The 57,431-nt window shown below is 72.0% G+C and carries 48 protein-coding genes and 2 pseudogenes (2 of these 50 only partly in view); 27 read left to right on the top strand and 23 right to left on the bottom strand.

What is annotated here, in order from left to right; translation table 11 throughout:
• A protein-coding gene (locus ABT063_RS25135) for a uridine kinase family protein (protein WP_351060401.1) crosses the window boundary here: on the bottom strand, positions 1-572 show its 5' portion. 73 nt of this gene lie to the left of the window's left edge; the window shows 572 of its 645 coding nt (coding positions 1-572); it begins with the start codon at positions 570-572; its stop codon lies beyond the left edge, outside the window.
• A 142-nt stretch (positions 573-714) separates the two neighbouring features.
• Here ABT063_RS25135 and ABT063_RS25130 point away from each other — a divergent pair, with 142 nt between their 5' ends.
• From ABT063_RS25130 to ABT063_RS25120, 3 genes are all read left to right on the top strand, one after another.
• Positions 715-2,088, top strand: coding sequence for a C39 family peptidase (locus ABT063_RS25130; RefSeq protein WP_351060399.1), 1,374 nt, complete (start codon positions 715-717; stop codon positions 2,086-2,088).
• Positions 2,089-2,229: 141 nt separating this feature from the next.
• On the top strand, positions 2,230-2,370 hold the full coding sequence (locus ABT063_RS25125; RefSeq protein ID WP_351060396.1) for an SCO1431 family membrane protein: 141 nt from the start codon (positions 2,230-2,232) through the stop codon (positions 2,368-2,370).
• A 64-nt stretch (positions 2,371-2,434) separates the two neighbouring features.
• Positions 2,435-3,094 (top strand): TetR/AcrR family transcriptional regulator, encoded by a 660-nt coding sequence (locus ABT063_RS25120; protein ID WP_351060393.1) that lies wholly within the window; start codon positions 2,435-2,437, stop codon positions 3,092-3,094.
• Positions 3,095-3,147: 53 nt separating this feature from the next.
• Here ABT063_RS25120 and ABT063_RS25115 read toward each other — a convergent pair whose 3' ends face one another.
• Positions 3,148-4,386, bottom strand: a complete 1,239-nt coding sequence (locus tag ABT063_RS25115) for a glycoside hydrolase family 18 protein (protein ID WP_351060390.1) — start codon at positions 4,384-4,386, stop codon at positions 3,148-3,150.
• A gap of 341 nt (positions 4,387-4,727) precedes the next feature.
• On the opposite strand from ABT063_RS25115, the gene ABT063_RS25110 reads away from it, so the two are divergent.
• The gene (locus ABT063_RS25110; protein WP_351060387.1) at positions 4,728-5,900 is read left to right on the top strand and encodes an acyl-CoA dehydrogenase family protein; all 1,173 of its coding nucleotides are present in this window, start codon (positions 4,728-4,730) and stop codon (positions 5,898-5,900) included.
• On the opposite strand, the gene ABT063_RS52280 is transcribed toward ABT063_RS25110, so the two are convergent.
• The gene (locus tag ABT063_RS52280; protein ID WP_502990879.1) at positions 5,863-6,111 is read right to left on the bottom strand and encodes a hypothetical protein; all 249 of its coding nucleotides are present in this window, start codon (positions 6,109-6,111) and stop codon (positions 5,863-5,865) included. The genes ABT063_RS25110 and ABT063_RS52280 overlap by 38 nt on opposite strands.
• 235 nt (positions 6,112-6,346) lie before the next feature.
• Complete coding sequence (locus ABT063_RS25105; protein ID WP_351060384.1) at positions 6,347-6,781, bottom strand: hypothetical protein; 435 nt, start codon at positions 6,779-6,781, stop codon at positions 6,347-6,349.
• Between the two features lie 268 nt (positions 6,782-7,049).
• Between ABT063_RS25105 and ABT063_RS25100 the strand changes: the two genes are divergently transcribed.
• The 4 genes from ABT063_RS25100 to fxsA all read left to right on the top strand — a co-directional run bounded on the left by ABT063_RS25100 (position 7,050) and on the right by fxsA (position 11,123).
• Positions 7,050-7,490, top strand: coding sequence for an Lrp/AsnC family transcriptional regulator (locus ABT063_RS25100; protein ID WP_018548954.1), 441 nt, complete (start codon positions 7,050-7,052; stop codon positions 7,488-7,490).
• A 47-nt stretch (positions 7,491-7,537) separates the two neighbouring features.
• Entirely contained in the window at positions 7,538-9,139 is a 1,602-nt protein-coding gene (locus ABT063_RS25095) for an amidohydrolase (RefSeq protein WP_351060380.1), read from the top strand.
• A 547-nt stretch (positions 9,140-9,686) separates the two neighbouring features.
• A complete protein-coding gene (locus ABT063_RS25090; RefSeq protein WP_351060378.1) occupies positions 9,687-10,490 on the top strand; it encodes a polyprenol monophosphomannose synthase in 804 nt (267 codons plus the stop codon).
• A 72-nt stretch (positions 10,491-10,562) separates the two neighbouring features.
• Positions 10,563-11,123, top strand: coding sequence for an FxsA family membrane protein (fxsA, locus tag ABT063_RS25085; protein WP_351060375.1), 561 nt, complete (start codon positions 10,563-10,565; stop codon positions 11,121-11,123).
• 124 nt (positions 11,124-11,247) lie between these two features.
• On the opposite strand, the gene ABT063_RS25080 is transcribed toward fxsA, so the two are convergent.
• The 4 genes from ABT063_RS25080 to yczE form a co-directional block, all read right to left on the bottom strand.
• Positions 11,248-11,622 carry an RNA polymerase-binding protein RbpA gene (locus ABT063_RS25080; protein WP_030677841.1) on the bottom strand — a complete coding sequence of 125 codons (375 nt, stop codon included), beginning with the start codon at positions 11,620-11,622 and terminating at the stop codon, positions 11,248-11,250.
• Between the two features lie 267 nt (positions 11,623-11,889).
• Entirely contained in the window at positions 11,890-13,272 is a 1,383-nt protein-coding gene (locus tag ABT063_RS25075) for an MFS transporter (protein ID WP_351060371.1), read from the bottom strand.
• A gap of 58 nt (positions 13,273-13,330) precedes the next feature.
• Positions 13,331-14,098 (bottom strand): glycerophosphodiester phosphodiesterase family protein, encoded by a 768-nt coding sequence (locus tag ABT063_RS25070; RefSeq protein WP_351060369.1) that lies wholly within the window; start codon positions 14,096-14,098, stop codon positions 13,331-13,333.
• Complete coding sequence (gene yczE, locus ABT063_RS25065) at positions 14,095-14,754, bottom strand: membrane protein YczE (protein WP_351060366.1); 660 nt, start codon at positions 14,752-14,754, stop codon at positions 14,095-14,097. The genes ABT063_RS25070 and yczE overlap by 4 nt, the downstream gene beginning before the upstream one ends.
• Positions 14,755-14,852: 98 nt before the next feature.
• Here yczE and ABT063_RS25060 point away from each other — a divergent pair, with 98 nt between their 5' ends.
• Positions 14,853-16,349, top strand: coding sequence for an SCO1417 family PLP biosynthesis transcription factor (locus tag ABT063_RS25060; RefSeq protein WP_351060363.1), 1,497 nt, complete (start codon positions 14,853-14,855; stop codon positions 16,347-16,349).
• A 27-nt stretch (positions 16,350-16,376) separates the two neighbouring features.
• On the opposite strand, the gene ABT063_RS25055 is transcribed toward ABT063_RS25060, so the two are convergent.
• Complete coding sequence (locus tag ABT063_RS25055; RefSeq protein ID WP_351060360.1) at positions 16,377-18,020, bottom strand: P-loop NTPase family protein; 1,644 nt, start codon at positions 18,018-18,020, stop codon at positions 16,377-16,379.
• A 40-nt stretch (positions 18,021-18,060) separates the two neighbouring features.
• Positions 18,061-18,255, bottom strand: coding sequence for a hypothetical protein (locus tag ABT063_RS25050; RefSeq protein WP_007380617.1), 195 nt, complete (start codon positions 18,253-18,255; stop codon positions 18,061-18,063).
• 261 nt (positions 18,256-18,516) lie between these two features.
• Here ABT063_RS25050 and ABT063_RS25045 point away from each other — a divergent pair, with 261 nt between their 5' ends.
• From ABT063_RS25045 to ABT063_RS25025, 5 genes are all read left to right on the top strand, one after another.
• Positions 18,517-18,909 carry an ankyrin repeat domain-containing protein gene (locus tag ABT063_RS25045; protein WP_351060357.1) on the top strand — a complete coding sequence of 131 codons (393 nt, stop codon included), beginning with the start codon at positions 18,517-18,519 and terminating at the stop codon, positions 18,907-18,909.
• Positions 18,910-19,207: 298 nt separating this feature from the next.
• The gene (locus ABT063_RS25040; RefSeq protein ID WP_351060354.1) at positions 19,208-20,626 is read left to right on the top strand and encodes a HEAT repeat domain-containing protein; all 1,419 of its coding nucleotides are present in this window, start codon (positions 19,208-19,210) and stop codon (positions 20,624-20,626) included.
• A 200-nt stretch (positions 20,627-20,826) separates the two neighbouring features.
• Positions 20,827-21,960: a glycosyltransferase family 4 protein gene (locus ABT063_RS25035; RefSeq protein WP_351060351.1), complete on the top strand. Its 1,134-nt coding sequence runs from the start codon at positions 20,827-20,829 to the stop codon at positions 21,958-21,960.
• A complete protein-coding gene (locus tag ABT063_RS25030) occupies positions 21,957-23,120 on the top strand; it encodes a glycosyltransferase (protein WP_351060348.1) in 1,164 nt (387 codons plus the stop codon). Before ABT063_RS25035 ends, ABT063_RS25030 begins: the two co-directional genes overlap by 4 nt.
• Positions 23,117-23,968, top strand: coding sequence for an SGNH/GDSL hydrolase family protein (locus ABT063_RS25025; protein ID WP_351060346.1), 852 nt, complete (start codon positions 23,117-23,119; stop codon positions 23,966-23,968). The genes ABT063_RS25030 and ABT063_RS25025 overlap by 4 nt, the downstream gene beginning before the upstream one ends.
• A 4-nt stretch (positions 23,969-23,972) precedes the next feature.
• On the opposite strand, the gene ABT063_RS25020 is transcribed toward ABT063_RS25025, so the two are convergent.
• Genes ABT063_RS25020 through ABT063_RS25000 form a run of 5 tightly spaced genes read right to left on the bottom strand, consistent with a single transcriptional unit; the run spans position 23,973 to position 28,391 of the window.
• Entirely contained in the window at positions 23,973-24,842 is an 870-nt protein-coding gene (locus tag ABT063_RS25020; RefSeq protein WP_351060345.1) for a 5-oxoprolinase subunit C family protein, read from the bottom strand.
• Positions 24,839-25,477, bottom strand: coding sequence for a 5-oxoprolinase subunit B family protein (locus ABT063_RS25015; RefSeq protein ID WP_351060344.1), 639 nt, complete (start codon positions 25,475-25,477; stop codon positions 24,839-24,841). The genes ABT063_RS25020 and ABT063_RS25015 overlap by 4 nt, the downstream gene beginning before the upstream one ends.
• Complete coding sequence (locus ABT063_RS25010) at positions 25,474-26,232, bottom strand: LamB/YcsF family protein (RefSeq protein ID WP_351060341.1); 759 nt, start codon at positions 26,230-26,232, stop codon at positions 25,474-25,476. The genes ABT063_RS25015 and ABT063_RS25010 overlap by 4 nt, the downstream gene beginning before the upstream one ends.
• Before the next feature lie 39 nt (positions 26,233-26,271).
• Positions 26,272-27,093, bottom strand: coding sequence for a putative hydro-lyase (locus ABT063_RS25005; RefSeq protein WP_351060338.1), 822 nt, complete (start codon positions 27,091-27,093; stop codon positions 26,272-26,274).
• Entirely contained in the window at positions 27,090-28,391 is a 1,302-nt protein-coding gene (locus ABT063_RS25000; RefSeq protein WP_351060335.1) for an MFS transporter, read from the bottom strand. Before ABT063_RS25000 ends, ABT063_RS25005 begins: the two co-directional genes overlap by 4 nt.
• A gap of 173 nt (positions 28,392-28,564) precedes the next feature.
• On the opposite strand from ABT063_RS25000, the gene ABT063_RS24995 reads away from it, so the two are divergent.
• From ABT063_RS24995 to ABT063_RS24980, 4 genes are all read left to right on the top strand, one after another.
• The gene (locus ABT063_RS24995; protein WP_351060332.1) at positions 28,565-29,260 is read left to right on the top strand and encodes a GntR family transcriptional regulator; all 696 of its coding nucleotides are present in this window, start codon (positions 28,565-28,567) and stop codon (positions 29,258-29,260) included.
• A gap of 91 nt (positions 29,261-29,351) precedes the next feature.
• Positions 29,352-30,878 (top strand): hypothetical protein, encoded by a 1,527-nt coding sequence (locus ABT063_RS24990; RefSeq protein WP_351060329.1) that lies wholly within the window; start codon positions 29,352-29,354, stop codon positions 30,876-30,878.
• A gap of 46 nt (positions 30,879-30,924) precedes the next feature.
• On the top strand, positions 30,925-31,803 hold the full coding sequence (locus tag ABT063_RS24985) for a hypothetical protein (RefSeq protein WP_351060326.1): 879 nt from the start codon (positions 30,925-30,927) through the stop codon (positions 31,801-31,803).
• 38 nt (positions 31,804-31,841) lie between these two features.
• Complete coding sequence (locus tag ABT063_RS24980; protein WP_351060323.1) at positions 31,842-36,458, top strand: hypothetical protein; 4,617 nt, start codon at positions 31,842-31,844, stop codon at positions 36,456-36,458.
• A 68-nt stretch (positions 36,459-36,526) separates the two neighbouring features.
• On the opposite strand, the pseudogene ABT063_RS24975 reads toward ABT063_RS24980, so the two are convergent.
• Positions 36,527-36,890, bottom strand: a pseudogene (locus ABT063_RS24975) (choline oxidase); the annotation flags it as partial.
• Positions 36,891-36,895: 5 nt separating this feature from the next.
• Here ABT063_RS24975 and ABT063_RS24970 point away from each other — a divergent pair.
• Positions 36,896-37,956 (top strand): annotated as a pseudogene (locus tag ABT063_RS24970) (NAD(P)/FAD-dependent oxidoreductase); the annotation flags it as partial.
• Between the two features lie 26 nt (positions 37,957-37,982).
• Here the strand turns inward: ABT063_RS24970 and ABT063_RS24965 are convergent.
• Positions 37,983-38,678 (bottom strand): hypothetical protein, encoded by a 696-nt coding sequence (locus ABT063_RS24965; protein WP_351060320.1) that lies wholly within the window; start codon positions 38,676-38,678, stop codon positions 37,983-37,985.
• 420 nt (positions 38,679-39,098) lie between these two features.
• On the opposite strand from ABT063_RS24965, the gene ABT063_RS24960 reads away from it, so the two are divergent.
• From ABT063_RS24960 to ABT063_RS24940, 5 genes are read left to right on the top strand one after another with little or no spacing between them, the layout of a single operon-like run.
• The gene (locus ABT063_RS24960) at positions 39,099-42,044 is read left to right on the top strand and encodes a nitrate- and nitrite sensing domain-containing protein (protein ID WP_351060538.1); all 2,946 of its coding nucleotides are present in this window, start codon (positions 39,099-39,101) and stop codon (positions 42,042-42,044) included.
• On the top strand, positions 42,041-42,478 hold the full coding sequence (locus ABT063_RS24955; RefSeq protein WP_351060317.1) for a roadblock/LC7 domain-containing protein: 438 nt from the start codon (positions 42,041-42,043) through the stop codon (positions 42,476-42,478). The genes ABT063_RS24960 and ABT063_RS24955 overlap by 4 nt, the downstream gene beginning before the upstream one ends.
• A gap of 9 nt (positions 42,479-42,487) precedes the next feature.
• Positions 42,488-42,883 (top strand): DUF742 domain-containing protein, encoded by a 396-nt coding sequence (locus ABT063_RS24950; RefSeq protein WP_095754358.1) that lies wholly within the window; start codon positions 42,488-42,490, stop codon positions 42,881-42,883.
• Between the two features lie 24 nt (positions 42,884-42,907).
• Positions 42,908-46,534, top strand: a complete 3,627-nt coding sequence (locus tag ABT063_RS24945) for a hydantoinase B/oxoprolinase family protein (RefSeq protein WP_351060315.1) — start codon at positions 42,908-42,910, stop codon at positions 46,532-46,534.
• Positions 46,515-47,120 (top strand): GTP-binding protein, encoded by a 606-nt coding sequence (locus ABT063_RS24940; protein ID WP_351060312.1) that lies wholly within the window; start codon positions 46,515-46,517, stop codon positions 47,118-47,120. Before ABT063_RS24945 ends, ABT063_RS24940 begins: the two co-directional genes overlap by 20 nt.
• An 85-nt stretch (positions 47,121-47,205) precedes the next feature.
• Here the strand turns inward: ABT063_RS24940 and glpK are convergent, their stop codons facing one another.
• The 3 genes from glpK to ABT063_RS24925 form a co-directional block, all read right to left on the bottom strand.
• Positions 47,206-48,726, bottom strand: a complete 1,521-nt coding sequence (glpK, locus tag ABT063_RS24935) for a glycerol kinase GlpK (protein WP_351060309.1) — start codon at positions 48,724-48,726, stop codon at positions 47,206-47,208.
• 55 nt (positions 48,727-48,781) lie between these two features.
• On the bottom strand, positions 48,782-49,531 hold the full coding sequence (locus ABT063_RS24930) for an MIP/aquaporin family protein (protein ID WP_351060306.1): 750 nt from the start codon (positions 49,529-49,531) through the stop codon (positions 48,782-48,784).
• 760 nt (positions 49,532-50,291) lie between these two features.
• Complete coding sequence (locus ABT063_RS24925) at positions 50,292-51,311, bottom strand: helix-turn-helix transcriptional regulator (protein ID WP_351060303.1); 1,020 nt, start codon at positions 51,309-51,311, stop codon at positions 50,292-50,294.
• A gap of 101 nt (positions 51,312-51,412) precedes the next feature.
• Between ABT063_RS24925 and ABT063_RS24920 the strand changes: the two genes are divergently transcribed.
• Complete coding sequence (locus ABT063_RS24920) at positions 51,413-51,991, top strand: DinB family protein (protein WP_351060535.1); 579 nt, start codon at positions 51,413-51,415, stop codon at positions 51,989-51,991.
• A gap of 207 nt (positions 51,992-52,198) precedes the next feature.
• The gene (locus ABT063_RS24915; protein WP_351060532.1) at positions 52,199-53,299 is read left to right on the top strand and encodes a winged helix DNA-binding domain-containing protein; all 1,101 of its coding nucleotides are present in this window, start codon (positions 52,199-52,201) and stop codon (positions 53,297-53,299) included.
• 366 nt (positions 53,300-53,665) lie between these two features.
• Here ABT063_RS24915 and ABT063_RS24910 read toward each other — a convergent pair whose 3' ends face one another.
• The 3 genes from ABT063_RS24910 to ABT063_RS24900 form a co-directional block, all read right to left on the bottom strand.
• Positions 53,666-55,291, bottom strand: coding sequence for an EAL domain-containing protein (locus tag ABT063_RS24910; protein ID WP_351060300.1), 1,626 nt, complete (start codon positions 55,289-55,291; stop codon positions 53,666-53,668).
• A gap of 174 nt (positions 55,292-55,465) precedes the next feature.
• Positions 55,466-56,656: a lipid-transfer protein gene (locus tag ABT063_RS24905; protein WP_351060297.1), complete on the bottom strand. Its 1,191-nt coding sequence runs from the start codon at positions 56,654-56,656 to the stop codon at positions 55,466-55,468.
• Positions 56,653-57,078, bottom strand: coding sequence for a Zn-ribbon domain-containing OB-fold protein (locus ABT063_RS24900; RefSeq protein ID WP_351060529.1), 426 nt, complete (start codon positions 57,076-57,078; stop codon positions 56,653-56,655). The genes ABT063_RS24905 and ABT063_RS24900 overlap by 4 nt, the downstream gene beginning before the upstream one ends.
• A 173-nt stretch (positions 57,079-57,251) precedes the next feature.
• On the opposite strand from ABT063_RS24900, the gene ABT063_RS24895 reads away from it, so the two are divergent.
• A protein-coding gene (locus ABT063_RS24895; protein ID WP_351060294.1) for a M15 family metallopeptidase crosses the window boundary here: on the top strand, positions 57,252-57,431 show its 5' end (the start). 630 nt of this gene lie beyond the right edge of the window; the window shows 180 of its 810 coding nt (coding positions 1-180); it begins with the start codon at positions 57,252-57,254; the stop codon falls past the right edge of the window.

Genomic DNA, 57,431 nt, shown 5'->3' with positions numbered 1-57,431 from the left:
TCGCACTGACGTACCAAGAGGTCGGCGAAGGGACGGGAAGGGTCTTCGGCGAAGTGCCGTCGTTCCGCCCTGACCCATCCGGCCCAGAACTCCCGCTGTTCCTCTCCGTCCCGGAAGCGCCCGCGCGACCAGGACTCCTCCTCGGCCAGCTCCATCCACAGCAGGTGTGCCAGATGCGGGCGCAGCGCGCGACGGCCCGCGCCGACTCCCTCCAGAAGGATCACCGCGGCGGGCGGCAGCGCACGCGGCGGTCCGAAGCGACGGGCGCGCCAGTCGTACGGCGTGTAGTGCGCGGTCTCGCCCCGGCGGAGCGGCTCGATCACCTGGTCCAGCAGCCGTCCGGTCCAGTCGAAGAGCTCGTCGTGACTGGCGATGTCGTCGAGGCGGAGCACCGGCGCGCCGCCCAGCGCCCGGGCCAACTGTCCGGCGAACGTGGACTTGCCGGATCCGGCGTGCCCGTCGACGCCGACGAGGCGGACCGGGCCGCAGGACGGGGGCAGGCGGCGGATCCGGGAGGCGAGCTCGTGAATGACCGTTCCTGGGGGAGGGGTGGGCGTATGTACGTGAAGCATTTTAGGTAGAGGGGCGAGACCAATATTGCTGGACGCGCCACAGGCCGAAGTGCTGGCAGGAGCATGGCGCCTGCTCCATAGTTGGCGCACAACCGTGCAATTGGACCCACCCCGACTCGGACACCTGGGGGTCACTGAGCCCATGAGCAGAGCCGAACAGCCGTCCCGCAGGACCGTCCTGACCGCCGCGGTCGTCGCCGTGGTGGCGGGGGGCGGGGGCCCGGCGGTCGCCGAAGGCGCGGGCAGCGCCGCGACAGACGCCGCGGACCCCGCGCAGGCCCCGGCCCGCCCGGTCGACAACCGCTTCTGGACCACGTACACCGACTGGCGCGGCGGCACCGCGAAGGGCACCCGGGCCGTCTCGGGCTCCCGCCCGGGCGTCGTGATCGGCACCTCCGCGGGCACCACCGACTACACCGACCCGCACACCGGCAGGACCGCCGCCTGGGAGTACGCGACCTGGACGTCCCCCGTCCACCAGCTCGCCGTCCCCGCCACGGAGACGATCGCCTCCTGGAACGCGCACACCCCGGCCGGCACCTGGCTCAAGGTCGAGCTCAAGGGCACCTACTCCGACGGCTCGGCCACCCCCTGGTACGTGATGGGCCGCTGGGCGGCCGGCGACCAGGACATCAAGCGGACCTCGGTCGACGACCAGCGCGACGGCAAGAGCAGCGTCTGGACGGACACCTTCGCCGTCGACGATCCGGCCACGGGCCTGCGCCTGACCTCGTACCGCCTCCGGCTCACCCTCTACCGCAAGCCCGGCACGAAGACCACGCCGACCGTCTGGCGGCTCGGCGCGATGGGTTCCGACATCCCCGACCGCTTCACCGTCCCGGCCTCCGCCCCCGGCCTCGCCCAGGAGCTGATCGTCCCGCGCTACTCGCAGGAGATCCACCTCGGCCAGTACCCCGAGTACGACAACGGCGGCGAGGCCTGGTGCAGCCCCACCTCCTCGCAGATGATCATCGAGTACTGGGGCGGCCGGCTCACCCGCGAGCAGCTGGCGTGGGTCGACCCGTCGTACGCCGACCCGCAGGTGTGCCACGCGGCCCGGTTCACCTACGACCACCAGTACGCGGGCTGCGGCAACTGGCCGTTCAACGCGGCCTACGCGGCCACCTTCAAGGGTCTCCAGGGCGTGGTCACCCGGCTCGGTTCCCTCACCGACCTCGAGACGCTGATCGCGGCCGACATCCCGGCCATTACGTCCCAGTCCTTCCTCAAGGGGGAGCTCACGGGGGCGGGGTACGGCACCGCCGGGCACCTGATGACCGTCATCGGCTTCACCGCGGCCGGCGACGTGATCGCCAACGACCCGGCGTCGCCGAGCAATGAGGCGGTGCGGCGCGTCTACAAGAGGCGCGAGTGGGAGAACATCTGGCTCAGGACCAAGCGGTACAACGCCAGCGGCAAGGTGGTCTCCGGCACCGGCGGCGTCTGCTACCTGTACTTCCCGGACCGGCCGACCACGCGCCAGCGCGAGGCGCTCGCGGCGGTGGGCGTCCGCTGAGCCGTACCGCGACGGCCCCCGGCGATCCCGCGGGGGGCCGTCGTCTGTGACCAACGTCTCCACCGCTCAAGCCACCGACGATGGCAAGGTGGACAGCACCGCGGGGGGAGTCCACCGCACGTCCGACACCAGCGAGACGCCATGACCGCACAAGCAGCCACCGCCGCCCGCGCCCGTACCGGCGGTCCCTGGGAAGACGGCCCGAAGCTCCTCGAGCACGCCATGGGCTGGACCCTCGTCGTAGTGATCGCGATGCTCGTCACGCGGCTCGGTCTGCTGTGACCTGCCCCATACCCGACCTGCCATACTGCGGGTGTCCCGCCGCCCGTTGAGACCAGGGTCGAAATTGAATATTAGTCAACAGCGCGACGCCGCCCGCCCGCGGGCTCGCGGCACCGAGCGCTCGGTCGCACGCCGTGCCGAACTCATCGCCATCGGGCGGAAGTTGTTCGCCGACACGTCGTACGACGCACTCTCCATGGACGACATCGCCCGGCAGGCGCATGTCGCCAAAGGGCTGATCTACTACTACTTCCAGTCCAAGCGCGGCTACTACCTGGCCATCATCCAGGACTCCGTCGCCGACCTGGTCACCTACGCGGCGAGCGGCCTCGAACTGGAACCGGTGGACCGCGTCCACCGCACCATCGACAGCTATCTGCGCTACGCCGAGCACAACCAGGCCGCCTACCGCACGATCGTCAGCGGCGGGGTCGGCTTCGACACCGAGGTGCACGCCATCCGGGACGGGGTGCGCGAGGCGATCGTCGCGACCATAGCCGAGGGGGCATACGGGCGCGGCGACATCGCCCCGCTGGCCCGCATGGGCCTGCTCGCCTGGGTGTGCAGCGTCGAGGGAGCCGCCCTCGACTGGATCGACCACCCCGAGCTGTCCCGGGACGCCATGCGCGAACTGCTGGTGAGGATGCTCGGCGGCGCCATGCGCGCCATCGAGGACATGGATCCCGCCTACCCGGCCCCGAAGCCGGCCCGCCGGGGCCCCTGACGAGTCGGGGCGGAGGCTCGTGGTCCTCCGCCCCAAGTTCCCTGCGGGACCGCCTAGTCAATGGCCTTGATCAGCTCACCGCCGGCGGTGTCCCCGCTCAGCTCCCAGAAGAAGGTGCCGCCCAGACCCTGCTGGTTCTTGTACGTCATCTTCGTCGCGATGGTCGCGGGAGTGTCGTAACTCCACCAGTTATTACCGCACTTGGCGTACGCGGTGCCGGCGACCGTCCCCGTCGCCGGGCACTTCGTCTTCAGCACCTTGTAGTCCTCGATGCCCTGCTCGTACGTCCCCGCCGCCGGGCCCGTCGCGGTGCCGCCCGGCGCCGACTGCGTGACGCCGGTCCAGCCGCGGCCGTAGAAGCCGATGCCGAGCAGCAGCTTCGAGGCCGGGATGCCGAGGCCCTTGAGCTTCGCGATGGTCGCCGAGGTGTGGTAGCCCGCCCTCGGGATGCCGGAGTAGGAGTTGAGCGGCGAGTGCGGAGCCGTCGGCCCCGTAGCGTCCCAGGCACCGAAGAAGTCGTACGTCATCGGGTTGTACCAGTTGACGTACTGCGCCGCGCCCGCGTAGTCCGCCGCGTCGATCTTGCCGCCGGGCGTGGCGTCGGCGGTGATCGCCGCGGTGACGAGCGCACCGCCCCCGAACTTCGCTCGCAGCGCCACCATCAGGTTCTTGAAGGCGGCCCTGCCGCTGGTGTCACAGGTGGCGCCGCAGGCGTTCGGGTACTCCCAGTCGATGTCGATGCCGTCGAAGACGTCGGCCCACTTGGAGTTCTCCACCAGGTCGTAGCAGGACCGCGCGAACGCGGCCGGGTTCCTCGCGGCCTCGCCGAAGCCGCTCGACCAGGTCCAGCCGCCGAAGGACCACAGGACCTTGAGGTTCGGGTGCTTCTTCTTCAGCTCGCGCAGCTGGTTGAACGTGCCGCGCAGCGGCTGGTCCCAGGCGTCGGCGACGCCGTCGACGGACTCGGCCGCGGTGTACGTCCGGTCGGTCGCCGCGTAGGCGTCGCCCATCGCGCACTTGCCGCCGGTGACGTTGCCGAAGGCGTAGTTGATGTGGGTGAGTCTCGCCGCCGAGCCCGAGGTCTCGATGTTCTTGACGTAGTACTTGCGGTCGTAGGTGCCCCATTCGGTGAAGTAGCCGATCACCTTGGACCCGGCGGCCTTCTGGGCCGCCGGAGTCGCGGTGGCGGTGGCGGCGCCCGCGCCGGCGAGCAGCCCGGCGCCGAGGACGGCGCAGCACGCGGCGGAGACGAGCGCCCGGAGCCGGGAGCGGGGACGGTGGGCAGTGAGCATCGGGTGTCTCCTCGTGGGGGAGAGGGAAACTTGCGCTGATTGGCATGGACGCGATGAAGCGTTGCGCCGAAACAGTAGGAGGACTAGACCAGTCCGTCAATGGTTCGGACCAAGTTCGGGGCGCGGGGAATCCTCCGCAGGTAGGTTTCTTGAAGTAAGCGGTCGTTAACCGGTGACTGCATGCCTCCGATCGGGCATACTCACAGCGCAGAGCCGCTGGTCAGCAGCTTCCGTGACCCGGGAGTGCGAGCATCGGCCGGCACCCAGTGAGACCCGGCGGAACCGCCCCCACCCAAGGCGCACGCCCCGCCGATCTGCCCGACAGGGAGGAGAGCGTCGCCATGCCCGACCGCGCCCCGCAGCCGGTGGACCGTCAACTGCCCACGGACGAGGCCCGGGATCTGATCTCGCTCGTCCGTGACATCGCGCAGCGCGAGATCGCCCCGAAGGCGGCCGAGGAGGAGGACGCCGGACGCTTCCCGCGTGAGGTCTTCACCCTGCTCTCCGAATCCGGACTGCTCGGCCTGCCGTACGACTCCGAGTACGGCGGCGGTGACCAGCCCTACGAGGTCTACCTCCAGGTCCTCGAAGAGCTCGCCGCGGCCCGCCTCACCGTCGGCCTCGGCGTCAGCGTGCACACCCTGGCCTCCTACGCGCTCGCCACCTACGGCACCAAGGAGCAGCAGCTCGAGCACCTGCCGGCGATGCTCGGCGGTGGCTTGCTGGGTGCGTATTGCCTCTCGGAGCCGTCGTCGGGCTCGGATGCGGCCTCGCTGCGGACCAAGGCGGTGCGTGAGGGCGACGACTGGGTGATCACCGGAACCAAGGCCTGGATCACGCACGGTGGCATCGCCGACTTCTACACGGTCATGGCGCGTACGGGCGAGGAGGGGCCGCGCGGGATCACGGCGTTCCTGGTGCCCGGTGACGCGGAGGGTCTGAGCGCCGCGGCGCCGGAGAAGAAGATGGGCATGAAGGGCTCGCCGACCGCGCAGGTCCACCTCGACGGGGTCCGCGTCCCCGACGACCGCCGCATCGGCGACGAGGGCCAGGGCTTCGCGATCGCCCTGTCCGCGCTCGACTCCGGGCGGCTCGGCATCGCGGCCTGCGCCGTCGGTCTGGCCCAGGCGGCACTCGACGAGGCAGTGGGGTACGCGACCGGGCGGCAGCAGTTCGGTCGGCCCATCGCCGACTTCCAGGGCCTGCGCTTCATGCTCGCGGACATGGCGACCCAGATCGAGGCCGGCCGCGCGCTGTACCTGGCGGCCGCGCGGCTGCGGGACGCGGGCCGGCCGTTCGCCAAGCAGGCGGCCATGGCCAAGCTGCACTGCACCGACACGGCGATGAAGGTGACCACCGACGCCGTCCAGATCCTCGGCGGGTACGGCTACACCGCGGACTTCCCGGCCGAGCGCTACATGCGCGAGGCCAAGGTCCTGCAGATCGTCGAGGGTACGAATCAGATCCAGCGGATGGTCATCGCCCGTCACCTCGCGGGTCCCGAGAGCCGCTGAACTGACCGCGCGTGACCAGGGGTGCCGCGAGCCTGACCCACTCCGGGTCGTGGCGCCCCGGCAATGTGCGGCCCCGGTCGGCCCAAGTGCGCAGCAGATCACGGTAGATGGGCGGATCCTGAACCTGAGGCGGCGCAAGCGGAACCGATCCTGCGGGTGCGGGTACGAACAGGCGGCGCTGCCGCCCGATCGCCGTATAGGTGGGGGGCATACCGGGACAACGCGGAGGACGGCGGACAGGTCACCGCTCCCGGGAATCGGGCGTGAGTTCGCGGAGGTCGGGATGGGGCCGAACCGCGGCGACTGTCCGACGTACCGTCAATCCGTCTCACATACCGTCATCCGCCGACGTGTCGCCAAGTCACCCTCCGGCGTGCCGAACCGCACCACGGCAGCCTGCGGAGCCGTGGTGCAGGTCGGTCACGAAGGTTGGAGCGAGGCCGCTCTCAGGCGGCGTGGCGCCGCATGACGGGCACCCGGATCGGGCGGGACCCCGGGCCGCCCACGTGCGAGAAGGGCTGCGTCCGCCAGTTGAGTCCCTGGGGGAGCGTCAGCAGCAGGGCGGTGTCCTGCTCCTGGGGCTCCACCGACTCGTCGGCCGGACGGGCCTCGGACGCGGCGCGGCCGGTGCCGGCGCAGACCGTGAGTCCGAACGGGTTCCACGGTGAGGCGCACAGCGCGTGCTCCGGCAGGACCTCCTCGTCCGCCAGCAGGGCGATGGGCTGCGCGCAGTCCGGGCAGATCACCCGGTACATCTCGAAGGTGTCGTACGCGTCGGGTTCTTCGTCGTAGGCGTCGGGTTCGACGCCCTCCGGCTCGGGCTCGACGACCGGCTGGAGCCGCTTGGGTGCGGTACGACCAGGGCGCTTAAGACTCTGCATTGGGTTCTCCCCCTCGGGCTGGGCCGTGAAGGCGCTGCGGCCTCGACCACAGCAAGCACTTCCCGCCCCGTCTCGGCGGTAATCACGAGAACATCACGGAGCCTGTTCGGGGTGTGTGGCGTTCGTCACATGCCGCCCGCAGGTGCCCGGCGCGGCCGCTTTGTCCCCCAAACGGCTCACAGGCTGCTCTCGGCCACATCACAAACCGGGTATGACCTGCGCCGCTCAGGTATCGGAGGAGATCAAGGGCACTGTAGGTTCTTGCGCCATGGAGGAGCTGGACCGACAAATCGTGCAGCTGCTCGTCAAGGACGGGCGGATGAGCTACACAGACCTGGGCAAGGCCACAGGCCTGTCCACGTCGGCCGTGCACCAGCGGGTGCGCCGGCTGGAACAGCGTGGCGTCATCCGCGGCTACGCCGCGGTCGTCGACCCGGAGGCCGTCGGGCTGCCGCTGACCGCCTTCATCTCGGTGAAGCCGTTCGACCCCAGTGCCCCCGACGACATCGCGGACCGCCTGGCCGGCGTCCCCGAGATCGAGGCCTGCCACAGCGTCGCGGGTGACGAGAACTACATCCTCAAGGTGCGCGTGGCCACGCCGCACGAACTGGAGGAGCTGCTGGCGCGGTTGCGCTCGCTGGCGGGGGTGTCCACGCGGACGACGGTGGTGCTGTCGACGCCGTACGAGGCGCGGCCGCCGCGCATCTGACCGACCTGTGTGCCGGGCGGCTCGGGCGAGGCGCGAGACTGTTCCCCATGAGCGAGCGCACCCCCGAGCCGAACACCGTCCTGCTCCGTCGCGGAGAAGTCCACAGCCCGGCCGACCCCTTCGCCACAGCGATGGTCGTCGAGCGCGGCCAGGTCGCCTGGGTCGGCTCCGAGGGGGCTGCCGACGCCTTCACGGACGGCGTCGACGACGTCATCGACCTGGACGGCGCCCTCGTCACCCCGGCGTTCACCGACGCACATGTGCACACCACCTCGACGGGCCTGGCGCTCACCGGCCTCGACCTGTCCGACGCGCCCTCCCTGGAGGCGGCCCTGGCCCTCGTACGGGACTTCGCCGCCGCCCGTCCGCACGACCGGGTCCTGCTCGGCCACGGCTGGGACGCCTCCCGCTGGCCCGGCGGCCGTCCCCCGACGCGCGCCGAACTGGACGAGGCAACGGACGGCCGCCCCCTCTACCTGAGCCGGATCGACGTCCACTCGGCGGTCGTCACGACGGCCCTGCTGGACATGACCCCCGGCCTCGGCGTGACGGCCGGCCCATTCACCGCCGACGCCCATCACGCCGTACGCGCCGCCGCGTTCGCAGCCGTGACGCCGGGCCAGCGCACCGAGGCCCAGCGCACCGCCCTCGCCCACGCCGCTTCCCTCGGTATCGGCACCGTCCATGAGTGCGCGGGGCCGGAGATCTCCTCCGAGGACGACTTCACCGGCCTGCTGAAACTCGCCTCCGAGCAGACCGGCCCGCGTGTCGTCGGCTACTGGGCCGAGCAGGACGTCCACAAGGCGCGTGAGCTGGGCGCGATCGGCGCCGCCGGCGATCTGTTCGCCGACGGTGCCCTCGGCTCGCACACCGCCTGCCTGCACCAGCCGTACGCCGACGCCGACCACACGGGCACCGCCTACCTGGACGCGGCCGCCGTGGCCACCCACGTCATCGCCTGCACCGAGGCGGGCCTTCAGGCGGGCTTCCACGCGATCGGCGACGCCGCCGTGAGCGCCGTCGTCGAGGGCGTGCGCGCCGCCGCCGAGAAGCTCGGCCTCGCCCGCGTCCGGGCCGCCCGCCATCGCGTCGAGCACGCCGAGATGCTCACGCCCGAGACGATCGCGGCCTTCGCCGAGCTCGGCCTGACCGCGTCCGTCCAGCCCGCCTTCGACGCCCTGTGGGGCGGCGAGGACGGTATGTACGCCCAGCGCCTGGGCGCCGACCGGGCCCGCACCCTGAACCCCTTCGCCGCCCTGCTACGGGCCGGTGTCCCGCTCGCCTTCGGCTCCGACAGCCCGGTCACGCCCCTGGACCCGTGGGGCACGGTCCGCGCGGCCGCCTTCCACCGCACGCCGGAACACCGCGTCTCCGTACGGGCCGCGTTCACCGCGCACACGCGCGGCGGCTGGCGGGCGATCGGGCGGGACGACGCGGGGGTCCTGGTGCCCGGCGCGCCCGCGGACTACGCCGTGTGGCGCACCGAGGAGCTGGTGGTCCAGGCCCCCGACGACCGCGTCGCCCGCTGGTCGACCGACCCCCGCTCCGGCACGCCCGGCCTGCCCGACCTGACCCCGGGCCGTGACCTGCCCATCTGCCTGCGTACCGTGGTGGGCGGACGGACGGTTTTCGTACGGCCGGGCGAGTGATCTCCTGGGGTGGCGCGACGCCGATCGGCCGCCGCCGCCGCGTCGCGCGACCTGCGCATCCTCCGCACTGACCAGGGCATTGACCGAAAACCCACAGGTCAAACGGCTGTTGACAGCCGACGGCAGCGGGCCGATAGGTTCGGCCGAGTCCACCACCGGACGCCCGACCGGGGAACGTCCACGACTCGTCGCGGCGCCGCTGGGTCAGGGACGGTGTGCCGCACCGGGGCACCGCCACTGGGAGCCAGGCTCAGCGCCCGCGCCAGGACGAGGGAACCTTCCGGCCGGTCGGGGAGGTGTGACCCGGGTGGGGCCCGGGCGCTCAGTAGACAACGGCTTTCGGTCGACTCGCAGCCAGCGGGTCCCAGGTCGGCCCGAAGGGCGCCGGGCCCCCATCCGCAGAACGCGCGGTGAACGCACGGCGGCCGAAATCCGCGGTCTTACCCCGCTCTTGTGGAAACGGCACCACCATACGAACGTCTTGTCACGTCATCGCAGGCTGCGGCCACTATGGTGGACCTCTGCGTACGGAGATGAAGGGGCAGCAGTGAACGACGGCGACGGGACCCTCGCGGCACAGGACCGGGGGAGACAGTTCGGCCCGCTCGGTACGGCGTTGGTGATCATTCCGACCTACAACGAGGCGGAGAACATCAAGGCGATCGTCGGCCGGGTGCGCAAGGCCGTCCCCGAGGCGCACGTGCTCGTCGCAGACGACAACAGCCCCGACGGCACGGGCAAGCTCGCCGACGAACTGGCCGCCGAGGACGACCACGTCCAGGTCCTGCACCGCAAGGGCAAGGAAGGCCTCGGCGCCGCCTACCTCGCGGGCTTCCGCTGGGGCCTGGAGAAGGGGTACGGCGTCCTGATCGAGATGGACGCCGACGGCTCCCACCAGCCCGAGGAACTGCCCCGCCTGCTGACCGCCCTCAAGGGCGCCGACCTGGTCCTCGGCTCCCGCTGGGTGCCCGGCGGCCGGGTCGTGAACTGGCCGAAGTCCCGCGAGGTCATCTCCCGCGGCGGCAGCCTGTACTCGCGCCTCGCCCTGGACCTGCCGCTGCGCGACGTCACCGGCGGCTACCGCGCCTTCCGCCGCGAGACCCTGGAGGGCCTCGGCCTCGAAGAGGTGGCCTCCCAGGGCTACTGCTTCCAGGTCGATCTCGCCCGCCGCGCCGTCAAAGCGGGCTACCACGTCGTCGAGGTGCCCATCACCTTCGTCGAGCGTGAACTCGGCGACTCCAAGATGAGCCGTGACATCCTCGTCGAGGCGCTGTGGCGGGTCACGACGTGGGGCGTGGGCGAGCGGGTCGGCAAGATCGTCGGCCGGCGGGGCAAGCCCTCGCAGCCGTAGGGACACCGCCGCACAGAAACGGTTGATCGCCCCCTTATCCCGTACTGAGCCGTGCCCAGGCACACTGGATGCATGACGACTGGCGCTCCGACTCCCACGTACCCCGCCCGGCCCCGGCGCTCCCGGCTGCGCACGTTCCTGCCGCTGGGCATCGCCGCCTGGCTGGTGCTGGAGATCTGGCTGCTCACCGTGGTCGCGGGCGCGGCGAGCGGGTTCACGGTGTTCCTGCTGCTGCTCGCCGGTTTCCTGCTCGGCTCGGTGGTCATCAAGCGGGCGGGCCGGCGCGCCTTCCAGAACCTGAACGAGGCGGTGCAGCGAGGCGGCGCCCCGTCGAGTTCGAACGGCGGCGGCAACGGCCTGATGATGCTCGGCGGCCTGCTCCTGATGCTCCCCGGCCTGATCTCGGACGCGGTGGGCCTGCTCCTGCTGATCCCGCCGGTCCAGAAGGCCCTCAGCAGCTACGCGGAGCGCACCGTCGAGCGCAAGCTGCGCGAAGCCGGCCCGGGCACCCTGGGCGACGCCTTCCAACAGGCCCGTATGCACCGCCCCGACGGCAAGGTGGTCCCGGGCGAGGTCATCAGGGACGAACCGGGGGACACCCCGCAGGACCCGCGTCCGCCGCTCACGCGCTGAGCGGCTTTCGGGGCGGCGACCCGCTCTGCCGTGACACGAAAACCGCGGGCGCCGTACGTCGACTTCACGTACGGCGCCCGCGGTTACTCGTGTGCTGTGTAAGTCCGCTCCAGGTCCCGCTGGACTACGCCGACTTTCGGCTGTCCCTCGGGTGGACCGCGATGTTCATCGCGCCGGAGCGGAGAACGGCCAGGCGCTCCGCGAGGACCTCTTCGAGTTCCTCGCGGGTACGCCGCTCCATCAGCATGTCCCAATGCGTACGCGCGGGCTTGGCCTTCTTCTCTTCAGGGCCGTCGCCGTCCACGAGGAGTGCCTGGGCCCCGCAGACCTTGCACTCCCACTCCGGCGGGATCTCCGCCTCGACCGAGAAGGGCATCTCGAAGCGGTGCCCCTTCTCGCATGCGTACTCCACGGCCTGGCGTGGGGCCAGGTCGATGCCGCGGTCCGTCTCGTAGCTGGTCACCACGAGGCGCGTGCCGCGAAGAGCTCGCTCACTCATGAATCGTGCCTCCCGGGCTTGTCGCCCACAGGACAGGTGTCGCTGTCGTCGTCATCCGGTCAACGTCCGGTCGGCGGTAAAGATTCCCGTTCCGTGTCCCGTTCCGGGTCATGCGTCGCCGTCGTAGCCGCCCCTTGTTGTACCCACCAGCGCCCGGTTTGTCACATCTGCTAGCAGATGTCACCCAGCGTTTCGGCATCTTTGACGCGCAGTAACGGTACGCCTGGCAGGCCAAACGCGTACACTACAGCGCTTTGGTGTTAAACGCTAAATCCTTTCGGGAACCGGGTTCCCCGCCGCGCCGATCGCCCGCCGTACCGGAACCCGCGCGAGCAGCACGAATCCGATGACGAAGAAGGCCACCAGCGAGATGATCGCGTCCCGATAGCTTCCGGTCACCTGGTAGGTGATCCCGAACAGCAGCGGGCCCAGCCAGCTCATGCCGCGGTCGCTCATCTCGTATGCCGAGAAGTATTCGGCCTCCTTGCCGGGCGGGACGAGATGCGAGAACAGCGAGCGGGACAGCGCCTGGCTGCCGCCGAGGACGAGTCCGATCCCGGCGGCCAGCACGAAGAACCACATGGGGGCGCCGGCGGGCAGGAAGTAGCCCGCGCCCAGCGTCACCGTCCAGGCGACCAGGGAGCCGAGGATCGTGCGCTTCGCCCCGTACGTCCGGGCCAGCCGGCCCATCCCCAGCGCGCCCGCCACCGCCAGCACCTGGACCAGCAGCACGGCCCCGATGAGCGTGGACTGCCCGAGTCCCAGTTCCTCGGAGCCGTAGATCGACGCCTGGGAGATCACGGTCTGGATGCCGTCGTTGTAGATGAGGTACGCCAGCAGGAAGGCGAGCGTCAGCGGGTGGCGGCGCATGTCGCGGACGGTCGCGGCGAGCTGCCGGAAGCCGAGAGCCGTCGACGCCCTCGCCTCTTCCTTCGCGTCCTCCTTCGCGTCCGTCGTGACGGAGCGGCGGCGGTCGCGCAGCCGTCGTAGGGGGACGAGGGCGAAGGCGCCCCACCACAGTCCGGCGGACGCCAGGCAGACGCGGACCGCCGCGCTCTCCGAGAGGCCGAAGGAGTCGTGGGCGGTGTAGAGGACGAGATTCGCGACCAGGACCAGCGAGCCCGCCGCGTATCCGAAGGCCCAGCCCCGGGAGGAGACCGCGTCGCGCTCCTCGGGCGGGGCGATCTGCGGCAGATAGGAGTTGTAGAGCATCATCGCCACGGACTGCGCGGCGTTCGCGACGATCAGCAGGACGCCGCCGAGAAGATAGCGGTCGCCGTCGAGGAAGAACATGGCTGTCGTGGCCGCTGCCCCGGTGTAGGCGGCGGCCGCCAGGAGGGGCTTCTTGCGGCCCGTGCGGTCGGCGGCGGCGCCGACCAGGGGCATCAGCAGCACGGCCACGATCACCGACAGGGACACCGAGTACGCGAAGAAGGACCCGGCGCGCACCGGGATCCCGAGGGGGTGCACGAAGCCATCGGTGTCCGCCGCCGACTCGGCGACCGACGTCAGATAGGGCCCCAGGAACACGGTGAGCACGCTGGTCGAGTAGACGGAGCAGGCCCAGTCGTAGAAGTACCAGCCGCGCTGTTCACGCCGCCGTTCGGCGGCCTCGTCGGCCGCTTCCGTCCGCACGGTGCCGGTGCCCACCCGTGCCCTCGCTTCCCCGTGAAAGGTGCCGCGCGAGGGCATCCGGCTCTCAGGGGGTTCAGACCCAGACGCCCCGGTCCTCCATGACCTTGCGCAGCGTGTCGATGTGATCGGTCATGATGCCATCGACTCCCAGGTCCAGGAGCCGGTGCATGTGCTCCGGCTCGTTGATCGTCCACACGTGGACCTGCAGCCCGCGCGCGTGGGCGGTGCGGAGGAAGCGGTGGTCCACCACCTGGATGCCGGACTGGGCCTCGGGCACCTGCGCGGCCACCGCGGAGCGGCGCACCACAGCCGGCAGGCCCCAGGAGCGCAGTCGCAGATTGAGTACACCGCGGGTGCCGTACGAGGTCGCCAGGCGCGGTCCGGCCAGCCGCTGGGCTCGGACCACGCGGGCCTCCGCGAACGAGCCGACGCAGATCCGGTCCCAGGAGTTCGTGCGCTCGATCAGCTCCAAGAGGGGAAGGAGCGCCGACTCCGCCTTGACGTCGATGTTCCACCGGGCCTCGGGGAAGGCCTCCAGGAGATCTTCGAAGAGGGGCACCGGTTCCTTGCCCGCCACGCGCGCGTGCCGTACGTCCTTCCACATCAGGTCCGCGATCCGGCCCGCCCCGTCGGTCACCCGGTCCAGGGTCGCGTCGTGGAAGGCGACGAGCTTGCCGTCCGCCGTGGCGTGGACGTCGGTCTCCAGGTAGCGGTAGCCCGCCTCGACCGCGCGCCGGAACTGCAGCTCGGTGTTCTCCAGGCCCTCGGCCGCGCCGCCGCGGTGGGCGAAGGCGATCGGGCCGGGATGGTCGAGAAAGGGATGGCGTATCCGCGTGCTCACGGTCGAAGTATCGCTCCCCGGGGTGGCCCGGTGGCAACGACCGCGCTGCCGTCGGATGCCGAGGGGAGGGCGAACACGCGCAGGAAGAGCTGGGCGAGCGGCCCGATCGACACCGCGTACAGGACGGTGCCGACACCGATGGTGCCGCCCAGGGCGAAGCCGGTCACCACGACCGCCACCTCGACGGCCGTCCGCATCAGGCGGATCGAGCGGCCGGTGCGCCGGTGCAGACCGGTCATCAGGCCGTCCCGCGGCCCCGGCCCGAAGCTCGCGGCGATGTAGAGGCCGGTGGCCGCGCCGTTGAGCAGGACGCCGGCGAGAAGAAGGGGAATGCGTACGGCGAGGGTGTGCGCCTCCGGGACCGCGGCGAGCGTGCCGTCCATGGCGATGCCGACCACGAAGACGTTGGAGACCGTGCCGAGGCCGGGGCGTTGACGCAGCGGAATCCACAGGAGCAGTACCGCCGCGCCCACCACGATCGACACGACTCCGATCGTCAGTCCGGTGAGCTCGGCCAGACCCTGGTGCAGCACGTTCCAGGGCTCCAGACCCAGGCCGGCCTCGACGAGGAGCGCCGAACTCGCCCCGTAGAGCGCGAGACCGACGTACAGCTGGATCAACCGCCGACCGAGCCGGCCCGGACTCTTCGTGGACAAGGGGTCCCCCTGTGGTGATGGTGGCCTGACGCATGACACCCTGGGGCTTGGGTGGAAACGTCATCCATGGCCAATCCGGGGAAGGTGGACTGATATCCATGGCGCAGTGGACCTCGGCAGTGGGTGCCCCGCAACTCGCCCGGCTGCTCAACTCCCAGCAGGACCGCCCGGCGGGCCCGGGCACACGCCGTCCGCCTGCCTACCGCGCGCTCGCCGACGGCATCCGGCTGCTGGTGCTCGAAGGGCGCGTGCCGGTGGCCGCCCGGCTGCCCGCCGAACGGGAACTGGCCCTGTCCCTCTCCGTCAGCCGCACCACGGTCGCCGCCGCCTACGAGGCACTGCGCGCCGAGGGATTCCTGGAGTCAAGGCGCGGGGCCGGAAGCTGGACGGCGGTGCCGGCCGGGAACCCGCTGCCCGCTCGCGGTCTCGAACCCCTGCCGCCCGAGGCGCTCGGCTCGATGATCGACCTGGGCTGCGCGGCGCTCCCCGCGCCCGAGCCGTGGCTGACCCGAGCCGTCCAGGGCGCCCTGGAGGAGCTGCCGCCGTACGCCCACACGCACGGCGACTATCCGGCCGGGCTGCCCGCGCTGCGCTCGATGATCGCCGAACGCTACACCGCCCGCGGGATCCCGACGATGCCCGAGCAGATCATGGTGACGACGGGTGCGATGGGCGCGATCGACGCGATCTGTCATCTCTTCGCGGGGCGGGGAGAGCGGATCGCCGTCGAGTCGCCCTCGTACGCCAACATCCTCCAGCTGATGCGGGAGGCCGGCGCCCGGCTCGTGCCCGTCGCCATGGCCGAGGGCCTCACCGGCTGGGACATGGACCGCTGGCGGCAGGTGCTGCGGGACGCCGCGCCCCGGATCGCGTACGTCGTCGCCGACTTCCACAACCCGACCGGCGCGCTCGCCGACGACGACCAGCGACGGCGGCTGGTGGAGGCGGCGCGGTCGGCGGGGACGGTGCTGATCGCCGACGAGACGATGAGCGAGCTGCATCTCGACGGGGACCTCGAGATGCCCCGGCCCGTGTGCGCCTTCGATCCGGCCGGGTCGACGGTCGTCACCGTCGGGTCGGCCAGCAAGGCGTTCTGGGCGGGGATGCGCATCGGGTGGGTGCGGGCGGCACCGGATGTGATCCGTAGCCTGGTCGCCGCGCGGGCGTACGCGGATCTGGGCACGCCGGTGGTGGAGCAATTGGCCGTGAACTGGCTGTTCAGCACGAGGGGTTGGGAACACGCCGTGGAACTCCGGCGCGATCAGGCGCGGGAGAACCGGGACGCGTTGGTGGTGGCAGTACGGCGGGAACTGCCGACGTGGGAGTTCGAGGTACCGAAGGGCGGGCTCACGTTGTGGGTGCGGGCCGGGGGACTGTCGGGGTCACGGCTGGCGGAGGCGGGGGAGCGGGTCGGGGTGCGGGTGCCGTCCGGGCCGCGGTTCGGGGTGGACGGGGCGTTCGAGGGGTACGTGCGGTTGCCGTTCACCGTGGGGGGTGCGGTGGCCGAGGAGGCGGCGGCTCGGTTGGCTGCGGCGGTGCGGCTTGTGGAGAGCGGGTCCGGGGGTGGGGAGACGCCTCGTACGTTCGTTGCGTGAAAAGCGGCGCCCGCAGGCTGCTCGCGTCTACGTGGAGGTGCTCTCCGCCACCACGGCCTCCGAACGAACCGGCTCCGCCTCGACCGGCTCCACTTCCATCAGCTCCGCCTTCACCAGCCCCGCCTCCACCGGCCCCGCCTCCACCTGCTCCCCGTCCGCCGGCATCGTCCGCTCCGGCAGCAACGCCAGCACCGCCTGCCGGTCCGCCTCGCTCGTCGCGTCGTCATAGGGGTCGGGCGTCGCCGGGACCTGGAGGCGGTGGACCGGCCCCGTGCCCAGGCGGGCGTAGCCGCGGCCGGGCGGGACCTGGGCGACCGGGGTGGTGTGCGGGGGCGCGCCCAGGACCGTTTCCAGTTGCTCGGCCGTGGCCGGGCCGAGGACGACACGCGCGCGCGTGTGCTGTCGTACGGCGTCGCTCAGGGCGTCCGCGCTGTCGAACTGGTCGGCGACGACCACGGTCACGTTCACCGCGCGGCCGTGCCGCAGCGGCACCTGGAGCAGGGACTGCGGGTCCTTGCGGCCGTCGGCCGCGGCCAGGTGGGCGAAGGCGCTCGGGCGGTCCAGGAGGACCCACAGGGGGCGCTTGGTGTCCTCGGGCGGCGGATGACCCGCCTGCCGGGACTGGTTGACCGCGATGAGCCGGCGTTCCGTCTCGGTGGCCGCCCACTCCAGGCTCGCCAGCGCCCCGGCAAGGCCGCACTCCACCGCCAGGACGCCGTCCCGGCCGGTCAGACACGCGTACTCGCCGGTGCCGCCGCCCTCGACGATCACGATGTCGCCGTACTGCAGGGCCTGGAGGGCGATGGAGCGCAACAGGGTCGAGGTGCCGCTGCCGGGCTGGCCCATGACCAGGAGGTGCGGCTCGGTGGAGCGGATGCCCGTGCGCCAGACGACCGGCGGCACGTCCCGCTGCTCCTCGCCGTGGGTGAGCGGGAGCGTGCGCTGGATCTGGGTGGGGTCGGTGAAGCCGAGGACCGTCTCGCCGGGGGCCGTGACGAAGCGCTGGGCGGCGATGTCGGTGGGCAGCGGCGGCAGCACGGTGACCGTGAGCTCGTTGCCTTCCTCGTCCCAGTCGAAGTGGTACTCGCGGCCGCGGCCCGACTTCGAGTGCAGCAGCTGCTCGATCCGGGCGCGGGACTCGGACTCGCCGTCGGTGAAGTACGCCGGGTAGCGGACCACGAGGTGCGTGATGCGGTCCGTCTCGTCGAACTCGTAGGCGGGGAAGGCCTTCTCCCACTGGCCGCCGTGGGAGTAGAGGGGGGCCGGATCCTCGGCGGCCGAGAAATACGGCACCAGGGCCTCGTACAGCGACCGCAGGCGCTGCGCCTGCGACTCGTCCGGACCGTCGGACTGCGACTGTTTGCGGTCCCGGCCCTGCCAGGCTGCCGCCGCCATCAGCGTGATGACGGCGAGCAGCGGGCCGTACGGAACGAGCGCCACGACCAGGATCACCGACGCCACCAGGAACAGCAGCGGCGCGCGCCTGTCCTTGGGGGTGTCGGCCCACTTGCGCCGTCCGGCCGAGGCCAGTCGGCGCAGACCGCGGGTGATCGTGATCAGCGGCTGGAGAACGTCGGTGGCGCTGTCGGCCGCCGTCCGGGCCAGCTCCCGGCTCCGGGCGATCTGCGCGCTGCCTGTGCTCAGGATGCGGGGGAGGGGGCGCCGGGCCACTGCTGTCTCCTGAAGGTGCGTACGGGCGGGAGGAGCGGCGTCAGAACTTGATGCCGCCGAGGAGGCTCGCCAGGCTCTCGCCGCCGGCCTTGATGCTCGGCGCGATGGCCGTACTCGCCAGGTAGAAGCCGAACAGGGCCGAGATCAGGGCGTGCGACGCCTTCAGTCCGTCCTTGCGGAAGAAGATGAAGACGACGATGCCGAGCAGAACGACGCCTGAGATGGAGAGGATCATGTGAGTGCTCCTGGTTCGTGGGGACAGTCACGATGAGTACTTCCAGGCTCACAGCATGTATCCATACTATTAAAGGTGCAACTGGGTGAAATTCGGATGATTTCCCTCGGTTGGCGGAGCTGTCTCGGACCGGTCAGGCTTGGCTCCTGCCCCCGACCGGGTCTGCGGTGATCTTTACCTCCGGCACATCGGGTCATGTGCGGCGCGAGCCAGTACGCTGGCGATTCACCTGAACGGTTGTACTGAGAGGCGGTCCACTCCATGAGTGAAGCCCCCGACCCAGAGGTCGTGGAGCTGGCGACCAAGATCTTCGATCTGGCCCGGCAGGGGCGGACGGAGGCGCTCGTGGCGTACGTCGACGCGGGCGTCCCGGCCAACCTCACCAACGACCGCGGCGACTGTCTGGTGATGCTCGCCGCCTACCACGGCCACGCCGAGGCGGTGCGTGCCCTGCTCGCCCGGGGTGCCGAGGCCGACCGTGTCAACGACCGAGGCCAGACGCCACTCGCCGGGGCCGTCTTCAAGGGCGAGGAAGAAGTGATCAAGGCCCTCCTGGAGGGCGGGGCCGACCCGGCCGCCGGCACGCCGTCGGCCGTCGACACGGCTCGGATGTTCGGCAAGACACAACTGCTCGAATTGTTCGGCGCACACTGATACGCATGCCCTGAACAGGGCAAACACAGAAAACGGGGGAGGCGGTAACCGGCCGCCGAAATTTCGGTCGCGGTGGATGTAACTGCCGAGTCATCATGACGTCGTGATTCACGGACGCGATGGCTGGGCAGGTGATGCCGCACCGCGCGGGCCGTGACGGTCCGCATGGGCCACCGACGAGAGGCAGAGGAAGATGGCTTACAGCAAGCAGGAAACGGCGGGCGCCCCGACGTGTTGTCACGCGGCCAGGTAATGCACGTCCCCGGTTGCGTCGACGCTTGATGTGAGGCTGTTTCCCATGTTCGATCCGGTCATAGCGCCCAGCGGTACGCTGCTCGGCCTGCTCCAGCGGGGCCGCGGCGACGGCACTCTGCACGCGCTCACCGCCCCGCGCGCCGAAGCGCTCGCGGCCCTGAACCACTGCGTGCTGCGCGACCCCCGCCACGACTGGCAGGTGGAGAACCGCTCCCTGTACTACGCCCGTCTCTACCTCGACCTGAACGGCGAGCTGGACGAGATCGAGGCGCACCTCTTCGACGTCGAGGACGCCCTCGACACCGAGGAGTCACGCACCGGGCTGGCCCTCGCCGTCCTCGGCCACCTCGCCTCCTACGGCAGGCGGGACGCGCTCGAACTGCTGCGCCGGTACGCCGCCCACGGCTCCAACTGGGCCTGGGCCCTGGACGAGCTGGCGCTGCGCGACGACGACGCCGGACTGCGTGCCCTCGCGGCGCCCGTCCTGGCGCGCTTCTCCACCGACGCCGAGGGGGAGGCCGAGCTGGCCGCCGTCGTGCGTGACGCCTTCGAACCGAGGCCCTGGCGGCTGTGGGCGGAGGATCCGCGCGAATCCATCGCCACGCGCGTGCGTGCCGCTCACGAGACCGGCTGTTTCGACCGCTGGCAGCGGCAGATGCGTCCGAGCGGACCCCGTCCGGGGTGGAGCGTGCAGGCCGTCTTCGAATGGGCCCAACAGGGCCTCGAACGCGGCGCCGCGCTCCATGTCCCCGCCGCGCGCTGTCTCACGGCCGTCGCCGGCCCCGAGGACCGGCCGGAAATCGTCCGGGCCGCCAAGGACGGCTTCGACGGCGCCCGCTGCACCGCCCTGCGCTATCTCGCCGACAGCAACGATCCGGACGCCCTCGACCTGATCGAGGTCGCCGTGGCCACCGGCTCGGCAGCCGTCGTGGAAGCCGCCCTGGACGCCTTCGAACGCATGCGCAGTGTCGCCGCCGTCGACCGGGCGCGCGGCTGGGCCCGCCGGCCCGACCCCCTCGGCGCCGCCGCCGGACGCATGCTCGCCTGCCGGGGCGGAGCGCAGGACAGCGACCACGTCCTCGCGGCGCTCCGGGAGGCCGTACGGGGCGAGGGCCCCGACGCGCCGACCCTGTGGACGCTCGTCGACGGCGCCGGACGGCTCGGCATCGCCTGCGCGGCCCCCGTGCTGCGCCATGTCTACCGCGAGACGGCCTCATCCCATCTGCGCGGCCGGGCCGCCCGCGCCCTCGCCGCCACCGACTCCTCCTTCGCCACCGGGTTCGCCATCGAGTGCCTCTGGGACTGCGAGGAGTCCACCCGCGAGATCGCCGCCCGGCACGCCGAGACCGGTGACGCCCGGGTCGTGGAGCGGCTGCGCCGACTCGCCGCCGATCCGGCCGAGGAGGCCGAGGTCCAGACAGCCGTACGCAGCCGGATCGGACCGGACGCGGCTGCCATGTGAAACCGGTCTCCGGAGCACCCGCCTGATGAACGCGCCGGGCACGGGTCCGCCCGCTGGGTGAACTCGGAGTGACCCGCGGGTCAGTCGGGCATGGACACGGTCTGACCTGCTCGGGTGTGCAGCGGAACGCTCACGGGACGTTCCCCCTCCGGAAAGATCCACGTTGACGCGGCCACGTCCGGTACGGCGACAACACCGGTATGCGTGTCGTCATCGTGACCGAATCCTTTCCCCCCGATGTGAACGGCGTGGCCCACTGCGCGCTCCAGACCGCCCGGCACCTCGTAGATCGCGGTCACTCTCCGCTCGTTGTCGCGCCGGCCACCGCGGCCGGTATCGGGCAGCCCGACGCCTTGGCGCCGTGCCCCGTCGTCCGTGTCCCCTCCCTGCCGCTCCCGGGCTACCCCCAGGTCCGCGTCGCCCTCCCCAGCCGACGCGTCGCCGCGGCCATCACCGAGCACCGCGCCGACCTCGTCCACCTGGCCAGCCCGTTCATCCTCGGCGTCCGCGGCATGGCCGCCGCCGCCCGGCTCGGCATCCCCGCCGTGGCCGTCTACCAGACCGACCTCGCCGGATACGCCCGCACCTACGTGCACGCGGGCGAGGCCGCGGCCTGGCGGCGCATACGCTCCGTCCACACGGCCGCCGACATCAACCTCGCGCCGTCCAGCGCGGCCCTGCACGACCTGGAGTCACACGGCGTGCCCCGGGTGAAACTCTGGCCGCGGGGGGTGGACACCGTGCGCTTCCGGCCCGACCTCCGGGACGAGGCACTGCGCCGCGAACTCGCCCCGAACGGCGAGCTGATCGTCGGCTACGTCGGACGGCTCGCCCCCGAGAAGCAGGTCGAGCTCCTGTCCGGCGTGTGCGGCCTGGACGGCGTCCGGGTCGTGGTCGTCGGTGACGGGCCGAGCCGGCCCAGCCTGGACCAGGTGCTGCCGGGCGCGGTCTTCCTGGGCCGCCGCACCGGCGACGAGCTCGCCCGGATCTTCGCCTCCCTGGACGTCTTCGTGCACACCGGCCCCTTCGAGACCTTCTGTCAGACCGTGCAGGAGGCCATGGCGAGCGGCGTGCCCGTCGTCGCGCCCGCCGTCGGCGGCCCGCTGGACCTGGTCGCGCACGGGCGCACCGGGCTCCTGGTCCCGCCGCGCGACGCGGACGCCGTACGGGACGCGGTGTGGTCCCTGGCCGCCGACCCCGGCCTGCGCACCGCGTACGGCGCCGCCGCGCGCGCGACGGTCGAGGGACGCACCTGGGCGGCCGTCGGCGACCAGCTGATCGGGCACTACGCGAACGTGCTCGCCGCGCGGAAGACGGCGGTGGTGGCGGCATGAGCGGGCAGTCGCTGCGGATCGTACGGCTGGCGAACTTCGTCGCGCCCGCGTCCGGCGGTCTGCGCACCGCGCTGCGCGAACTCGGCAAGGGCTTCAAGGCGTCGGGGCACGAACCCGTGCTCATCGTGCCCGGTGAGCGCGCGAGCGACCGCGAGACCGAGCAGGGACGGGTGATCACCCTGCCCGGTCCGCCGCTGCCGGGCACCGGCGGGTACCGCGTGCTCACCGACAGGCGGCGCGTGGCCCGGCTCCTGGAGGAGCTGGCCCCGGACCGCCTGGAGGTCTCCGACCGTACGACGCTCAGGTGGACCGGCAAGTGGGCGCGGCGCGCCCGGATCCCCGCCGTGATGGTCTCCCACGAGACCGCCGACGGGGTGCTGCGCACTTGGGGCCTGTCGGAGGGGGCGGCCCGGCGCGCCGCCGACGCCCTCAACATCCGTACGGCACACACCTACTCACGTGTGGTGTGCACCACGGAGTTCGCCGAGCGGGAGTTCGTGCGGATCGGCGCGCGCAATGTCGTCCGCGCGCCGCTGGGCGTCGACCTGGTGCAGCGGCACCCGGCGCTGCACGATTCCGGGCTGCGCGCCCGGCACGCGCGCGTGGACGAGTCGCTGCTGGTGATGTGCACCCGGCTGTCCGTGGAGAAGCGGCCCGGCACCGGACTGGACGCCGTGGAGGCGCTGGTACGGCGGGGGCGGCGGGCGGTGCTCGTGGTGGCCGGGGACGGACCGCTGCGGCCGCGCCTCGAACAGCGGGCGCGGGAGCGCGGGCTGCCGGTGACCTTCCTCGGGCATGTCTCCGACCGCGGGTTGCTGGGCTCGCTCCAGGCGTCCGCCGACGTCTGCCTGGCGCCGGGGCCCGCCGAGACGTTCGGGCTGGCCGCGCTGGAGGCGATGGCCTGCGGCACGCCCGTGGCGGTCAGCGCCTCCTCCGCGCTGCCGGAGGTGATCGGCTCCGCCGGGGCCGTAGCCGCCGACCACGGGAGCGCTTTCGCGGACGCCGTGGAGATGCTGCTCGAACGGCCCGTGGAGGAGCGGCGGGAGGCCGCACGCGCGCGTGCGGAGTGTTTCGGGTGGGGCACGGCGGTGGACGCGTTCCTCGCCGCGCACGACGCGGCGGCTCCCGTACGGCCCTTCGTGCCCGGGGGCGTGGGATGAGACCGCTGCGTTTCGTGGCTCTCGGCGACTCGCTGACCGAAGGTGTGGGTGATCCCGTCGGCGACGGGTGGCGCGGCTGGGCCGTGCTGCTCGCCGGCGGGCTCGCCGACGAACCGGCGCACTTCACCAACCTCGCGGTGAGCGGGTCGCAGACGCGTGACGTGCTCGAACGGCAGCTGCCCGCCGCGCTGGCGCTGCGGCCCGACGTCGTCTCCGTCGTCGTCGGCGTCAACGACACCCTGCGCTGCACCTTCGACATCCATGCCGTGGCCGCCCGCCTCGACACGGTGTACGCCGCCTTCGCCGAGCAGGGCGCGGTCCTGCTCACCGCCTGTCTGCCGGATCCCGGTGCGATGCTCGGGCTGCCCGGCGCCCTGGCCCGCCCGCTGGCCCGGCGGCAGCGGGCGGTCAACGCCGTGGTGCACGCCCTGTCCGACCGGTACGGGGCCGTGCATCTGCACGCCTGTGAGGGCGCGTGGCTCACGGACCGTGCGATGTGGAGCGCGGACCGGCTGCATCCCGGCGAGCGGGGACACCGGCAGCTGGCCGTGCGCTTCCACGCGCTGCTGGCGGAGCACGGCCTCGCGACGGGGACGGCTCCTTCGCCCGAGCCCGGGTTCCCCGCGCCCACCCGGTCGGCGAGCCTGTGGTGGCTGGCCACCGCGGGTACCGGCTGGGTGGCCCGCCGGTGCACCGACCTGCTGCCCCAGCTCCTGACCCTCGCCGCCGACGAGATACGGCACCGCGCGCGCGGGACGAGCGCCCGCCTCGACCTGCGGACGGCCCACGCGGTGTCGGCGGCGCTGGCCGCGCTCTCGGTGGGGGAGCAGCAGCCGGACGCGGCCTAGGACCTCAGCGTCGGCGTACGGCCATGAAGCGGACCGGCGTTCCCGGCACCGCCTGGGCGGCGGACGGGAGGTCGGCCGCGCGGACCACCGCGATCACCGGGTAGCCGCCGGTGGTCGGATGGTCGGCCAGGAACACCACCGGTCTGCCGTCCGGGGGGACCTGGACCGCGCCCAGCACCATGCCCTCGCTGGGGAGTTCGCCGGACAGCGCCCGCTCCAGGGCGGGCCCCTCCGTGCGCAGTCCGATGCGGTTGCTCATGGGGGACACCCGGTACGTGCGTGAGGTGAGCGTCCGTACGGCCTCCGGCGTGAACCAGTCGTGCCGCGGGCCCGGCGTCACGCGCAGGACGAGTTCGGCCGGGGGCGCCGGCTGCGGGGCGACGTCCACGCGCGCGTGGAGGCTGTCCGGGCTCCCCAGGGGCAGCACCGAGCCGTCCGTGAGCGGGGCCGGGCCGAGGCCGGACAGGAGGTCCGTGGACCGGCTGCCGAGGACCGGCTCGACGGCGATGCCGCCGGAGACGGCCACGTAGCCGCGTACCCCGCAGACGGCCGCTCCGACGTCCAGCAGCGCACCGGCGGGCACCCGCACCGGCGCGCCCCAGGCGGCGGGGCGTCCGTCCACGGTGACCGGGCACGGTGCGCCCGTCACCGCCACGGTGACCGTGGAGCGGGGCCGCACCGCACAGCCATTGAGCGTGGTCTCCAGGACGGCGGCCTCGGGCCGGTTGCCGACCAGCCGGTTGGCGAGGGCCGCCGCCGGGCCGTCCAGTGCCCCGGAGCGGGGCACCCCGAGGTGGGCGTGCCCGGGACGCCCCAGGTCCTGCACCGTGGTCAACGCCCCCGCGCGTACGACGGAGAGCGCGCGGTCCGTCATGCGGCACTCACCGGTCCACCAGGGATTTCCACAGGGACGAAGCGCACACGCGTGCCCGGCGACAGCAGTGCGGCGGGCACGCGCGCGTGGTCCCACAGCACGGCGTCCGTGCTGCCGATCAGCTGCCAGCCGCCCGGCGACGAGCGGGGGTACACGCCCGTGTAGGGACCCGCCAGCGCCACCGAACCGGCGGGGACGGCCGTACGCGGAGTGGCCCGGCGAGGGACGTCGTAGATCGGCGGCAGGCCGGTCAGGTAGCCGAAGCCGGGGGCGAACCCGGAGAAGGCGACGGTGAATTCCGTGGCCGCGTGGATCCGGGCCACCTCCTGCTCCGGCACTCCCCAGTGGGCGGCGACCTCGGCCAGGTCGGGGCCGTCGTAGCGCACGGGCAGCTCGATCGCGTCCCGCGCGCGTGGGGGAGCGGGCGGCACCTGGGAGGCGGCCAGCTCGGACGCCAGGCGGGCCGGATCGTCGAGGCCGTCGAGAAGGACCGTGCGGGCCGCGGGGACGATCTCGCGGACCGTCAGCGAGCCCTCCGTGCGGCGCCTCACCAGCTCGGCGTGCAGGGCCTGGGCCTCCTCGCCCGAGGCCACCTCGACGAGCAGGGCGCCGTCACCGACGGGCAGCGTCCTCATGCGAAGGCCTCCACCCGGACGCCGGACGTCTCCAGCCGCTCCCGGACCCGGCGGGCCAGGTCCACCGCGCCCGGCGTGTCGCCGTGCAGGCACAGGGAACGCGCGCGTACCCGGATGCGCGCCCCGGAGTGGGAGGTGACCTCACCGAGGCGGGCGAGGCCCACCGACCGTTCGACGACCACCTCCGGGTCGGTGACCACGGCACCGTCCCGGCCGCGCGGCACGAGCGTGCCCTCCTCGGTGTACGCGCGGTCGGCGAACGCCTCTGTGACGGCCGGCAGGCCCGCCTTCTGGGCCAGCTCCAGCAGGCGCGAGCCGGGCAGCCCGAGCACGGGCAGCGTGGCGTCGGCGAGGAGCACCCCGTCGACGACCGCGCCGGCCTGTTCCTCGTCGCGCACGACCCGGTTGTAGAGCGCGCCGTGCGGCTTGACGTACGACACGCGCGAGCCCGCCGCCCGCGCGAACACCTCCAGGGCGCCGATCTGGTAGGCCACCTCGGCCGTCAGTTCGGCGGGCGGCACGTCCATCGCGCGCCGCCCGAACCCCGCCAGGTCCCGGTAGGAGACCTGGGCGCCGATCCGTACCCCGCGCTCCGCCGCCAGCTCGCACACCCGCCGCATGGTGACCGCGTCCCCGGCGTGGAAGCCGCAAGCCACGTTGGCGCTGGTGACGACGGTCAGCAGCTGCTCGTCGTCGGTCAGCAGCCAGCGGCCGAAGCCCTCGCCGAGGTCGGCGTTGAGATCGATCGAAGTCATGGATCCGTGGGTCTCCTGGTCTTCTGGCACGGTCTTCTGTCAGGCCACGCGGTACTGCTCGTCGCGGGCGTCCGTGATGAACATCTGTCCCGGGGCGTGGGTGAGGGCGAACGGCGGGCGCGAGGCCATCACCGCGGCCTGCGGGGTCACACCGCAGGCCCAGAACACCGGGATGTCGTCCGGCTCGGCGTCCACCGGGTCGCCGAAGTCGGGGCGGCCGAGATCTTCGATGCCGAGGCCCTCCGGCGGCCCGCAGTGTACGGGGTCGCCGTGTACCTCGGGCATCAGCCGGCTCTCCTTGATCGCCGTCTCCAGGTGCGTGGGCGGCACCGGACGCATCGAGACCACCAGGGGGCCGTGCAACCGTTCGGCGGGGCGGCACTGGCGGCTGGTGACGTACATGGGGACGTTGCTCCCCTGTTCGATGTGTCGCATGGGAACGCCGGCCTCGGACAGCGCCCACTCGAAGGTGAAGCTGCAGCCGATCAGGACGGACACCAGGTCGTCGCGCCAGTGGGCGAGCGCATCGGTGGGCTCGTCCACCAACTCGCCGTCCCGCCACACCCGGTAGCGCGGCAGATCGGTGCGCAGATCCGCACCGGGAGCCAGGGCAGTGGTCCAGGCACCGGCGTCGGTCACGTCGAGGACCGGGCAGGCCTTCTTGTTGCGGAAGCAGAACACCAGCACGTCGTACGCCCAGTCGCGCGGCACCGAGAGCAGGTTCGCCTGTGTGTGGCCCGCCGCGACCCCGGCGGTGGGACCCGTCAGGCCCGCCCGGAAGCGGGTCCGGGCCTCTTTCGGGCTCCACGCGTGCGCGTGCTCGTCCACAACGGCCACGGGACGGTCTTCCGTGCGGTTCACACCAGCTCCTTCCCACGCGTCTCCGGCAGGCCGAGGAGCGCCAGGGCAGCGATCCCGTAACCGATCGCGCCGAAGACCAGCGCGCCGCCCACACCCCAGCTGTCGGCCAGGAAGCCGACCGTGGTGGGGAAGACGGCGCCCACGGCGCGGCCGGTGTTGTAGGTGAAGCCCTGTCCCGTGCCCCGCACCGCCGTCGGGTACAGCTCGCTCAGGAAGGACCCGAAGCCGCTGAAGATCGCCGACATGCAGAAGCCGAGCGGGAAACCGAGCACCAGGAGCAGGGTGTTGGCGCCGCTCGGGATGTTCGCGTACGCCAGGATGCAGAGCGCCGAAAGCAGCGCGAACAGCCAGATGTTGCGCCGGCGGCCGAGCCGGTCGGTGAGGTAGCCGCCGGTCAGATAGCCGAGGAAGGCCCCCGAGATCAGGAACGTCAGGTAGCCGCCGGTGCCGACGACCGACAGGTCGCGTTCCGTCTTCAGGTAGGTCGGAACCCAGGTGGCGAGGGTGTAGTAGCCGCCTTGGACTCCGGTGGAGAGCAGGACCGCGAAGACCGTCGTCCGCAGCAGGCCGGGTTTGAAGATCGCCGTGAACGAGCCCTTGTCGGAACTCCGCTCGCGGACCGCGACCGCCTCGGGCGCGTCCTGCACCCGGCGCCGCATCCAGATGACCAGCAGCGCGGGCAGCGCGCCGGTCCAGAACATCACCCGCCAGGCCAGGTCGTCACCGAGGAACGAGAAGACCAGCGTGTACATGATGACGGCCAGCGCCCAGCCCACGGCCCACGAGCTCTGGATCGCGCCGAGAGTACGGCCCCGGTGCTTGGCGCTCGCGTACTCGGCGACCAGGATCGCGCCGACCGCCCACTCGCCGCCGAAACCGAGGCCCTGGAGGGCGCGGAAGACCAGCAGCGTCTCGTAGTTGGGCGCGAAACCGCAGGCGACCGTGAAGACCGCGTAGGTGATGACTGTGATCATCAGCGCCTTGACCCGGCCGACGCGGTCCGCGAGCACGCCCGCGAGGGCGCCGCCGATCGCGGAGACCACCAGTGTGACGGTGGTGAAGAGGCCGGTCTGGCCGCTGTCCAGGCCGAAGTACGCGGCCAGCGCGACCATGCTCAGCGGCAGCGTGAAGTAGTCGTACGAGTCCAGGGCATAGCCGCCGAAGGCGCCCGCGAAGGCGCGGCGGCCGCGCGGGCCGAGGGCGCGCAGCCAGCCCAACGCCCCGTCGTCGGCGGGGCGTTCATCCAGGGGTGGCGGTGTGTCGGTGGACAGGGCCTGCGGTGGAGGGGTCGTGCTCATGGGCACCTCGCAGAGGGAGGACGGAGGGTGCGTGAGGAAATGAGCCGTGCCGTGCGGAAGCCGTCGGCGCCGCGGTGAGCGGGCGGCGCTGTTCGTAGCAAGGTAGAGGATCGTTGAACGATCCCTCAATACCTATGTTGTTTCGTTCTTGTATCTGCGATTGAATTCCGGGCATGGCAGAGCAGCTGACGGGACTGGCCGACGACCGCGCCCTCCTGGGCCGCACCAGCACGGCCGAACGGGTCTCGGACATCCTCAGGAGCCGTATCGCCGAGGGGTACTTCCCGCCGGGGACCCGGCTGTCGGAGGACAGCATCGGCGGCGCCCTCGGCGTCTCCCGCAACACGCTGCGCGAGGCGTTCCGGCTGCTCACCCATGAACGCCTGCTCGTCCACGAGCTGAACCGGGGCGTCTTCGTCCGGGTCCTGACCGTCGAGGACGTCGAGGACATCTACCGCACGCGCGGCCTCGTCGAGTGCGCCGTCGTACGGGGTCTCGGCGAGCCGCCGTACGTCCTGGACGGCCTTGCCGAGGCCGTGGCCGAAGGGCAGCGGGCGGCGCGCGAAGGTGACTGGAAAGCGCTGGGCACGTCCAATATCCACTTCCACCGGGAGCTGGTCGCGCTCGCGGGGAGCGACCGCACCGACGAGGTGATGCGCAGCGTCTTCGCCGAACTGCGCCTCGCTTTTCACGTGGTGGACGAGCCGCGCCGGCTGCACGAGCCGTACCTGGCGCGCAACCGGCAGATCCTTGAGGCGCTGCAGGCGGGGGACAAGCAGGAGGCGGAGAAACTGCTCGCGGTGTACCTCGACGACTCGCTGGAGCGCGTGGTCGAGGTGTACCGGCGGCGGGTCGGCGAGGAAGGTTAGCGGGACCGCCGCACAGGTGTGACAACGGTGACGCCGGGTCGCTTCTGCGTCGTTTGGGTCGTTGTCAGACCGAGGACCTAGTCTGTGCACCGTGACTTCGCCTGCATCGACGGACAGTGTTCCGCCCCAGCTCAGCGCGGGGCCGCGCCCCGCTCCGGGCCCGGCCGCCGACGAGGGACTGGCGCGGCGGCTGCGCGCGCTCGCCTGCACCGCGCCGCTGCACGACCTCGACGCGCGCAAGGCCAACCTCGCGGGCGAGTACTCGGTGTACGGCATGGCGGAGGTGGCGCTCGCCGCCATCGACCTGGTCACACTGAACATGGACTTCGACACCGGCGCCGACCACGACCAGATCGTCGCCCGGCTCATCCCGCGCATCGCCGCCCAGGCCCCGCAGCGGCCCGTCGCCGAGCACGAGCGCGTGGCCCGCTGGGTCCTGGAGAACCTCATCAACGTCGGCAGCGTGGACCGCGGCTTCCGGGCCGTGTACGGCACGTTCGCGCCGGACGGCACCTATGTGCGCCGTGACTACGACTTCAAGCTGATCGAGGAGGTGCCCGGCCCCGGCGGCAGCGTCTACCTCCGTACGACGGACGAGGCGGTCAACGTCCTGGTCGGCGCCCTCGACACCGACGTCACCAGCGCGCAGATCGCCGCCGAGGTCAAGCTGGAGGTGCTGATCAGCCGCGGCCGCCTGGCGGATGCCCAGCTGGCCGCCGAACAGGCCCGGTACCGGACCGTCCAGTACTCCGAGACGCTCCGCAGGGCCCTGGACGCGACCCGGCGCAACGTCCGGGCCGTGGACTGGCTCACCACCGTGCCCGACATGATCGCCGAGGCCCTCGACCACGTCGCCGACCGCTACCGCCACGAGAACGCGATCCTGACCAACATCCGCAAGGCACGCGACGAGTCCGAGGACCCGGAGCACAAGCGGCGTGCCGCCGAGCTGGTGGACATCGTCAAGGACTGCATCCGGCGGCACACGCAGTTGCAGTCCCGGCTCCTGGAAGCGGGCCCGCTCTTCCGTGCCGAGCAGGACCGGCAGGCCTTCGCGACGCCCATGACGACATCGGGGACAGACCTGTACGGCCATCTTGTCGCGCCGGTCCTGCCGTTGCCGCTGGAGCAGGCGGTCAGGGTCACCGACGCGTTCTTCGCGCGCGGGACCGGACTGCGTACCCCGGTGTCGGTGCGGGTGGGCGACCTCGTCGACATACTGCTGACGCCGCCCGTGGAGCGGGAGCATCTGGGCGCGGAGATGCCCGAACCGGACCTCATCGCCACGCCGGACGACAGCCGGTTCAGCGAGGAGCAGTTGGCGGCCGCCACCGAGCTGCTGGATCTGCCGGCGGATGCGCCGAGGCGGTTGTCGGGGCTGCTGGCGGAGGCGCGGCGGCAGGATCCCGATCTGCCCTACCTGGTGGCCCTGTTGGCGGTGCACGCGGCCAGCCCGCCGGTCGGCACGGCCTATCGGCAGGGCGAGCAGAAGCTGTTGTTCGCCGTGGACGACGGGACGGAGCTGGACGATCCCGAGTTCGGTGGAGCCGACCTGATCGTGGGGACGGCTCTGCTGGACGCGGCGGGGATGGCGGCGGACAGGACGGAGGCGGCGTAGGCGTGACGTACCTCTTCATGAACCATCTCAGCAAGGAGCCCCGACCGTGACCGAGCACGTCGACCGGAGTGAGCCGGAGGCCGCCGCCGCGCCGGTGAGCAGTGCCGTCACCCCCGCCGACGCCGCCGACGCCGCGCGGCTCGTCGCCTTCGGCCTGCAGCCCAAGTTGCAGCCCGCGCGCGACCAGGAGTACACGGAGCTGCTGCGGCGCTACCGCGAGGACCCTCCGTTCGCGCGGCTCGCCGACGCCGTGGCCGCCGGGCTCGGGCTGGTCGTGCTGGAGGTGTCTCCCCGCGCGGGGATGGCCGTGACCGCCGCCGAGGACTCGGTGTTCGCCGTCCGCATGGGCGACTACGCGCGCCGCACGTCCGCCGACTCGGGGGACCGCTTCCTGCACGGGCTGGCGCATCTCGCCGTCGCCGCCATGGCGTTCCCGCGGCCCGAGGATCTCGCCGACGACGGATACATCGGGCGCGTCTCGGTCAACGGCGTCGACGCCTTCGTGCGCCAGGCCTGCCGTCGTCTGGAGGAGCGTGCCGAGGCGCAGGGCGAGAACACCGACCCGGCGACCGACGCGCCCGGCCTGGAGACCGCCTGGCGGATCTGGGTCAGACGCAGCGCGACGGGCGCCACCAAGGACGCGCGCAGGCTCGCCGGTTCGACGACCGGCATCGTCGGCAAGGCCGTCGCCTTCCTCACCGACTCCGGATTCCTGCAGCGGACCGGGGACGACAACGGCGGCACCTACCGGACCACGGCCCGCTACCAGCTCCAGGTGCGTGACATGGCGGGCAGTGCCGCCATGGCCGAGCTGCTGGAACTGGGCGTCGTCCCGGTCACCGACGGGACGCCGACCCTGCTGCCCGCCGAGGACAGCGACGACCTGGACCTGGTGGCCGACGCCGGACTGCCGTTCCACTCCTGACCCACCGCACCTTCGCCGAAGACTTACGAGAGTCCGCCATGTACGAGCTGTCCCGCGTCCGCCTCTACTCCATCGGGCCCGCCGGTGCGCGCTATGCCGACACCGTGCTCGACCTGCGCGGCGTGGGCGAGCCCGTGCCCGACCCCGCGCCCACCCAGGCGGAGTTCTTCGAGGAGGAGCCCGTCGGCCCACCGCGCCGACCCGCACCCGCGGGCGTGCTCTTCCTGGAGAACGGCGGCGGCAAGTCCGTCCTGCTGAAGCTGATCTTCTCCGTGATGCTGCCGGGCCACCGGAACACCCTCGGCGGCGCGAGCTCCGGTGTGCTGCGCAAGTTCCTGCTCGCGGACGACTGCGGGCACGTGGCGCTGGAGTGGCAGCACGTGCAGACCGGCGAGTGCGTCGTCGTCGGCAAGGTCAGCGAGTGGCGGGGGCGCCAGGTCTCCAACGACCCGCGGAAGTTCGCCGAAGCCTGGTACTCCTTCCGCCCGGGGCCCGGGCTGACCCTGGACAGCCTGCCGGTGGCCGAGTCCACCGCCGTACGGCCGACCGTCGAGGGGCAGTCGGGCGCGCGGGGCCGCCGGCGCACCATGAAGGGATTCCGGGACGCCCTCACCGAGGCGGGCAAGGCGTATCCGCACCTGGAGGTGCACTGGGAGGAGATCCACGACCGCTGGATCGAGCACCTCGGCGACCTCGCTCTCGACCCCGAACTCTTCCGCTACCAGCGGGAGATGAACGCCGACGAGGGCGAGGCCGCCGGCCTCTTCGCGGTCAAGAAGGACTCCGACTTCACCGACCTGCTGCTGCGCGCAGTGACGGACACGCGGGACACCGACGGGCTCGCCGACCTGGTCAGTGGTTTCGGCAACAAGCTGGGGCGGCGCGCCGAGCTGATCGCCGAACGGGACTTCACCGCCGGGTCGGTCGACCTGCTCGGGCGGATCGTCGAGGCCGCCGAGGCCCGCTCCCGCGCGCGTGACATCCACACCGGCGCCGAACGCCGTACGCGGACCCTGGCGCGCCGGCTGTCCGCCCGGGGAGCCCAGGAGCGGGTGCGAGCCGCCGATCTCGCCCAACGGGTCACCGCCGCCGCGTACGCCGTCACGCACTCCGAGGCGGCACGGGAGCGCAGCGCGCTGATCGCTGCCGAACTCGCCTACCGGCATGCCTCGCTGGCGCTGGCCGCCGCTGAGAAGTCCGCCGCCGCGCAGAAGCGCGAACTCGCCGACGCGCGCACGCTGCACTCCGCCTGGCAGGCCGCCGAGGCCGTACTGCGCCACCGCGCCGCCGCCGACCGGGTCGCGCGCGTGGCCGCCGCGATCCAGGAGGCCGAACGGGACGCGGCACCGGCCCTGGCGGCCCGCGCCAAGGCCGCCGTCGATCTCGTACGGGCCCTGCACGCGGCCGCGGACAGCGCCGAGACCCTCGCCAACGAGGAGGAGGAGCGGTCCGCCGCCCTCCAGGAGGTCAGCGAGTCCGCCTACCGGGACTCCACCGGCGCCGCCACCGAGGCGCAGCGTGCCCGCAGCGAGGTCGGGCATCTGCGACAGCGGCTGAGCGAAGTGGAGCAGGAGACCGCCGAGGCGGTGCGCGCGGGCTGGCTCGACGACAGCGCGCCTGACGCCGACCCGGCACGCGCGGCCCTCGCCGCCAGCGACGCCGAGAAGACAGCGGTCGCCGCCTGGGACACCGCGCGCGAGGCGTCGCGCCGGGCCACGGAGCACGCGCGCGAGGCGGCTTCGGCCGAGTCCCGCGCCGAGCTGACGGCGGCCCGCGCGGAGGACGCGGCTACGGCGGCGGAGCGGTCCTACGAGGTCGAGCGCCGCCTCGCCGAAGGGCTGGCGGGGGAGGAGCGGCTGGCGGAGCTGCTCAGCCTGACCGGCAGCGAAGCCCGCCCCGTGGTCCCGCGGCCCCGGCAGGACACCGACGAGGGCAACCGGTCGGGCCTCACCCCCGAGGACCTGGACCGCTTCGCCGACGAGCTGCGCGAACTGCTCGACGACGCCGTCTCCTCCGCCGAGCGGCAGCTCTTCGACCTGCGTACCGCCGCCGCCGACGACTCCCGGATCCTCGGCGCGCTCGGTGACGGCGGGCTGCTGCCGCCCGGCCCGGACGTGCTGGCGACCGTCGAGTTCCTGGGCGAGCACGGCATCCCCGCGCTGCCCGGCTGGCGCTATCTCGCCCAGGCCGTCGCCCCCGCCGACCACGCGCGCGTGCTGGCCGCGCGGCCGGAGCTGGTCGACGGCGTGATCATCACCGACCCCGCCACGCACGCGCGTGCCCGGGAGGCCCTGGGCGACGCCGCGCTGCTGCCGCGGTCCGCCGTCGCGGTCGGGACGGCCGCCGCCCTGCTCGCGCCGACGCCGGCTCCCGATTCCGAGACCGGTGACGTCTTCCTCGTACCGCCGAACCCGGCCATGCACGACGAGCACGCCGCCGACGAGGAACGGCAGGCACTGCGTGCGCGGGCCACCGAGCGGGACGAGGAGATCCGCACGCTCGCCGCCCGGCTCGGCAAGGACCGGGAGCTGGCGGCGCGGCTCTCCTCCTGGCGCACCGGCTGCCCGGCCGGCCGGCTGGTCGAGCTGGCCGGGGCCGCCCGGGACACGCGCGTGTTCGCCGAGGAGGCGGAGGCCGAGCTGGCCGAAGCGCGGACCGTGCGGGCGGAGGCCGACGAAGCCGCCGCCGAGGCCGCGCAAGTCAGGGACGAGCGGCAGGAGGCGGCCCAGAAGGCCCGGCGCGCCGCCGACGCCCTCGCCGGGCTCGCCTTCCGGCTGCGTGAGCGGGCCGGTTGGCAGGTCAAGCTGCGCGAACTCGCCGACGAGGCCACCGAGTCGGAGGCCCGCGCCCAGACCTGCCTGGAGCGCGCCCGCGCCGCCGACGAGGACCGGCGGGCCGCCCAGCGCGCCGCCGACGACGCCCGCCGTACCGCCCGTGCGCTGCGTGCCGAGCGTTCGGAGATCGCCGGCGCCCCCGATGACGTACCGGAGAGCGACGCGGACGCTCCCAAGGCGTCCCTGCCCGCCCTCCGCGAGGCTTATCGGGCCGCTTCCCAGGTGTACGAGAAGGTCGGCGTCGGGGCCGACCTTCGGGCCGAGCAGGCGCGTGCGGAGAGCGACGAGAGCGCGGCGCGCGCCGAACTGGACCGGCTGAGCAACAAGGTCCGCACGCGCGCGGAGCAGCTGCTCCAGTCGCCCGACGGCTCCGACGGGCCGTCCCGGCAGGCCGCCGTCGCGCGGGCGGAGGAGCTGGTGCAGCTCCTGGAGACCCGGATGTCGAGCGCGAGCGAGCAGCTCGGACGGCTGCGCGGCGAGGCCGAGCGGCACGGGCCCGAGGACGGCGAGGCGCACACCGAGCTGCCCGAGGAGCTTCAGCCGCGCGACGCCGAGCACGCGCAGGCCCTGCTGCGCACGGCGACCACCGAACTCGCCTCGCGTACCGAGGCGCTGACCCGGGCCCGGGAGGCGCACGCCGAACTGCTCGACGCCCACCGCGCCGCCGAGGACGCGGCCGGCGGCTTCGACGAGCTCGCCGCGATGCTGCGTGACCTGCTGCGCGAGCACGCCTTGGAGGAGGAGCAGGAGGAACCCGAGCCGTACCCTGGCTGCCTGGAGGAGGCCCGGCAGTCCGCCGCCGAGGCCCGCCGGTCCCTGCGCGGCTGCGCCGCCGACCTGTCGGCCGCCGAGTCCGCCGTGCGCGAGGCGAGCGACATCCTCGTCCGGCACGCCAACTCCACGCGCTACGAGCAGGTCCGCACCCCGGCCCGGCAGCAGATCCGCGAACTGCCCGCCTCCGCGCTGCCCGAGCACGCCCAGAAGTGGGCGGACGCCTTCGCGCCCCGACTGCGCGTCCTCACCGACGAGTTGGAGCAGCTGGAGCGCAACCGGGACTCGATCGTGGACCGCCTCAGAGGGCTCGTCGAGTCGGCCCTCGCCACGCTCAGGTCCGCCCAGCGGCTCTCCCGGCTGCCGGAAGGCCTCGGCGAGTGGTCCGGGCAGGAGTTCCTGCGCATCCGCTTCGAGGAGCCCGACCAGGCCACGCTCACCGAGCGGCTCGGCGAGGTCATCGACGAGGCCACCCGGTCCGCTGTCAAGAAGAACTCCGACCTGCGGCGCGACGGCATGTCCCTGCTGCTGCGGGGCGTCGCCGCGGCACTCCAGCCCAAGGGGGTCGCCGTCGAGATCCTCAAGCCGGACGCCGTACTGCGCGCCGAGCGCGTGCCCGTCGGGCAGATGGGCGACGTGTTCTCCGGCGGTCAGCTGCTGACCGCCGCCATCGCCCTGTACTGCACGATGGCCGCCCTGCGGTCGAACGACCGGGGCCGGGACAAGCACCGCCACGCCGGCACGCTGTTCCTCGACAACCCGATCGGACGCGCGAACGCCACGTACCTGCTGGAGCTCCAGCGAGCCGTGTCCGACGCGCTGGGCGTCCAACTCCTCTACACCACCGGCCTGTTCGACACCACCGCGCTCGCCGAGTTCCCGCTGGTCATCCGGCTGCGCAACGACGCCGACCTGCGGGCGGGGCTGAAGTACATCCGGGTGGAGGAACACCTCCGGCCGGGACTGCCGGAGGCTCCCGCTGGGGAAGCCGTGCACAGCGAGATCACTGCGACGCGGATGTTCAAGCGCCCGGCGCCGAGCACACCGTAGATACGCGGCAGTGGGGAACTGCGGGCCGTTCGTGGCTGGTCGCGCCCACGCGGGGAGCCACATATCGCCCCGGCCTGGGCACAAGCCTCCAGCAGGGCCGTGCCGCACGGGTCGTCGCTCTTCAGCGTGCGCAGCTTCACCGGGCCGGTGCGGCCGTGGTGGTCGCTGGGAGCTTCGTTGTTCTCCAGCCGCCGGTGGAGCGGGAAGAGATCGGCCGCGCTCCAGCCGCGGCTCGACCGGGGGTCCAGGTCGTAGCCGGACTCCAACAGGCCCATCCAGCACTCGAGTTTGAGGACGTCGTTCGCCGACGTCGTTGGGGCCCGCCTCCAGGACGCACAGCGTGACCGACGGATCCTCCGAGAGCCGGGCCGCCACCACGTTTCCCGCGGTGCCGCCGCCGACCACGACATAGTCGAACTCATCGATGCTCATGAGGGGATTTCCTCACCGGCCGCGCGGGCGAGGACCACCGCGCCCTCGCCGACGCCGAGGAGACCACCGAACTCGACGCGGAGTGGCTGCTCGGCACACGAGCCCGCGGCCTCGATGCCCGCGGCCGCACCGTCCTGCTCGACGACGGTCGGACCGTGTCCACCTACGGCATCGTGATCGCCACTGGTGCCTCGGCGCGCCGCCTCCCGGGCGACAGACTCGCCGGGGTGCGTACCCTGCGCACTCTCGACGACGCCCGCGCCCTGCGCGACGAACTCACCCGCGGCCCACGGCAGGTCGTCATCGGCGGCGGCTTCATCGGTGCCGAAACCACCTGCTCCTGCGCGGCCCTCGGCCACGCCGTCACGGTCGTCGAGGCCGCGCCGCTCCCGTTCGTGCCCCAACTCGGCGCCGAGACGGCCGTCGTGTGTGCCACCCTGCACCGCCGCGGCGGGATGGAGCTGGTCACGGGCGCCGGGGTGGCCGGAGTGCGCGGCACGGTCGGCGTCACCGGCGTCGAACTCTCCGACGGCCGTACGCTGCCCGCCGACGTCGTGATCGTCGGCATCGGCGCCGTCCCCAACACCGCCTGGCTGGCGGGCTCGACGCTCGCGCTGCACGACGGCGTGCTGTGCGACGACGGCTGTGTGACGACTGCTGTGTGACCTGCACTGCCGCAGGTGGTCGCCATCGGCGACGTCGCCCGCGTCGGCGGAAGCCGCACCGAACACTGGACCTCCGCGACGGAGCAGCCCCGGGTCGCCGTGGCCAACCTGCTCGCCGGGCGCACCCTTCGGACCGCGCGGACGCTGCCCTACTTCTGGTCGGACCAGTACGGCGCCCGCATCCGGTTCGCCGGCCGCCGACAGGGCGGGGACAGTGTCCGCATCGCCGAGGGCGAGCTCACCGAGGGTGCACCCGCCGAGGGCGGCTTCCTCACCCTGTACGAGCGAGCGGGACGTTCCGTACGACCGCGGTGCTCTCCGTGGACCGCCCGCGCCCCATCATGCGGACGCGACGCGAACTCGTGTGCGGGGAGAGCCGGATGGAGCCGGCCGCGCTGTGAAGGTCACCGGGAAGTCCGGCAGATCTTCACGAGTGCGACAGCTGTCCGGCGCCGCCCCGCCGACGTATCCGCTCCTGCGTCCGCTCGGCGGCCCGCGCCTGCCGTCGCGCCCTGCGTCGTTCGCGCCGCAGGGCACGTGCCGTACTGCTGGGCGTCGACACCACGCCGTTGCGCTGGTTCCACACCTGGCGCGTCACCCAGACGTCGAGCGCGCCCCACGTGGCCACCACCGTGCTGGCCACACTGCTCAGCACCATCGGGAACGCCAGCCAGGAACCGGCCATGGTGCACAGGAAGGCCACCATCGCCTGGACCAGCGTCATGGCGATGATCAGCACGGCCCGCACCGCGGAAGTCCGCACCGGATCGGGCAACCGGCGCCGTCGCGCGGGCTCCTCGACCCACAACGGCCGGTAGTGGTACGGCTGCTCTCGCGCCGCACTCTCCTGGCCTGTATCGGCCGAGCCCACGTCCGCAGCCGTACGGCTCCCGTGCGCCTCGGCCGGGTTCTCGTAGGCCGCGTCACCACTACTCCCGCCGGCCTCGGCCGCGCTCCCGTACGTCGCCGTACCGCCTTCTGAAGCCGCCGGAAGTGCGCGACCACCGCGTGCCCCGTCCCCGTCTGCCGGAATGTCGCGATCCGGCGCCTCGGGGTCCTTCTGCGCCGTCACGTGCGCCGTCCCGCCGTCCGACAGCGCCTCGTACCGCTCTGCCGTGTCCATCACCGTGTCACCCTCCACCGCCAGCAGACCGCTCGCTCCGCGCCCGAAGGCCCGGCTTCCCAGTGGCTGCCCGGCTTGCGCTGTTTTACGCCGCCCGGTTGCGGGATGCGGCTCCTGTGGCCGATTCCGCCCCCAACTCCCAAAGAGAAGGACGAGCAACGCCTCCTCAAGATTCCCAACGAGCGCAAAATTTCAGCCAACTGACCAGTCGGACCAGTCACATCCACTGCGAGGGCCACCACGCGACGGAGGCAGGCAATCTCCCCCAATGAGCGGACAACTCGCCATGTCTCGCCGCCGGTGCGGAAGTTCAGCTTCCGGACCGGTCTTCGAGTTATCCGGCCGTCGGTAGTAGGCTCGCGCCGTTTGTTGACGCACATGTGTACCCCCTGTCAGATGGGGGTCGAGCTGGGGGAGGCCATGCGCTTTCGCGGGAAGTCGATCCGCCGGAAGATCGTGGCGCTGCTTCTCGTGCCGCTGGTGTCCCTGGCCGCGATCTGGGGCTTCGCCACCGTGCTCACAGGCCGGGAAGTGGCCCAGCTCTTCCAAGTGTCGTCCGTCGTCGAGAAAATCGGCTACCCCACCGAGGACACCGTCCGTGTCCTGCAGCAGGAACGCCGCCAGACCCTGGTCTACCTCGCCGACCCCCGGGCGTCGGACGCCCTGTCCGCGCTCCGCAGCACCCGGACCGCCACCGACGACGCCGTCGTCAAGCTCCGCGAGAACGCGGAGAACCCCGATGCCCGCGACGGGCTGGACGCGGACGACGACGAACACCTCACCGCCGTCCTGGACGCCTTCGACGGTCTCGACTCCCTGCGCCGCAGTGTCGAGGAGGGCACGGTCAACCGGTCCCAGGCCCTCGACCTCTACAACCGTCTCGTCGACCCCTGTTACACCTTGCTGGCGTCCGTCGACGGAGTCGACAGCGTGGAGCTGGACAAGCAGGCCCGTGCCCTGGTGAACATCACCCGCGCCCGTGAACTGCTCTCCCGCGAGGACGCCCTGCTCGGATCCGCCCTGGTGGTCGGGAAACTCTCCCGCCAGGAAATCCGCGACGTCTCCGACCTGGTCGCCCAGCGCACCCTGCTGTACGACATCAGCCTGCCGGTGCTCCCCTCGACGGAGCGCGAACGCTACGAGCGCTTCTGGAAGAACGCCACCACCGCCCCCCTGCGGTCGGCCGAACAGTCCGTCATCTCCGCCGACCCCGGCGCCCCGCGCACCGTGACCGCCAAGAGCTGGGACAACGTCGCCGGGAGCGCGCTCGACGAGCTCGCCACCCTCAATGACCAGGCCGGGGACCGGTATCAGGACCGCGTCCGCCCGGACGCGATCGGCGTCATCGTCAAGGCGTCCGTCGCCGGCGTCCTCGGTCTGGCCGCCCTGCTCTTCTCCCTCGTGGTGTCCGTGCGTGTCGGCCGCGGCCTCATCCGCGACCTGAGGCAACTGCGCCTGGAGGCGCACGAGGCGTCCGGCGTCCGGCTGCCCAGCGTGATGCGCCGCCTGTCCACGGGCGAACAGGTCGACGTCGAGACCGAGGCCCCGCGTCTGGAGTACGACAAGAACGAGATCGGCGAGGTCGGCCAGGCCCTCAACACCCTGCAGCGGGCCGCCGTCGAAGCCGCCGTCAAACAGGCCGAACTCCGCTCCGGCGTCTCCGAGGTCTTCGTCAATCTCGCCCGCCGCAGCCAGGTCCTGCTCCACAAGCAGCTCACCCTCCTCGACGCCATGGAGCGCCGGACCGAGGACACCGACGAACTCGCCGACCTGTTCCGCCTCGATCACCTCACCACGCGTATGCGCCGGCACGCCGAGGGCCTGGTGATCCTCTCCGGCGCCGCCCCCTCCCGGCAGTGGCGCAAGCCGGTCCAGCTCATGGACGTCGTACGCGCCGCCGTCGCCGAGGTCGAGGACTACGAGCGCATCGAGGTCCGTCGGCTGCCCCGGGTCGCCGTCACCGGCCCGGCGGTAGCGGACCTCACTCACCTCGTCGCCGAACTCCTGGAGAACGCCACCGTGTTCTCCCCTCCGCACACCGCCGTGCAGGTCCTCGGCGAGCGCGTCGCCAACGGCTTCACCCTGGAGATTCACGACCGCGGCCTCGGCATGGCGGCCGACGCACTCCTGGACGCCAACCTCCGGCTCGCCGAGACACCGGAGTTCGAGCTGTCCGACACCGACCGGCTCGGCCTGTTCGTGGTCAGCCGGCTCGCCCAGCGGCAGAACGTCCGGGTCTCGCTCCAGCCGTCCCCGTACGGCGGCACGACGGCCGTCGTCTTCATCCCCGAAACCCTGCTGACGGACGACGTCCCGGACACCAACGGCATCGGCTTCCGCCTCGACCGGCCGCAGCCCTCGAAGGAGGCCGAACTCGAGGGGGCCCGCCGCGCGGAGCTCTCCAAGGCGCCGGTGCAGCTGCCCGGTCTGCCGGCTTCGCTCCTGGACGGCCCCGTCGAACTGGAAGCGCCCGTCGATCTGGACGCCATCGAGGACTTCCCCGGCGCGCTCGACGACGAGGACAGCGAACGCGGCGGAATCTTCCGCCACCGGCGCTCACTCGCCCGCACGGAGGACGAGGGAGCGAGGCACCACGGCGAGCAGCACCATGAGGTGCGCGACGGCCGGGGCGCGGACCAGACCAATCCCGACGACGCCAACGCTCCGGTCCCGCTGCCTCGCCGCCGGGCCCCCAAACTGGTCAGCTCCCACGGGCGTCCGGTCACCGAGCAGCGGACGCGACGCGAGGAGACCGACGAAGCGCCCGAGACAGGTCCTGGACGGTCGCGTGCGCCGGGCGCGGCCCCGCTGCCCACCCGCCGTCCAGGAACGGGTCCGCTGCGCAAGGGCAGCGGTGTGGCCGACCCCCTCGCCGAACAGCGCACCGAATCCCCGACGTCCTCGGCCGGCGACCTCGGCGAGAAGCCCGAGGCCCCCGCCCTCCCCAGGCGCAGCAGGCGTCCCGCGATCACCCCGAGCGGCCAGACCGGCCAGACCGGCGCAAGCGCTCCCAGCGATTCCGCCCCGAGTCCAGTCTCCGGATCCGGCCCGAGTCCCGGCTCCGGATCCGGCCCGACTTCCGGCTCCGGCGCGGGCACAGGCTCCGCAACGCACGAGACCGGCTCGGGCACGGCTCCGCTGCCACGGCGCGTACGGCAGGCCAGCCTGGCCCCGCAGCTGAAACAGGGCCCCGGACGGCGCACCGCCGACAGAGCGGAGCCCGGTGAACGGGACGCCGACGAGGTACGCAGCCGCATGGCCTCGCTCCAGCGCGGCTGGCAGCGCGGCCGTGAGGAGAACGCCGCGGGCGAGGACGCCCACAGCGGCACAGCACCACAACGAACGACAAAGGGGGACGGTCGATGACCGCACCGAAGGCGACCGGCCACACCGCGGGCAACAACCCCGGCGAGCTCAACTGGCTCCTCGACGACCTGGTGGACCGCGTCGCGAGCATCCGCAAGGCCCTCGTGCTCTCCGGCGACGGCCTGCCGACCGGCCTTTCCAGGGACCTGACCCGGGAGGACAGCGAGCACCTTGCGGCTGTCGCCTCCGGATTCCACAGCCTCGCCAAGGGCGTGGGCCGCCATTTCGAGGCGGGCAACGTCCGGCAGACGATCGTCGAGCTCGACGACGCCTTCCTGTTCGTCACGGCCGCCGGCGACGGCAGCTGCCTCGCCGTCCTCGCGGACGCCGATTCCGACGTCGGGCTGGTCGCGTACGAGATGACGCTCCTGGTCAAGCGGGTCGGTGTCCATCTCGGTGCCGCTCCGCGCACCGATCTGCCCGCAGGCGGGTAGTGGGATGGCATGAGCACAGACGGTCAGGGAAGAAGCCACTGGTTCGACGACGAGGCCGGACCGGTTGTTCGTCCGTACGCCATGACGCGCGGCCGCACAACCAGTGCGGCCCAGCACCGTCTCGACCTCATCGCGGTGGTCGTCACGGAACCCCAGGCGGACGACCCGGAAGGGGACCACAGCCTGTCCCCGGAGCACGTGAACATCGTCGACCTGTGCCGTGAGACCCCCCAGTCGGTCGCCGAACTCTCCGCCGAGCTCGACCTGCCCATCGGAGTGGTACGGGTCCTCATCGGGGACCTCGTGGACGCGGAATTCGTCCATGTGAACCGACCCGTGCCCCCTGCGGAACTGCCGGACGAGAGTATTCTGCGCGATGTGATCAACGGCCTCCGGGCGCTGTGAGCGGCGCGGAAGTGGGGTACTGACGTGACAGGCTGGCAGTTCTGGGTCGACCGGGGCGGCACCTTCACGGACATCGTCGCCCGAAGCCCGGACGGCCGTCTGCTGACGCACAAGCTGCTGTCGGACAACCCGGCGCGGTACTCCGACGCGGCGGTCGCGGGCGTCCGGGAACTGCTGACCGACTCCCCGGACCCGGTCGAGGCCGTCCGCATGGGCACCACGGTCGCCACCAACGCCCTCCTGGAGCGCAAGGGCGAGCGGACGCTGCTGGTCATCACCCGGGGCTTCCGCGACGCCCTGCGCATCGCCTACCAGAACCGCCCGCGCATCTTCGCCCGCCGCATCGAACTCCCCGAGCTGCTCTACGAACGCGTCATCGAGGCCGACGAGCGCATCGCCGCCGACGGCACCGTCCTGCGCGCGCCCGACCCGGACGCCCTCGCAGGCCCCCTCCAGGAGGCATACGACGACGGGATCCGCGCGGTCGCCGTGGTCTGCATGCACAGCCACCTCCACCCCGCCCACGAACAGGCGATCGGCCGGCTCGCCGCCCGCATCGGCTTCCCGCAGATCTCGCTCTCCAGCGAGGTCAGCCCGCTGATGAAGCTCGTCCCGCGCGGGGAAACCGCCGTCGTCGACGCCTACCTGTCGCCCGTGCTGCGCCGCTACGTGCGGCATGTCGCCGACGAGCTCGAAGGCGTGCGGCTGATGTTCATGCAGTCCAACGGCGGTCTCGCCGAGGCCGGGCAGTTCCGCGGCAAGGACGCGATCCTCTCCGGCCCCGCAGGCGGCATCGTCGGCATGGCCCGCATGTCGCAGCTCGCCGGCTTCCACCGCGTCATCGGCTTCGACATGGGCGGCACCTCCACCGACGTCTCACACTTCGCGGGCGAGTACGAACGCGTCTTCACCACGCAGATCGCCGGCGTCCGGCTGCGCGCGCCCATGCTGGACATCCACACCGTCGCGGCCGGCGGCGGCTCGGTCCTGCACTTCGACGGCTCCCGCTACCGCGTGGGGCCGGACTCGGCCGGCGCGGACCCGGGCCCCGCCTGCTACCGCGGCGGCGGCCCGCTCGCCGTCACAGACGCCAACGTCATGCTCGGACGCATTCAACCCGCACACTTCCCCAAGGTGTTCGGCCCCGAAGGCGACCAGCCCCTCGACGACGCACTCGTCCGCGCGCGCTTCGCCGCCCTCGCGCGCGAGATCCGCGAGCGGACCGGCGACGACCGCACTCCCGAGCAGGTCGCCGAGGGCTACCTGCAGATCGCCGTCGCCAACATCGCCAACGCCGTGAAGCGGATCTCCGTCCAGAAGGGCCACGACGTCACCCGCTACGCCCTCACCACCTTCGGTGGCGCGGGCGGGCAGCACGCCTGCATGGTCGCCGACTCGCTCGGCATCCGCACCGTCCTCGTGCCACCCATGGCCGGTGTCCTCTCCGCCCTCGGCATCGGCCTCGCCGACACCACGGCCATGCGCGAACAGTCCGTCGAGACGCCCCTGGAGGCCGCCTCGATGCCCGGCGTCCTCAAGACCGCCGACGATCTGGAGAGCGCCGCCCGCGCCGAACTCCTTGCCGAGGACGTCCCCCAGGAGCGCATCCAGGTCACCCGGCGGGCCCAGCTCCGCTACGACGGCACCGACACCACCCTCACCGTCGAGCTGACCGAGCCGGACACGATGAGGCACGCCTTCGAAGAACGTCATCGCGCCACGTACTCCTTCACGCTCGACCGCCCGATCGTCGTCGAAGCCCTCTCCGTCGAAGCCACCGGCATCACCGAACCCCCCGATCTCTCCGCCCTGGCCACCTACCAGGGCCACCCCGCCGCCCCCGAAACCGTCCGCCTCCACACGGGCGGCGCCTGGCGCGACGTACCCCTCCACCGCCGCGAGGAACTGCCCCCCGGCGAGACCGTCACCGGCCCCGCGATCATCACCGAGGCCAGTGCGACGACCGTCGTCGACGGCGGCTGGCAGGCCGCGACGACCGACGACGGGCATCTGGTCATGGAACGCGCGACGATTACACAGAGTTCCGATCTCGGCACAAAAGCCGACCCTGTTCTCCTCGAGGTCTTCAACAACCTCTTCATGTCCATCGCCGAACAGATGGGCGCCCGCCTGGAATCCACCGCCCAGTCCGTCAACATCAAGGAGCGCCTGGACTTCTCCTGCGCCCTCTTCGACCCGGACGGAAACCTGGTGGCCAACGCCCCGCACATCCCCGTCCACCTGGGCTCGATGGGCACCAGCGTCAAGGAGGTCATCCGGCGCCGCTCCCGGATGCGGCCGGGAGACACGTACGCGGTCAACGACCCGTACCACGGCGGCACGCATCTGCCGGACGTCACGGTCATCACGCCCGTCTTCGACACAGGCAACACGGAGAGTGACCGGAAGATCCTCTTCTACGTCGCCTCCCGCGGCCACCACGCCGAGATCGGCGGCATCGCCCCAGGCTCCATGCCCGCGGGCAGCCGCACCATCGAGGAAGAAGGCGTCCTCTTCGACAACTGGCTGCTCGCCGAGAACGGCCGCCTCCGCGAGGAGGAGACCCTCCGCCTGCTCACGGCAGCGCCCTACCCCTCCCGCAACCCGAAGACCAACCTCGCCGACCTGCGTGCCCAGATCGCCGCCAACCAGAAGGGCGTCGACGAAGTCGCCCGCATGATCGAGAACTTCGGCCTCGACGTCGTACAGGCGTACATGAAGCACGTCCAGGACAATGCCGAGGAGTCCGTCCGCCGGGTCATCGACGCCCTGGACGACGGCGAGTACGCCTACGAGACCGACGCGGGCGCCGTCATTCGCGTACGCGTGCGCGTGGACCGCGAAAGGCGCTCCGCGACCGTCGACTTCACTGGCACATCACCCCAGCTGACCACCAACTTCAACGCGCCCTTCGCAGTGGTCAACGCGGCAGTCCTGTACGTCTTCCGCACCCTGGTCGCCGACGACATCCCGCTCAACGACGGCTGTCTGCGCCCGCTCGACATCATCGTGCCGCCCGGCTCCATGCTCGCGCCCGAACCCCCGGCCGCCGTCGTCGCGGGCAACGTCGAGACCTCGCAGGCCATCACCGGCGCCCTCTACGCGGCGCTCGGCGTCCAGGCCGAGGGCTCCGGCACCATGAACAACGTCACCTTCGGCAACGACCGCCACCAGTACTACGAGACCGTGGCCTCCGGATCCGGCGCGGGCGACGGCTTCCCCGGCGCATCCGTGGTGCAGACCCACATGACCAACTCGCGGCTCACCGACCCCGAGGTCCTGGAATGGCGACTGCCCGTACAGCTCGACGAGTTCGCCGTCCGGCGCGGCAGTGGCGGCGCCGGACGATGGCGCGGCGGGGACGGCGCGGTACGCCGCATCCGGTTCCACGAGCCCATGACCGTCTCCACGCTGTCCCAGCACCGCCGGGTCCCCCCGTACGGCATGGCGGGCGGTGAACCCGGCGCCCTGGGCGCGAACCGTGTGGAGCGCGCGGACGGCACGGTCACCGAACTCGGCGGACGTGACGCGACGGACGTCGGCCCCGGCGATGTACTCGTCATCGAAACCCCCGGCGGCGGAGGCTACGGCCCACCGTCGCCCGACCCCCATCCAGCAGGAGAAGAGAACGATGATCTTCGGGCGTTCTGAGCGCGGCAAGCCCCCGGTCGAGCCCGTCACACTCAAGATCCTGGTGGCCGGCGGCTTCGGCGTGGGCAAGACCACGCTCGTCGGCGCGGTCAGCGAGATCAGGCCACTGCGCACCGAGGAACTGCTCACCGAGGCGGGACGCCCGGTCGACGACACGAGCGGTGTGGAAGGCAAGCACACCACCACCGTGGCCATGGACTTCGGCCGCATCACGCTGCGCGAGGACCTCGTGCTGTACCTGTTCGGCACGCCCGGCCAGGAGAGGTTCTGGTTCATGTGGGACGAGCTCTCCGAGGGCGCACTCGGTGCCGTGGTGCTCGCCGACACCCGTCGTCTGGAGGACTGCTTCGCCGCCGTCGACTACTTCGAGCGGCGGTCCATCCCCTTCCTCGTCGGCGTCAACTGCTTCGAGGGAGCCGCCCGTTACCCGGCCGACGACGTACGTCAAGCCCTCGACCTCGACGACGGCGTACCGTTGCTGCTGTGCGACGCCCGCGACCGGGGGTCCGTCAAGGAGGTCCTCGTCGGCGTCGTCCAGCACGCGATGGCGTACGCCGCGGAGCACCGTCAGACCGTCACGACGTGACGCGGAGCGGCCCGTACCCCCGCCGACCGGGGTACGAGCCGCGGTCCGTGGCACCACGCACGCGCGCGTGCCCGGTGGGTGCCGCCTAGTTGTCGCCTTCCTCCAGCCAGCCGAAGCTCTTCTCCACGGCCTTGCGCCAGTTGTGGTACTCGCGGTCGCGCACCGAGGACTCCATCGCGGGCGTCCACTCGACATCCTTCTGCCAGTGCGCCTTGAGCTCGTCCAGGTCGTTCCACACCCCGGTGGCGAGGCCGGCCGCGTACGCGGCGCCCAGGCACGTCGTCTCGGAGACCTTGGGCCGGATCACCGGCACGTCGAGGACGTCCGCCTGATGCTGCATGAGCAGGTTGTTCTTCGTCATGCCGCCGTCCACCTTCAGGGTCGTGATCCGCACCCCGGAGTCCTGGAACATGGCGTCCACGACCTCACGCGTCTGCCAGCTCGTCGCCTCCAGCACCGCGCGCGCGAGGTGTGCCTTCGTGACGTACCGGGTGAGGCCGGTGACGACTCCGCGCGCGTCGGAGCGCCAGTACGGAGCGAACAGGCCGGAGAACGCGGGCACGATGTACGCGCCTCCGTTGTCCTCCACGCTCGCCGCCAGCGGCTCGATCTCGTCGGCGGTTCGGATGATGCCGAGTTGATCGCGGAACCACTGAACGAGCGCGCCCGTTATGGCGATCGACCCCTCCAGGCAGTACACGGGTGCCTCACTGCCGATCTTGTAGCCCATCGTCGTCAGCAGCCCGCTCTTCGACGGCACCGGCCGGTTGCCGGTGTTCAGCAGCAGGAAGCTGCCCGTGCCGTACGTGTTCTTCGCCGTGCCCACGTCGTAGCAGGCCTGCCCGAACACGGCCGCCTGCTGGTCGCCCAGCGCGGAGGCGACCGGTACGCCCGCGAGCTGGCCCACGGCCGTGCCGTACACCTCGGCGGACGACCTGATCTCGGGCAGGACGGCCTCAGGGACGTTCATCGCCGCCAGGATGGACTGGTCCCACTGGAGGGTCTCCAGGTTCATCAGCATGGTGCGCCCGGCGTTGGTCACATCGGTGACATGCCGGCCGCCGTCCGTGCCGCCGGTGAGGTTCCAGATCAGCCAGGAGTCGATGGTGCCGAAGGCGATCTCGCCGCGCTCTGCGCGCGCCCTGAGCCCGGGCACGTTGTCGAGGAGCCATACGGCCTTGGGGCCGGAGAAGTAGCTGGCCAGCGGCAGCCCGGTCTGTTCGCGGAAACGGTCCTGCCCGTCCGCGCCGCCCAGTTGGTTGCACAGGGCCGCGGTGCGCGTGTCCTGCCACACGATCGCGTTGTGCACGGGCTTTCCGGTGGCGCGGTCCCACAGGACCGTCGTCTCGCGCTGGTTGGTGATCCCGAGCGCGCTGAGCTGGTCGGCGCGCAGCCCGGCCTTGGCGATCGCCCCGGCGACCACCGCCTGCACCTTGGACCAGATCTCGGTGGCGTCGTGCTCCACCCAGCCTGGCTTGGGAAAGATCTGGCGGTGTTCGCGTTGGTCGACGGCGACGATGGCGCCGTTGTGGTCGAAGACGATGCAGCGGCTTGAGGTGGTGCCCTGGTCGATTGCGGCGACGTACTTCTCGGCGTTGTCCGTCATGGCTACCCCTTGGGCTGGGTTCAGAAGACTGCTCAGAAATCGGATCGGGTATCGCTCAGAAGGCCGCGTTGTAGATGAGACCCGCGAGCGCTCCGCCGATCAGCGGGCCGACGACCGGGATCCAGGCGTAACTCCAGTCGGAGGTGCCCTTGTTCGGGATCGGCAGGAAGGTGTGCACGATGCGTGGGCCGAGGTCGCGCGCCGGGTTGATGGCATAGCCGGTGGGCCCGCCGAGGGAGAGGCCGATGCCGACGACCAGGAGTGCGACGATCAGCACCTGGGTTCCGGACTCGCCCAGCCCCTTGGTGAGGCCGAAGGCGAGGATCGGCAGGACGAGCCCGACGGTCGCGATGATCTCCGTCATCAGGTTGGCGACCGGGTTCCGGATCTCCGGGATGGTGGAGAAGATGCCGAGCGTCGGAAGTGGCTCCTCCGCCGTGCCCTCCGTGGTGCCCGTCTGCCGGACATTGGCCTGGAACTGGGCGAAGTACGTGAGATAGCACAGGACGGCGCCGAGCATGGCCCCGACCATCTGGCCCAGCAGATAGACCCAGACCTTGCCCCACTCTCCGGTGTCGATGGCGATGCCGAGGGTGACGGCCGGATTGATGTGCCCACCGGAGAGGGGTGCGGCGGTGTACGCGCCCGCCAGCACGCCGAATCCCCAGCCGAACGCGATCACGATCCACCCCGAGGCCCGTGCCTTTGAGTATCTGAGGGTGACGGCGGCGCAGACTCCGGCGCCGAACAGGATCAGGATCGCGGTGCCGATGACTTCGCCGACGAAAATGTCTCCGTTGCTCATGGCGGCTCCTAGGCCCTGGCCCGGGACGCTCGGCCCCGGTCCTCCGTGCAGGGTGCGGTTCCCTTGGCGAACAGCCGAGGGCAGAGAGAATCCCGCGCCCCGCCCGGCGTCCGCGACGAGCGTGCCGTAGCAGCCGAATCGCCCGTGGGGGTACGGGCCTCGGCTCAGGTGGACCCGCGCGAAGCAGTGCCTGAATACGCCGAGAATGTACGGCGATGTCGACTGACACCGGAAGTGTTCACCGGCGTCCAGGGAGCGTCAAGGTCGCTGACGACAACGGTTGATGGGCACGCGGTTGAGCGTGCCCGACGCGAGCTGTGGACCGGCACGGCCGGAAGCGTGCGGGTTCGCGGATTCCTGCTGGCCCAACCCGCGGAAGGAGTACGCCGATCCGCTGGTCCGGGCGGTCGGGCGTACGGGTGCTCAATGCGCGTGGGTGGGCACAACCGGCTGCGGAGCCCAGCTCGAAGGCCGTGGTGTTCGCGAGCGTAACCGGCCTGGGGGCTCGGGTTTGGCGCCCTAGGGCGGAGTGCATGCCGTTGGCGCGGCCGCGTCCGGCGCGCTGGTCGGGGGTGGGAGCGGGGCCGCCCGCGCGGGGCTGGACCGGTTGCTGCTCGTCGAACCGGCAACCAGGCGCAGTGACTTCGGGGCGGCCCAAGACCCCGGCCGAGGCACCTGCGGGATGAGCCGAAGCAGCGCTTGGCCCGTCCGCGGGAGTTGGGCGCGCTGGGGCCGACCGAGGCATCGACGTGCGCGGGGTTCATTGGATCGGAGGCGGCGTGGCGGGTGCGTCGGTTGCGGCGTTGGCGTAGCGGCGGGCCAGGTGCGCGAAGGCGTCCTTGAGCTCGGCCGGGCCGACGACCTCGATGTCGGCGTCGAACATGCCGATGGTGGCGGCCAGGCCGGGCCATGACCAAGAGCCCAGGGTGAGCCGGCAGCGGTTCGGGCCGAGTTCCTCGACGACTCCGTCGCGTGCGTAGCGGGACACGTCGGCGGCGGGCAGGTCGAGGACCACCTCGCCTCGGCAGGGCCAGTCGCCCGAGCCGTCGGAGCCCCGGAACCTGTCGGCCACGAAGGCGGCCACCTCACCTCCGGGCAGTTCGCGCGGGGTGAAGCGGGGCCCTGTAGGGGTGCGCGGGGTGATCCGGTCGGCGCGGAAGGTGCGCCAGTCCTCGCGGTCGAGGTCCCAGGCGACGAGGTACCAGCGTGCGCCCCAGGTGACGAGGTGGTGGGGCTGCACCCGGCGCGGAGGGGGTTCGGCCAGGTCGTCGTCGGTGGCTCCCGGTGGGGATGCGGGCGTGTAGTCGAAGCGCAGCACTTCGCAGGCGTGGACGGCGGCGCTGAGCGCCATGATGACGTTGCTGTCGGCCCGTGGGTTGCGTCGGGTCGTGGGCCGTTCGACGGCGGTGACCTGGAGGGTGTCGATCCGGCGGCGCAGCCGTGCGGGCATGACCTGCCGGACGGTGGTCAGCGCCCGTGCCGCGGCCTCCTCGATGCCGGCGCCGGTGGCGGTGGCGATCCGGAGTGCGACGGCCAGGGCGACGGCCTGCTCGTCGTCGAACAGCAGCGGCGGCAGTTCCGTGCCGGCGTCGAGCCGGTACCCACCGTCGGGGCCTTTGGCGGCCACGATCGGGTAGCCGAGCTCGCGCAAGCGGTCGACATCACGGCGCACGGTGCGCGGGCTGACCTCCAGCCGCTCGGCGAGTAGCGCCCCCGGCCAGTCCCGGCGTGCCTGGAGCAGGGAGAGCAGTGACAGCAGTCGCGCTGATGTCTTCGGCATGATTCCCAGACTGCCCTGAGAAGCGGACACTTCCTGACCGCTTCCCCTGTGATTGTTGTCCCGTGCCCGACGACGAGAACGACCAGAAGGACCCGATCACCGTGTCTGCCACGACCACGCCCTCCTCCACTCCCGACAGCGAGCGGGCCGACCTGCTCGCCGCGCTCGCGGCCGCGCGATCCGCCCTGACCCACACGACCCGCGGGCTCGGCGACGAGCAGGCCGGCGACCATCCGACGGTCAGCGCCCTGTGCCTGGGCGGGCTGATCAGGCACGTCGCGTCCATGGAGGAGAAGTGGATGCGTTTCGTGGTCGAGGGCGCGTCGGCGATGCGCTACGACCTGCCCGACGATGTCACCTGGGCCGGCCTCGCGGCCGGTACCGCACGCGAGATCCCGCAGTGGATGATCGACCACCAGAACGACTTCCGCATGCTGCCCGGCGAGACGCTGGCCGGGATCGTCGCCCGCTACGAGCAGGTCGCCGCCCGTAGCGAGGAGATCGTCGCCTCCGTCCCCGACCTGTCGGCGACGCACCCGCTGCCGGAGGTGCCCTGGAACGAGCCGGGAGCGGTGCGCAGCGTGCGCCGGGTGCTGACGCACGTCATCGCCGAGACCGCCCAGCACGCCGGGCACGCCGACATTCTGCGCGAGACGCTCGACGGGCAGACGTCCACCTGACCGGTGACGGATCTCGACCAGATCGGGCCGCCGCCCCGACCCGGTGCTGCGCGCCGGACGCGATGAACCACGACCGGACGGCGGCCGCACGCCGGCCGTCCGGCCCTGACCTCAAGGCTTCCACGGATTCGAAGGGACCGACGTCACTGTGAAGATGGGCGAGCCGGGACGGACCGGTATGCAGGAGCGCGCCGCGTCATGACCCCGATGACCGTTCTCGACACCCGGGCGCTCAACCGCGCCACGCTGGCCCGGCAGTTGCTGCTCGATCGCGCCGACGTACCGGTCATCGACGCCGTCGCGCACCTCGGCGGTCTGCAAGCGCAGGAACCGCAGGAGCCGTTCGTCGGGCTCTGGTCCCGACTGCGCGCGTTCGACCCGTCGGTGCTCTCGGACCTGCTGACGGGGCGGCGCGTTGTGCGGACCCACCTCATGCGCCGCACCGTCCACCTCGTCACCGCCGACGACGCTCTGGCCTGGCGGGCACGCCACGAAACCATGCTGCGCCAACGGGTACTCGGGGTCTACCGCCGCGAGCTCGACGGGGTGGATCTCGACGAACTCGCGGCGGCGGGCCGGGCGGTGATGTCCGACGGCGAGCCACGCTCGATGACCGAGCTCACGCGGGCACTCGCCGAGCGCTGGCCGACGCCGGGGCCGCGGGCGCTGGGTGAAATGCTGATCGGCGCCCTCGTCCCGGTGGCGCAGCTGCCACCGCGCGGGCTGTGGCGGACGAGGGCGGGCGTGCGCAACGTCCTGCTCTCGTCCTGGCTGGGTCGCGAGGCCGACCCGCCGTCCCCGGACGGCTCCGATCCTGTGGGCCAGGCGCTGGTACGGCGCTATCTGGCCGCGTTCGGCCCCGCCGCCTCGGCCGACCTGCGCGCCTGGTGCGGCCTCGCCGGACTGCCGGCCGCCATCGCCGCGATACGCGAGGAACTGGTCACCTTCCGCGACGAGCGCGGCCGGGAACTGTGGGACCTCCCCGACGCGCCGCGCCCCGACCCCGACACACCCGCGCCGGTGCGGTTCCTGCCCGCTTTCGACAACGCGCTCCTCGGCTACCACGACCGCGGCCGGATCATCGACGACGCCCACCGCGGCCTCTCGGTCGCCGGCGCTCGCGTGGTCCTGGTCGACGGCCGGGTCGCCGCGACCTGGAGCGTCGAGGCCGGCACCGTCATCGTCACCCCGCTGCGCCGCTTCTCCCGAGCCGACCGCTCCACCGTCGCCGAGCAGGGGCGGGCGCTGGCGTCGTTCCTCTCCGACAACGACAGCCATCGCGTACAGATCACCGCGTCTCCACGCTGAGCGACACACCCGCGAACGCTTTGCCCTGAGCACGGGATCGAGTGGCGCGCTGCGGTTCACGCTGTCGAAGGGCCTGCACGGTCAGGCGCTTGTCCACGCTGAACGGGGGACCTCGCCGCCACGCGCGCGTGCACAACGCCGACTTCACCTCGCCACGGGAGCGAGGGCGGTCTCGATCCACGCCAGGCCGGAGCGCCCCGGGGGCACCCGGATCGTCGAGAAGCAGACGGCAGACGCGCAGGAGCCGGCAGACAGGCTTGGCCCGGAGTTTCGGTCGAGCCGAGCCAGGTCGCGGAGGTCCCGCCCGAAGGCGGCCGTCTGGGCGCCCGAGTCTCCCGAGCGGCTGTCCACCCGGCGTTCGCCCGCCTACCCCGCCCGAGCGGCCGCCGCCCCCGACCCGCGACGGATCTCGTGCCCGGCCAGCCCGGCGCGGCCGAGCACCCAACTCCCTCCGTCCAACGCCTTCGCGGCCTGCTTCAGCGGCGCCAGACAGGCGGCCGCCTCGCGGTGGTCCGTCACACTGCCCGGCGTGCACAACACCGTGGCCAGGGACAGCGTGACGGGACGCCCACCCGCTGTCCAGGGGACGTCCAACACGGAGGCGGCCAGCGGATCCAGCCCCTCCGGATCAGCCAGCACCAGGAAGTCGTCCCCACCGATGTGGCCCACGCGCGTACTGCCGGACGCGGCATGCTGCAGCGCCCGCCCCACCGACCGGATCAACTCGTCGCCGGCCGCGAACCCGGCCCCGTCATTGACCTGCTTGAAGTGGTCGACGTCCAGCCAACTCAGCGCGAACGCCCTCCCGTCCGCGATCCGCCGGTCCACCTCCCCGGTGATCGCGTCCGAACCGGGCAGCCGGGTCAGTGGATTGAGTCCGGCCGCCTCCTCGACCCGGCTCTCGGCCAGCGCCCGTACGAGATCCGCGAGCCGTACGACGCCCACACACCGGCCGTACCGGTCGGCCACGGCCACGTCGTCCGACGTGCGGTCCCGGTCGCCCACGGCCACCACGTCCAGGACTTCCCACGCGGTGGCGTCGACGCCCACCGTCCGGGGCGGGTCGCCGAGTCTGGCGGCGGGTCGATCGGCGTACAGGGCATGCCCGTAGCGTCCCGACATGGACAGCAGGAAGCGGGACCGGTGCACCGAGCGCACCGGCACGCCGTCCCGGTCCACGAGCAGCACCCCGGACACGTCGGGCGAGCCGGTCAGCAGCGCCCGCACCTGACTTGCGGACGCGGTGTCGGGCAACAGCGCCGCGGGCCGTACGAACTCCCGCACCGACGGCCCCGAGCGAGGCGTCCCGACAACGTCGGCGGAGCGGGGCGGAACGTATACGTCCGCGGCGGGCAGCCGGGACGGCGGTGCGAACAGCTCGCCCTGCGCCAGCTGCGCACCCGCCGACAGCGCGGCCGCGCACTGCAACTCGGTCTCCACGCCCTCTACGACGAGCAGCGCGCCGAGCTCGTCGCACAGCGTCCGCATCGCGCGCACCGCCGCCGACCGAGCCAGCAGCGACGCGTCGAGCTTCACCAGGTCGGGCGCGAGATCGATGAGCAGCCGCAGGGGTACGTCCCCGTCCCCGATGCCGTCCGCGCTGATCCGGAAGCCCTGCTCCCGCAGCCCGGCGACCGCCTCCAGCAGTGCCTGCTGGGGCACGTGCGTGTACGGCGGGCCGACGTCGACCGTCACCTCCCAGGGCAGCCGCCCCACCGCCCGCACGGCGTCGTGCAGCGGAGTCAGCCCACCGAGGTCGGCGAGGGTGCCGGCGAACACGTTGACGTGCAGCGGCAACAGCGTCTCCCGGCGAGCCGCCGTACGAACCGCCAACACCGCCAGCCGGCCGTCGAGTTCGGGATCCCGACGGGCTTCGGCCAGGACGTCGCCGGTCTCCGGCCGGGCGAGTATCTCCAACGCCGCGACCCCGCCGGTCGTCAGATTGACCACCGGTTGGAAGGCGAAGCGGAGAGTGTCCGTCCAGGAGTGCACGGGAGCATGATGGCGCTGTCGGCGCACGCCCAGGCCCAGTTCATGAGACGTTCACGCAGGATTCCGGGTCGGTCACGCAGCGTACGAGAAAGCCCTTGCTCCCGTTGGTCCGCTTCGCGGCACCGCCCGGCCCGCCCGGCCACGTCGTTCCGGTCGCCCCGGCCCGCCCCTTCCTCAGCGCACCGCGATCACCGCCGATCCGTGCCCGAACAGCCCCTGGTTCGCGGTGATGCCCACGCGCGCGCCCGCGACCTGCCGGTCGCCCGCATCGCCCCTCAACTGCCAGGTCACTTCGCAGACCTGGGCGATCGCCTGCGCCGGAACGGCCTCTCCGAAGGAGGCGAGCCCGCCACTGGTGTTCACCGGTATTCGCCCACCCAGGGCCGTCGCACCCTCCCGGAGCAGCTTCGCCCCCTCGCCGTCCCCGCACAGCCCGAGATCCTCGTACCACTGCAACTCCAGGGCGGTGGACAGGTCGTACACCTCGGCGAGGGACAGATCCTCGGGGCCGATGCCCGCCTCCTCGTAGGCGGCGTGCGCGATCGACGCCCGGAACGTCCCGGCGGCGGGCTCGGCCGCCACCGCGGAGTCCGTCGCGATGTCTGGCAGATCCAGCACGGTGTTCGGGTAACGCGGCGTCACCGTGGACACGGCCCTGATCCGCACCGGGTCGGCCACCCCGCGCCGGTGCGCGAACTCCATACTGGACAGCACCAGAGCCGCGCCTCCGTCCGAGGTGGCGCAGATGTCGAGCAGCCGCAGCGGATCGGCGACCACCGCCGAGGCGGCGACCTCCTCGGCGGTGACCCGCTTGCGGTAGCGCGCATACGGATTCAGCGCGCCCGATGCGGCGTTCTTCACCTTGACCTGCGCGAAGTCCCCCGGTGTGTCCCCGTGCACGGCCATCCGCCGCCGCGCGTACAGCCCGAAGTACGTCGGATTGGTCGCTCCCAGGACCCGGAAGCGCAGCCAGTCCGGGTCGTCGGGCCGATCACCGCCCGCGGGCCGGAAGAAGCCCTTCGGCGCGGCATCGGCGCCCACCACGAGCACCACGTCCGCGAGACCCGAAAGGATCTGCCCGCGCGCGATGTCGACGGCCTGCGCCCCCGACGCGCACGCCGCGTACACACTCGCGACCCGGGCCCCCTGCCAGCCCAGCGCCTTCGCGAACGTGGCCCCCGCCACATACCCCGGATAGCCGCCGCGCACGGTGTCCGCGCCGACGATCGAGCCGACCTCCCGCCAGTCCAGTCCCGCGTCTGCCAGGGCCGCCCGGGCCGCCACCGCTCCGTACTCCACGAAGCGGCGCCCCCACTTGCCCCAGGGGTGCATGCCCGCGCCGAGCACCGCCACCTCTCCTGTCACGCCGTCACCCCCGTCGGCCGCCACTGCCAGGTCGTCCAGACCGTCTCCGCGTCCTCATGGAGCACGCCGGACACGACCTCCACCTCCATGCCCACCGCCAGATCGGCGACAGTGATCCCGGGGGCCGCCTGTCCCAGTACCACCATCCGTTCTGCCTCGAGCTCCACAGCGATCAACGTGTACGGCTCCCACGGAAGTTCCGGATCGGTCACATAGGGTGACGGCGGGCGGTAGCGGCTGTCCGTGTACGACCAGACGCGCCCGCGCTGCGAGAGCGGGATCTCCTCCAGATCGCCGCCGGAGCACCCGGGATTTCGGCAGTGGGCGTCCTCGCGGGGGAAGAAGACCGAGGCGCACGCCGCGCAGCGTGTGCCGAGGAGCCGGAAATCGCCCCCGTCGCCGGCGAACCACCTGGCGACCACAGGCATACGTGCACGCGACAAGGTCCCTCCCCGACGCCAAATCTGACGGTACGTCAGAAGTGTGCCACGGGCGGTGCTCCATGGGCAGGGCGTCTGTCACGTTCCTCCATTGGGAGGCGAACTGCATCCGATCGCTTCCCCGATGGAACGCGCCTCTGATAGATGCAGGGGACATGACACGACTCTCCAGCGCAGTACGCGGGCTGCTCACCGTGCTCGCCGCCCTGCTGGCCATGACCGCCGCATCCACCACCGCCCGGGGGCACACCGAGCCCAAAGCGACCGCAGACTTCGTGGCCCTGAGAACCGTGGACCCGACGATCATCCAGGAGATGCGCTACTTCACCCCGCAC

Origin of the sequence: Streptomyces sp. NPDC002838, from assembly GCF_040295365.1 — a bacterium.
Classification (GTDB): domain Bacteria; phylum Actinomycetota; class Actinomycetes; order Streptomycetales; family Streptomycetaceae; genus Streptomyces.
The sequence above is the reverse complement of the archived record's forward strand: the minus strand, read 5'-3'. Positions and strand labels throughout refer to the sequence as shown.

Bases quoted from the DNA above. Each gene is read 5' to 3' on its own strand.
- ABT063_RS25130 (WP_351060399.1), top strand. From the start codon at position 715: ATGAGCAGAGCCGAACAGCCGTCCCGCAGGACCGTCCTGACCGCCGCG.
- ABT063_RS25125 (WP_351060396.1), top strand. From the start codon at position 2,230: ATGACCGCACAAGCAGCCACCGCCGCCCGCGCCCGTACCGGCGGTCCC.
- ABT063_RS25115 (WP_351060390.1), bottom strand. From the start codon at position 4,386: ATGCTCACTGCCCACCGTCCCCGCTCCCGGCTCCGGGCGCTCGTCTCC.
- ABT063_RS25110 (WP_351060387.1), top strand. From the start codon at position 4,728: ATGCCCGACCGCGCCCCGCAGCCGGTGGACCGTCAACTGCCCACGGAC.
- ABT063_RS52280 (WP_502990879.1), bottom strand. From the start codon at position 6,111: ATGCCCCCCACCTATACGGCGATCGGGCGGCAGCGCCGCCTGTTCGTA.
- ABT063_RS25105 (WP_351060384.1), bottom strand. From the start codon at position 6,781: ATGCAGAGTCTTAAGCGCCCTGGTCGTACCGCACCCAAGCGGCTCCAG.
- ABT063_RS25100 (WP_018548954.1), top strand. From the start codon at position 7,050: ATGGAGGAGCTGGACCGACAAATCGTGCAGCTGCTCGTCAAGGACGGG.
- ABT063_RS25095 (WP_351060380.1), top strand. From the start codon at position 7,538: ATGAGCGAGCGCACCCCCGAGCCGAACACCGTCCTGCTCCGTCGCGGA.
- fxsA (WP_351060375.1), top strand. From the start codon at position 10,563: ATGACGACTGGCGCTCCGACTCCCACGTACCCCGCCCGGCCCCGGCGC.
- ABT063_RS25080 (WP_030677841.1), bottom strand. From the start codon at position 11,622: ATGAGTGAGCGAGCTCTTCGCGGCACGCGCCTCGTGGTGACCAGCTAC.
- ABT063_RS25060 (WP_351060363.1), top strand. From the start codon at position 14,853: ATGGCGCAGTGGACCTCGGCAGTGGGTGCCCCGCAACTCGCCCGGCTG.
- ABT063_RS25050 (WP_007380617.1), bottom strand. From the start codon at position 18,255: ATGATCCTCTCCATCTCAGGCGTCGTTCTGCTCGGCATCGTCGTCTTC.
- ABT063_RS25045 (WP_351060357.1), top strand. From the start codon at position 18,517: ATGAGTGAAGCCCCCGACCCAGAGGTCGTGGAGCTGGCGACCAAGATC.
- ABT063_RS25040 (WP_351060354.1), top strand. From the start codon at position 19,208: ATGTTCGATCCGGTCATAGCGCCCAGCGGTACGCTGCTCGGCCTGCTC.
- ABT063_RS25035 (WP_351060351.1), top strand. From the start codon at position 20,827: ATGCGTGTCGTCATCGTGACCGAATCCTTTCCCCCCGATGTGAACGGC.
- ABT063_RS25030 (WP_351060348.1), top strand. From the start codon at position 21,957: ATGAGCGGGCAGTCGCTGCGGATCGTACGGCTGGCGAACTTCGTCGCG.
- ABT063_RS25025 (WP_351060346.1), top strand. From the start codon at position 23,117: ATGAGACCGCTGCGTTTCGTGGCTCTCGGCGACTCGCTGACCGAAGGT.
- ABT063_RS25020 (WP_351060345.1), bottom strand. From the start codon at position 24,842: ATGACGGACCGCGCGCTCTCCGTCGTACGCGCGGGGGCGTTGACCACG.
- ABT063_RS25015 (WP_351060344.1), bottom strand. From the start codon at position 25,477: ATGAGGACGCTGCCCGTCGGTGACGGCGCCCTGCTCGTCGAGGTGGCC.
- ABT063_RS25010 (WP_351060341.1), bottom strand. From the start codon at position 26,232: ATGACTTCGATCGATCTCAACGCCGACCTCGGCGAGGGCTTCGGCCGC.
- ABT063_RS25000 (WP_351060335.1), bottom strand. From the start codon at position 28,391: ATGAGCACGACCCCTCCACCGCAGGCCCTGTCCACCGACACACCGCCA.
- ABT063_RS24995 (WP_351060332.1), top strand. From the start codon at position 28,565: ATGGCAGAGCAGCTGACGGGACTGGCCGACGACCGCGCCCTCCTGGGC.
- ABT063_RS24980 (WP_351060323.1), top strand. From the start codon at position 31,842: ATGTACGAGCTGTCCCGCGTCCGCCTCTACTCCATCGGGCCCGCCGGT.
- ABT063_RS24965 (WP_351060320.1), bottom strand. From the start codon at position 38,678: ATGGACACGGCAGAGCGGTACGAGGCGCTGTCGGACGGCGGGACGGCG.
- ABT063_RS24960 (WP_351060538.1), top strand. From the start codon at position 39,099: ATGCGCTTTCGCGGGAAGTCGATCCGCCGGAAGATCGTGGCGCTGCTT.
- ABT063_RS24955 (WP_351060317.1), top strand. From the start codon at position 42,041: ATGACCGCACCGAAGGCGACCGGCCACACCGCGGGCAACAACCCCGGC.
- ABT063_RS24950 (WP_095754358.1), top strand. From the start codon at position 42,488: ATGAGCACAGACGGTCAGGGAAGAAGCCACTGGTTCGACGACGAGGCC.
- ABT063_RS24940 (WP_351060312.1), top strand. From the start codon at position 46,515: ATGATCTTCGGGCGTTCTGAGCGCGGCAAGCCCCCGGTCGAGCCCGTC.
- glpK (WP_351060309.1), bottom strand. From the start codon at position 48,726: ATGACGGACAACGCCGAGAAGTACGTCGCCGCAATCGACCAGGGCACC.
- ABT063_RS24930 (WP_351060306.1), bottom strand. From the start codon at position 49,531: ATGAGCAACGGAGACATTTTCGTCGGCGAAGTCATCGGCACCGCGATC.
- ABT063_RS24925 (WP_351060303.1), bottom strand. From the start codon at position 51,311: ATGCCGAAGACATCAGCGCGACTGCTGTCACTGCTCTCCCTGCTCCAG.
- ABT063_RS24915 (WP_351060532.1), top strand. From the start codon at position 52,199: ATGACCGTTCTCGACACCCGGGCGCTCAACCGCGCCACGCTGGCCCGG.